Source organism: Brevibacillus halotolerans (assembly GCF_026891775.1).
GTDB classification, from domain to species: domain Bacteria; phylum Bacillota; class Bacilli; order Brevibacillales; family Brevibacillaceae; genus Brevibacillus_B; species Brevibacillus_B halotolerans.
Genome location: NZ_JAPTNK010000015.1, coordinates 57,672 through 115,342 on the forward strand (window position 1 = coordinate 57,672; position 57,671 = coordinate 115,342).

Genomic DNA, 57,671 nt, shown 5'->3' on the forward strand with positions numbered 1-57,671 from the left:
TTTTTGCTTCCTCGATATCAAATCTTGCCGCTACAATACTCATCCCAATAAACATCCCTATTGACATAAACCAGAAAAATTCTGTACTCCAGACACCCCATCCCCAGCGATGCATATGAAAAAAATACCCAAATAAATAAAAAAACGCAATTCCATACAATGCCCCAAGCCACCAATTGTATAGGTTTCCAAAAACAAAGCTATATACCAAGCATCCGACAAAAATAATTAGAAATAACATAACTACTCCCAAAGCTAGACCTGCGTAGGAATTCTCTCTAGCTTTGCCAAGAAATGGACGTGCAAAGACATAGAGCCCGTAAGGAGTAAATTGAAAGAAGTGCATCAGGATACGAAGAATACTCCAGATCAACGTTCCACATATCGAAAATTCTAAAATGGTCTTCGCCTGGATCGGTTTTGCCTTTAATTTTTTATCAGACGAGGATCGATTTTTGGGTTGCTGCTCTTCAGATTCCTCTGTTTTTAGCCGTTGTTGTTTCGAGATAGTTGCACTCACGTTAATCACCTCGGTACTAGTATGGCTATATCTAGGAAAAACATGAAATATTTCATTGCGAAAAGTACCTTGGAACATTAGGTGGCAGAAGGATATAACTTTCGGTTACAATAGAAATAAGGATGGTGATTAAATTTGAAGCAACAAAATGTGCCAGCATATGGCGGGCAAGCCGTAATAGAAGGCGTTATGTTTGGCGGTAGAAAAGTGACCGTAACCGCCATCCGCCGAAAGAATCAGGAGATTGAATTCTTTGAAGAGCCTAAAAAGACGATCGCATGGGTGAATAACCTGAAAAAAATTCCTTTTCTTCGCGGTATCGTTGGATTGATTGAGGCAAGTGCCAGCGGAGCTAAGCATCTGAACTTCGCTTCTGAACAATACAGCATGGAATCAGATGATGAGGCAGATAAAAGCTCTGGTCCATCTAAGATGACACTAATATTAGGCGTCGCCGTGGTAGGTGTACTTTCTTTTCTAGTTGGTAAAATTTTATTTACGGTTGTACCAGCTATACTTGCAGGCTTTCTATTTGGTAAATGGGTTCCGGCTGGTGTGTGGCAAAATTTAATTGAAGGCGGAATTAAATTCTTCCTGCTCATCGGCTATATTAGCTTGATTGCCCAAACACCATTGATCAAACGCTTATTTCAATATCACGGCGCTGAACATAAAGTGATTAATGCGTATGAGGCTGGGGTAGAATTAACAGTAAAGAATGTGCAAAGTTTTTCCACCCTACACTACCGTTGTGGCAGTAGCTTTCTCATTTTTTCCATTATTGTCGGGGTGTTTGTATACTCCTTAGTTGATTACCATACAATGTGGGATCGTGTTGTTCAACGGATTATCTTGTTACCAGTGGTAATTGGCGTTTCGTATGAGGTTTTACAAGGAACCAATCTATTGCGAGATATTCCAGTTCTTCGTTTCTTGGGTTATCCTGGGCTCTGGTTGCAGCGCATCACGACAAGAGAACCTGATGATACGCAAGTGGAAGTAGCTATTGCCTCTTTTGAAAAAATGAGGGAACGGGATCAAGAATTTATGAAGAATCAAAACCTTGCTACCACCGGTTAAGTAACCTATCTTAAAGAGGTGAAGCTAGTGAAAAGAGGCTTTCTTTATCCGGTTTTTGGGGTAATCATGCTGTTGGCGGTTGTAGGATTTACAACCCAATTTCTACAGAACCCCGGTACAATGATCGCGTTAATTGCCTTTTCTGCTCTTCTGTTGTATCTTGCGCGTAATTTTTTGAAAACAGGCAAGTTCATGCCGCGGTTCACCAAAAAAACGCCTAAGGTCAGACCAATGAAACCAGGATTAAAGCGATCTGTAACAGCTAATCGTCGCCCCAATCCCTTTCAGGTTATTGAAGGCAGTAAAGGCAGTAAAAAAGACAAACGTGATAAAACGAAACAAAATAAGCCGAAGATGTATCAGTAACAGCTTTCAAACCAGAAAGCTGTTATTTTTTTCACTCCGATAAGCAGTAACGTACTTATTAAAATCCCACTTGTTTAAGAAGTCCTCCGCTGCCTTTTTCCCTGAATCAAATAACTCTTGTCGTTGAGCGGCGCTTAAATGGAAATCAATGGCGCTATAGCCCTTGGTAGGAATGAAAACCGTGCGAATAGCTTCTGCTTTTTTTACATGAAACCGATCATGGGCGTCCATCATGGTCATCAGCAACGCCTTGGATAAACCGTATAAGCTTTTCACTGTTTGAGGACGAACAGGAACCGACCTATCATTTAAACGAAAGCCAAAGGTCGGCCATAAGGGCCTTTCCTTAGAATCAAACAGCCAAACGGGAAAATTACTCAATAGACCACCATCTACAATGATATGAGGGGTCTTGTTTTTATACAAAAAATAGGGTTGGAAGAAATAGGGGATTGCACAGCTCATTCGAACTGCTTTTGCGATCGGGAAGGTTTCTGGGTTAATTTCAAAATCAGGTAGGTCATCTGGTAGGGTTAGCATGGTGCCAGCACTGATGTCAGAAGCGATGATGCGTAATTTTTCTTTCGGCAAATCACCAAAGGTACGAATTCCTTTTTTGAGCAATAATTGACTGACAAAACGTTCGATTTCATCACTGGGATACAAGCCCTTTTGGACGATCAGGTTATAGCATGAGCCAAGATAAGGAACTTTCGATAAGCCTTTCCTTTTTAAAAATTGCAAAAAATTTAACGTTTCGAATATCTCCCGAAGCTCTTGATGACGATATCCGGCAGCCAACAGAGCGGCAACGATGGAACCTGCTGACGTGCCAGCAACGCTCTCCCACTGGTATCCATGCTGTTCCATCGCTGTAATCGCTCCAATCAAAGCTATCCCCTTCATGCCTCCCCCTTCAAAAACCGCATCTACTCGCATGTGCTCCCTCCATTCATACAAGGATGAATCCACAAATAGTTTATGCGGCAGGATAGTTATCCTACTCCTGAAAATTAGGGATAAAAAACACAAAAAAGCAAGCTTATCTGGCTTGCCTTCTGTGCTACATGGAATCTGGTTTAGTATCCGTGTCCTCTTTTTGTTCGTCTTCCTCTCGAATACGCATGAGTTCAGCAACACGTGAAGGATCCTCTTTTAAAAATTGAACCAAATACTCTATGCTAGCAATGGATTCCCAGCTCAAGTGGTGTTCAATTCCCTCAACGTCCTTATAAATTAAATCCTGATCGACACCGATTAGCGTCAAGAAATCTTCCAGTAATGCATGTCGTCGTACCAAACGCTTACCTACTTTTTTTCCTTTAGCCGTTAAGACTAGCCCGCGATATTTTTCATAGACTAAGTAATTGTCTTTATCTAGTTTCTGTACCATTTTTGTAACAGAGGACGGATGCACCTCTAATGCTTCTGCAATATCGGACACACGAGCATATCCCTTGGTATCAATTAAACTATAAATTCTTTCCAGATAATCTTCCATACTTGGAGTTGGCACTCTCATCCCTCGTTTCAGCCAGTATCACCAAAGACATATGACTCTATCATACCGCTTTCTTTGCTTTTGTTTCAAGGGAAAGTTGAAAGATTTTCCGGCATTTGCTAAAATAATTGTCCTATTTTAATTTTTTGGTCATCCAAACCAGTTCCTTCCCCAAGTTCACAAAGCGTTCCTGAAGACGTTCGTCCTGCAAGGTGTTGTCCTCTGTAAACGCTTTATAGGAATTAGAAACGCTCGGAGAACCTGGTAACGGATAAGCATGCAAATTACGGAATATAAGCTGTAGTGTATTAACCGTATTCGTTGCTCCCATACTTCCGCCTGCTACGCCAATAATTGCGACTGGTTTTCCCTGTAAAAATCGTCCTTCCAAAAAATCAAACGAGTTTTTCAAAGCACCTGTAATGGTTCCGTGATATTCTGGAGAACCAGCCACAAGTGCATCGGCTTCCGCTACTTTCTTCACAAATTGATGAACAATCTCTGGATACGTACTAGCATCGTTTCTAGCATCATATAGAGGCAGTGGCCACTCAGCTAAATGAATTAATTCAACTTCTGCCCCTTCCATCTTTGCTGAATCTAAAACAATTTGCATTACCTTTTTTGTGCTGGATTCAACATTCATCGAGCCTGCTATTCCAACAATCTTCATTAAGAAAACATCCTTCCCTCTAAAAAAGCATTCCATTTATTGCTTTTCGTTTATTTCTATGATAACGAATCTCATTATTTGAGTAAACAAATTTATTTAATAAGTATAAAAATCAAGCTGTTGTTCTGAATGAACAGGCTCCCCTCATAGACTGATATCAGGATATAACTCCTTGTCTTCTTCAACATTTTTCCAACAAGAAGGAAGATGGTCAATGATAAAAAAAACCTTTCGTGTCACGTCCTTACTTACATCCTCGATGCTTGGGGCGGGATTTCTCAGCGGTTATGAATGGTTGCGGTTTTTTACCTACTACGGCACCTGGGGTTCCATTGGTTTAATCTTGGCTATTATAGCGATGACTTGGATTCTGTATGAATCTCTTCACCTAGCCTATCGAAATCAGCTATTCTCCCTGTCTCAGTTTTTAGCCCACCTTATCGGGCCACAGCTCACTCATGTATTTGGTTTCTTTACAGCTCTCATCATCATCTTATACAGTGGGATCATGTTAGCGGATCAAGCAATTTTTTTGGAGCAGACAACCTCCCTATCACCACTGCTTGGTTTACTTGTTTTCCTTGTGCTCGTCTTTTTGGGCGCTAGGCTCCCCAACGCTTCCTTAGCTAAAATAGCCGCAGGGTGCATAGTGGGAGCCGTCATCATTGTATTGTTTTTATATAGCAATCAAACTCATATTCCATTACCCAGTTTATCTTATCAACTAAACCTAAAATGGCTTTGGAATGGATTATTATTTACTGGCCTGCATCTATTTTTTAGCATGGCTGTGCTTCTCCCTTTGGTGCGCGAAACAGAGTCACTTTCTTCATTGCGACTTGGCATCGTATTAAGCAGCTTATTGTTTGGTGTTATTGGATTGTTCATTCATTTGCAAATTTTATCGCATTGGCATGATGTTCATACCCACCTCAAGCCCATTGTGGAAATTTTGATGGCTCAATTGCCGTATAGTGTGTATGCTTATCTGCCTATAAGTCTCGGACATGTCATTATACTGGCAAGCATCCTCCTACGCAGTCTAACTGACCCGTTACTTCAGGAGACGCAGGTGAGTGAGCTACCGCTTGTTCTTACCTTAGTAAGCTTTGTAGGGGTAATCTCCTTCTTTGGCATCTTCTTCTCCTTTCTTTACCCCTTGCTTTACAGCACGATCACTTATGTTGGCCTCGCTTTATTAAGCATTCTCATCGTGCAGTTTAGCGGCAAGCGTAAGCCTCCACAGGATACCAACGATACTTGATACTTTGTTCCGACTACACAACAGCACAATAAGGCAGCGATTGTTTTTGCATGACAAAAAGCGCTTCTCCTTGCAGAAATAACTTCTGAAAGAGAAGCGCTTTTTTCATTAATCCCTATATGCTTGCCCCTAGTATTGCGAGTTAGATACCTCGCCCTTTACAATGGACACACCCGCACTTGCACCGATCCGGCACGCGCCAGCTTGAAGCATTTTTTCAACATCTGCATAGCTACGAATACCGCCAGAGGCTTTTACCCCTAACTCAGGACCTACTGTTTTTCGCATTAAAACTATATCTTCCACAGTGGCTCCGCCTGTTGAAAAGCCTGTTGATGTCTTTACAAAGTCCGCTCCAGCTTTCACGGATAATTTACACGCACGTACTTTTTCTTCTTCAGTGAGCAAGCACGTTTCAATAATAACCTTGACCAGTGCTTTGCCTTTTGCTGCTTCTACTACTGCACGGATATCCTGTTCAACTAGCTGGTCATTTTTGTCTTTTAATGCACCAACGTTTATTACCATATCTACTTCAGTAGCACCGTTTTCAATCGCGTTCGTTGTTTCATAGGCTTTCAGCTCAGGAGTGTTCACGCCTAAAGGAAACCCGATAACCGTGCACACCTTGACCTCTGGAGCTTCCTTCAAAAGCTCCGCACACAGGCTTACCCAAGTAGGATTCACACAAACGGAAGCAAATCGATATTCTTTTGCTTCTTCACAAAGCCCTACAATCATGTCTCTAGTTGTATCCGGCTTTAGTGCTGTGTGATCAATATATTTTGCTACGCTTTCTTTGGACATGTACATCCCTCTTTCGCAACCGTTATCAGTTATCTATTCTTTAATCTCACAATAAACCAACGGCAATGCTTCCACTGGGCCTTTGGAGAATCCATATGATTGATAGATACGTTCAATCACCTGATCGACGTCCTGTGTATTACTGTGGATCGTTACAAGCGACTCCCCTTGCTTCACCTGATCCCCTACTTTTTTATGCAGGATCAGACCAACCGCTAGGTCGATTTCAGATTCTTTCGTAGCACGTCCTGCTCCTAAAATCATTGCCGCTGTACCAATATCATCGGCTATAATCTCGGCTACATAACCATCTTCCTTGGCTGGAACCTCTATTGTAAATTGAGCTGTTGGCAAACGCTCCGGTTGATCGACAACGCTAGCATCTCCGCCTTGTGCAGCCAGGAAGGTTTTAAAGGTTTCGAGTGCTTTGCCGTTTGCAATCACTTCTTCGAGCTTGGTCCGCGCTTCTTCTAGACTTGCCGCTTCACCTGCTAAATAAACCATTTGAGAGCCTAATACTAAGCAAAGTTCACGCAGATCTTCTGGCCCTTCACCTTTTAACGTGTCAATTGCTTCCTTCACTTCTAAAGCATTTCCGATTGCAAAACCAAGGGGCTGACTCATGTCAGAAATAACGGCCATCGTTTTACGCCCTACTTGGTTACCGATTTTAACCATGGTACTAGCTAGTTCTTTCGCATCATCTAACGTTTTCATGAAGGCTCCGGCGCCTGTTTTTACATCCAAAACAATGGCATCCGCACCAGAAGCAATCTTTTTACTCATAATCGAGCTTGCAATTAATGGAATGGAGCTTACTGATCCTGTGACATCACGTAAGCCATATAGCTTTTTATCAGCGGGGGTAAGATTACCGCTTTGTCCAACTACGGCTACTTTATTTGTGTTCACTAAACGGTTAAATTCATCATTATCAATCTCGACATGGAAGCCTGTTACTGCTTCTAGCTTGTCTATTGTACCGCCTGTGTGTCCTAGACCACGACCAGACATTTTTGCTACAGGAACACCTACTGCCGCAACTAGCGGAGCAAGTACTAGCGTTGTAGTGTCACCAACACCACCTGTACTGTGTTTGTCTACCTTTACACCTTCTATAGCGGACAAATCAATCTGATCACCTGATTCAACCATGGCCATTGTCAGATAGGCTGTTTCTTCTGGAGTCATCCCCTGAAAGTAAATCGCCATAGCTAAAGCAGACATTTGATAATCCGGAATAGATCCATCCGTAAAACCCTCAACGATAAAGATAATCTCTTCTTTGGTCAGTTCTTTCCCATCGCGTTTCTTTTCAATTAAATCGACCATTCTCATATTGATCACCTGCTGTTTCATTATGTATGTTGACAGCTACTACCGTGAGATTACCTACTTCAGTATCTCCATCTTCACCTTACCAGCCTCATGAAAAAATGTCAAATCTCGTTTGAACATTTGTCCAATTCGTATCATATATAAATGGAGCCCTATTCAGAAGGTAGTAACGGTCTGCTGTCTTTAAAAAGGGTAAGCACCTATTTTAAGACATTTTGTGAAGATTACAAGCATGAATTTTCGAAAAGCAAAAAGAGGCCTGCTCCATAAAGGGAAGCTTGCCTCTTTTTCTTGCAATCTAAAGGTCATTTCAGTTGTTTTATTCCCTTTTTATTTTTTTAATAATTCCTTGGCAGTATATTGATCAGTAACCAAAACATTATTATAGCCACCACGGATTGCTCCCCTAATTGCCTCTAGCTTGGTTGAGCCTCCAGCGACTAAAATAGACCGTTCCTTACTCTTGAGCTCCTCTATCGGGATACCAACTGTCCGGTTCGTTAGCTCTTCATTTACAATGTTACCCTCCTGATCGTAGAACCGGGAGCAGATATCGCCAACTGCCCGCTCGGCTAACAAGGCTAAATCATGTTCACTAAAATAGCCTAATCGAAACAATAAGGCATCAGACATCACTCCACCTACTGTAAAGATAGCAATGTTAGCCTTTCGTGCTAGTTCTAGCTGTCGTTGTATGTAACGATCTGTCTCTACCGTTTCTTTTACCAACGCTGAGTCGACGATTGCGGGTAAAGGCAAATAATGCGGCGTAGTCTGGTAGGCTTGTCCAAACAAATGCAATACCTCTGAGGCATAGGTATTTGTTTGCGAATGGCTCACACCCCCCTTTAATTGTACCACCTGTGCCCCCTGAATGGCTTTTGGCTGCAATTCCATAGCTACTCGATACATTGTCGTACCCCACGTAACTGCGATGATATCATGATCTGTGACAACCTCATGAAGATACTGTGCGGTTCGTTTCCCAATCATTTCTTTAATGAGTGTCTCGTCATTAGTCGCTACTGGTACAACCATAACAGCTTTTAAACGATATTTTTGCGCGAGTTCCAGCTCAATGCGCTGAAGACTTTCCTCTGGGTCCATAATTTCAATGCGCACAATGCCTTCTGCCTTGGCTTGCTGTAGCAGTCTCGATACAGTTGGTCTTGATACACCTAGTTGCTTAGCAATCTCTTGTTGACTTAAATCCAATTGATAATACATTTTAGCTGCTTCGACCATCTTACTAATTTTATTTTCTTCCATATGTCACCCGTACCTTTACGTCATCTATCAAGACTATACAAGCAAACCCATGTTCTAGCAACCTTAATAGCCACCTTGATGTTTGAAACCAGATTGGCTTGCGCAGATTAGTAATTAAACATGTAAAACGGAGGTATCATATGCCTTACTTTATTGCAAATGGCGCAACCATTCACTATGAGATAAAAGGGGAAGGGCTTCCGATTTTGTGTATCCACCCTCCTCTGCTTACAGGCAGCATTTTTTATTATCAGCAAAAAGAGCTGCAAGACCGCTATAAGGTGATTACAGTGGATTTGAGAGGACACGGCAGGAGCAGTATTTCAGCCCATCCCTTTACCTATGAAGGAATCGCATCTGACTTACATCTATTATTAGAGCATCTCTGTATTGAACAAGCCGTCCTGTTAGGCTATTCTACCGGAGGCTCTATCGCATTAGAAATGATGTTAAAAAAACCTCAGCACGTCAGAGGTGCAATATTATTAAGCGGAATGGCCCACTGTAGAAGTCCCTATCTGCATCGATTAATTACGATTGCTGAAAAGTTAGCTCGACGAGGGGCTCTACACACATTATCAACGGTGATTGGCTATAGTAATTCTAATAATTTCCTTACGTTTATACGAAATTATAAAGATGCCATAAAAGGAAACCCAATAGGGATTGCTGACTATTATCACTATGCTGCTTGCTACGATGTGTTGGATCGCCTCCACGAGATCAAGTTCCCCATTCTTTTATTAACGGGTGAAAAGGATCCGCATTTTACCTGCTTTGCTAAAGAAATGGCTTCTCTCTTACCGATGGCAAAAATTCGTTCCATTCCTCGTTATAAGCATCAGCTCCCTACCAAAGCTTATCATGAGGTTAATTTATTGGTTCATCAGTTTATTAACAGCTTTTGCCTTCAGTCTCAATAGCAGTTACCAGCATCAATGCTGAAGGGATGCTTCAGCAGCGTACAGGATCGATGCAAACAAAGAAATACACGTCATGAATTCAACCCGTTAGCATAGAGGATTATTCAAAAAAACCGACCGCAGGCTGTACAGATCCCACGGTCGGTTAGCTTTTTTCCTCTTTATTTTCCATTTCCAATAGCTACTCAAACAGGTAATCCTGATGTTCAAAAGCCCCTTGTACGTACTCCTGCAACTCTTTTTGGAAAGCAAGCAAAGGTTTTTGATGAATCAAGTTTTACAAAAATAGCTACTGTATTTACAAACATGCTCATGATTGTCTCAGTATCAGGGTGTTCTTGGCTTCTAGATAAGAACTGTCATTACTTGATCATATGGCAGGGGAAAACCAACGAAACTGTCGTTCCCTCTCCTACTGCTGAGGTAATGCTCACCTGATGATCTAATTTCTCGCTAATCTGTTGTACTAAATATAGTCCCATTCCAGTTGATTCTCGATATTTACGCCCATTCTCTCCAGTAAAGAAAGGACGGAATACCCGTTTAATATCTGCTTCGGGAATGCCTACTCCTCTATCGGTAATTTCTAATCTAACCTCTGTCTCCTCTTGGGTTGCAGAAATTGTAACCTTTTGCTTAGTGCCTGCGGAATATTTAATGGCATTCGTAATAATTTGATTTAACATAAAAGGAAGCCATTTCGAATCCGATTTCACATACAGCCCATCCGGAATTTGTACATCTGGATAAACCTGATTGCGAATAAAATAGGTTTTATTCTCCTGTATGACCCGTTGTACAATAGGCTTTAATTCAACAGAATCAACACGAAAGTCTCGCTCAAATACTTCTAGGCGGGATGTATGCAGGACCATTTCTAACCCTCGTCCAATCCGCTCTGCCTCTTCTCTGATACTTGGGAAAGGTGGATCATCCTCATCCTGTACTAATAACTGAATGACAGATAGAGGTGTCTTCATCTGATGAACCCACTGATTCATGAAAGTAACATGCTCGTCCTTCTTCCGCTCATGCTCAAGGATCATTTGCTGATACATCCGATATTGACTTTGCATTGCTTCAGCATACGCTTCACTAACTGGTGTTTCGTGAAAATCAACTAAAGAATCCTCCAGCGTTTCCATTGGCTTTTCTAAATGCAAATAAAATTCTCTTGAGCGGATGTAAGTAATAAAAAGATAGATAGCTAACAAGCCTATACTTAAAACAAACATATAGATTAACACGGAGTTTTTGGCATACCCGTCTAATAATAAGATGAACAAAACAAACAGCAATTGAAAAACCTGAAAGAATATCAGCCGCAGATGTTCACGAAAGAACAACTTCACGCTTCATTCCCCCACGTTAGCACTAAACGGTACCCAGCTCCACGTACTGTTTCAATCGCATCTTCAATCCCTAATTCCTGAAACTTTTTACGGACACGTGTGATATTCACATTTAATGTATTATCGTCCACGTATACCTGATCATCCCATAAGTTTTCTAGCAAACGCTCCCGACTCACAATGCGAGGGTAGCGTTTCATTAGCTCCTCAATTAATACAGCCTCTTTTTTGGTCAAACTCACCATTTCATTATGTAAGGTGAGCTCCATTCGTTCTGGGTACAATGTTAATCCAGCCTGTTGTACAATTCTCTCCTGCATTTTAGGCGCATAATCTCCATAGTTGCGGCGTAAATGGCTGCGGATTTTGGCCATCACAACATCATAGTGAAACGGTTTAGCTATATAGTCATCTGCTCCGTTCTCCAAGCCTAGAATCTGATCCATTTCGCCTGCTCGGGCTGAAATGAACAGGATTGGACATGTAGAAATTTTTCTGATTTGACGGCACCAATAATAACCGTCGAATTTTGGCAAATTCACATCTAAAAGAACCAACTGTGGATTCAGCTCTTGAAATTCCTCTATCACACGTTCAAAATTCTTCACAATAACAGCTTGATATCCATATTTTTCAATATAACTTTGTAAGAGTTCAGCTAGTTTGGGATCATCTTCCACGATGTATACAGTATTTACGTTCATCTCATTTTCCCCTTTTCCAACCGTTTGCTTCCCTTTAGTTTATCACATTTTTATCCTAATACATTATCGCCTACCAATAAAGTCAATGATACAAAATCGGCGACTGTCTGCCAAGTTAGTGAACGACCATTTCCCGACAAGCTGCTGCGCATTGATAGCAAGCATGAGCGCAGGCCTGACAATGATCTTGTTCAAACTGACTGCATATTTTTGCACATGCTTCGCAGATTTCCGCTGTTAATTTGCAGATTTGACTACAAAACATGCTGTCCAAGGATAATGCACTAATTGCTAGCATACATATCTCTGCACTTTGCCGTACGATGAAAAGACAATCTCGGTATTTATTCAGATCACTATTCTGTAGACAGGCTGCATAGCATTCATTGCAGGCCTGTAAACAAGCTTTACACACTTGTAGACAATTCGCTACCTGTTGAGGTGTTACTTGCATCTTTTCTACCTCCATCTCTTTCGTTCCTATTATTTACCCGTCGTGAGAAAAGGAGAATCAGTAGATCATCATTCAAACACTCAAATAAACATTTGAATGTTTGGCGTTTTGGTTATATAATATAAATCAAACAAGGCAACAATACATAAACATCTATCCACGTTTAAAGGAGTATAGCTTACTGATTTCTTGTTGAAAGGAGAATTTATATGGGACACCATCATGATCATTCTCACGGAGGACATCATCATCACGGGAAAGGAGCGAACAAGCGCGCTCTATTGATTTCCCTATTCATAATCACTGCTTTTTTAATTGTAGAGGTAATTGGCGGCTTTCTCACAAACAGCCTTGCCCTTTTGTCGGATGCAGGGCATATGCTAAGCGACTCTTCTGCTCTATTTCTTAGTCTGATCGCCATGTTTTTTGCCACTAGAAAACCTTCAGCCAAAAAAACATACGGCTTTTATCGCTTCGAAATCCTAGCCGCGCTCATTAATGGTGTAATGCTCGTGGTTATCTCCCTTGTCATCATTTGGGAGGCTTATCAACGATTCTTCGCACCACCTGAAGTAGCAAGTCTGTCGATGATGGGGATTGCGTTCGTTGGTCTATTGGCTAACATTGCAGCCGCCTTCGTTCTGATGCGTGGTGATTACAAAAACAACCTGAATATTCGTAGTGCTTTTTTGCATGTCCTTGGTGATCTATTGGGATCAGTAGGGGCTATTCTAGCAGGTCTTCTCATGTGGAAATTCAATTGGTATATCGCAGACCCCATCATCAGTGTAGTAGTAGCGGTTCTAATTATGTTAAGCGCCTGGCGTGTTACTAGAGATTCTGTTGATGTTCTCATGGAAAGCACACCAGCTTCTATAGACGCTGATCAGGTTTCGGATGCTCTATCCAAGATTAAAGGAGTTACTAGTGTGCATGATTTACATATCTGGACGGTTACCTCTGGATTTGATTCACTCAGTTGCCACTTACATGTTAAAGATGGCTTAGCCAGTTACCCTATTCTGCAAGAAGCGTTACACTTGTTAGAACATCAATTCGGCATTACACACTCCACCATTCAAATTGAAGATTCAAGTATTTTACATCAGGAGCTTTTATGTGAAACAGGACCTCAAACAAGTGACAAGCATGAACATAATCACAGTCATTAACCCCCAAGTCTTTCCTTTATTAGGAAAGACTTTTTTCGATTAAACTTGTTTGATTTCGATCACACTAAGAAAAATCCATTTTTAGTAAATGGAGGATATCTTGTGAAATATAGAAATACACCTATTACGTTCCTTCAAGCCTGCTGCATTCTCTTTCTATCAACAGGACTTCTTAACCATGTTATTTTAATTCCCTTATTACTTCGTACAGTTGAAAGAGACGGTTGGATTAGTATTCTCATCGCTATGATACTTACAATTTGCTGGCTTCCTCTGTTGCTGTTCATTATTCGTCGGCAAAGGGGCACGAGTTTATTCTCTTGGATTACGCAACAGAGCAGTGCTTGGTTTGCTTGGATCATCATCGGGTTGTTCATTCTCTACTTACTCTCAGATATATATGTTACAACTCTGGATATGACCATGTGGACCAAGATTTCCTATTTACCGCAAACTCCTGTATTTTTGGTAGCTGCCAGCATAATCCTCTTATCCATCCTTTGTGCTTTATCTGGTATCCAACCCTTGGCGATTTGTGCTGGAATCATATTACCAATCGTTCTTTTATTAGGGTATTTCGTGATGGGCGCCAACTTTCAGTACAAGAATTATTCGCTTTTACTGCCGATTCTCGAAAATGGTTATCTTCCCGTTCTAAGAGGTGCAATGATCGTTGGAAATGGTATGGTAGAAATCATCTTTCTGTTGATGCTACAACACCACATTTCTACCTCAATCACCTTTAAAAAGGCAGTGTGGCTCTGTATCCTACTCGCTGGCCTGACACTTGGCCCCTATATGGGAGCAGTAGCTAGTTTCGGGCCAAAAGAAGCTGCGAATCAAATGTATCCATCTTTTGAGCAATGGCGTCTCGTAACCATTGGCAAGTATATTGAGCATGTTGATTTTCTCTCAATTTTCCAATGGTTATCTGGAGCATTTATACGTGTTTCACTAGCTTTATTCCTTATTTATGACATCCTCCCCATAAAAAAACGTGGCCATCAAATCCTAGTAACGGTTTTGTCTGGCAGCCTTATTGTAGTTATTATCTTATTGCATACAAAGGACCCTTTATTAATTGATTCCTTTAAAAGAATCTATTTTCCCCTAGCTTTATTTGTTTTATTAGCTATTTCTCTCTTACTTGCTTTCATTGGAAGCTGGTCAAAACAGAACGCGAGAGGTACGGATGAACATGCAAAAGGAAGCAAATCAACATAACCAAGCTACCAGCACAAACAGTATCGGCTTACGTCAGCTTCTCTGTGACTATTTTGCAAAATGTGCTGATGTAAAAGTAGAAACATTTCAGTTTGCTACCACAGATTCATCTGTACCTATTTCGTTTTTTTATTGTGATGGATTAATCGATGCTAGAATGTATCGGCAATTTGTGTTTTCCGATCTCCAAAAAAAGTTTAGCAGATATTCCTCATTAGAAGAGTTAGATCGAAGCTTACCCGTGCAGCCTATTGATTCTCCTATTGATCTAAAAGAGATTGAGCGAGAGCTGTTTATTGGGAAGCTCATCATTACTGTCGATTCATATGATCGAGCCTTTGTATTGGATATTTCTGATCCCCCAAATCGTTCGCCTGAAGAATCTAATACGGAGATTTCAGTCAAAGGCCCAAAGGATGGGTTTACAGAAAGCGTTTCAACAAACATAGCCCTGATTAGAAAAAGACTTCGCTCTGAATCAATGTGGCATGAACGCTTTACGATCGGTCAACGCAGTCAATCTCAGGTAGCTCTTTTGTATATAAAAGATATTATTGATCCCAAACTCGTAGAAGAAGTACGGCATCGGCTTACCAGCATCAGTGTAGATGCATTAGTCAGTAGCTCTCAGCTTGGGGAAGCGTTAGGGGACTCTTCTTATTCTTTATTTCCTTTATTGGATTATATTGGACGTCCTGATTATGTTGTACAGAGCTTATCGCGCGGGCGCTTTATCATTTTTATAGAAGGTTCTCCTATGGCATTGATTGGGCCTACCAATCTTCTTTTGACCCTAAAATCACCTGAGGATATCCACTTTCCCTTCTATTTCGTTACCTTTGAGCGTATCCTTAGGCTCCTTGGCTTGATCGTTTCCATTTTTACGCCTGGATTCTGGACTGCGTTGATTTCCTTTAATGTAGAACAATTACCGTTTCCTCTATTAGCTACAGTAACCACTGCACGGGTTGGACTGCCTCTTTCATCCTCCATGGAAATGTTCTTGATGCTGGGTTTGTTTGAAATTTTTCGTGAGGCTGGTATTCGTTTGCCAAAAGCGGTGGGCCAAACAGTAGCAGTAGTTGGGGGATTAATTGTTGGGGATGCCTCTATCCGTGCCGGGCTTGGTTCCCCCACTACCTTGGTCGTTGCTGCAGTGACGGCAGTAGCAACCTTTACCTTAGTCAATCAATCGTTGAGCGGAACAGTGAGTGTCCTGCGAATATTTGTACTCATTGTATCGTCCTTTTTAGGGATGTACGGTTTTTTTCTCTCTGTTTTATCAATTGTACTTTATCTGAGCACTCAGGAATCATTCGGCCTTCCTTATTTAGCACCAATCTCTCCGCCAACCTTTAAAGATATGCTCCAATCGTTAATCGCTCTTCCTTTAAAAGCGATGAAAAAACGGCCGAAAATCCTGCATACAACCGATCCCACTAGACAAGGCAGTGATGAAGCGTGAGGAAGATGTCTCGGACATGTATCTCCTATCTATCGACAATCCTTCTGTTGATTTTGTTAACCGGCTGTTGGGATAATAAAAATATTCAAGACCTCAACTACGTGACAGCACTCGGGATTGATTTTAAGGATGGAGAATTTATTATTTACACACAGTCGCTTGATTTCACCAATATTGCTAAGCAGGAAGGAGCTAGTAACAAAGTAGACAAGCCTATTTGGACTGCTCAAGCCAAAGGAAAAACGATTGATCGAGCCATAAATCATTTTTTCAAATCTAACCAATTACGTGTTGTTTGGGATTATGTTACTGGAATTGTTCTCAGTGAGAGGATGTTAGCGAAAGATCTTTTAGCAAATATTGATAGCTTGCTTCGTTATCCTGAGGTACGATACACTCCTTGGATTTTTGGCTCAGACAAGCCTATAGACAGCTTATTTACTACTCCATCATTATTTGGACTGTCACCACTCCTGACCATCTTACATAATCCGGAAGAATCCTTTAAACAAGATTCGATCATTGAACCAATAATGTTTCAACGGTTTGTTTACGAAATAAGGGAGCCTGGGCTTACGTTATTACTACCATCCCTACGTTCTAGCCAAAAGGAATGGACCAGAAATCAAAAAAAATCACCTCAATTCCAAATAGATGGCGTCTATGCCATTAAAGAGGGGACCAATGGCGGGTGGTTTCCATCTGCGAAGATTGCTGGTTTACGTTGGATGACACCCGATACTGTTCAAACCTTCGTTCATCTAGATCGTGAAGATAAACCATTGGCTAACCTGTCCTTTTCCAAGCCCAAGCATCAGGTAAAGTTTACATTTGATCAAAGTGGTCAACCCCGATTTTCCATTTCTGTAAAGGTGCGTGGGTCAATAGATGAATTATCCGAGAAGGCGGATATGGAGGAGCTTCGTAAAAGAGCAGAGCAAAAAATAAAACAAGAAATTAGAGATACCTATCAACACGGAATCAAAAAGGGAATTGATCTATATTCACTAAAAAATTATCTGTACAAACAAGATATACAAGCCTGGAAGCGTCTGTCCGCCAATAATGGAATTAACTTAACAAAGGCGTCACTAAAAACCATTCAAGTCCACGTTAAATTGAATCACTCTGGCATGTATCGCATAAAAAAATAGAGGAAGTCAGCAAAAGTGTCCGTACCATTTGCTACTTCCTCATTTTTAATGCAAGCATTCTCATTTTACTTCAAATTCCTCAGGTCGATCCAAACGATAGAGGTTCATATAGCGAGGCTCTTTATTCATTAATTCTGTATGTGTTCCTCGCATGACAATCCTTCCATCCTCCATAAAAATGATTTCATCCATATGCTCTGCCCCCACCAAATGATGGGTGATCCAAATGAGCGTTTTTTCGTTCAAGGTGTTAAAAATAGTCCGCAAAAGCTCCCGTTCCGTACGAGGATCTAGCCCAACAGTAGGTTCATCGAGCAAGACGATCGGTGTATTTTGTAGAAGAATGCGTGCAAGTGCAATTCGTTGACGTTCGCCGCCCGAAAAGCGTTGCCCTGTCTCATTCATTTGCGTTTGATACCCTTCTGGCAAGGATTCGATTAAACGATCCAATTGAACCTGTCTGCAAACCTGCCTCAATTCCTCATCAGACGCTTCGACCTTTCCAAGTCGAATATTATTTTCTACAGTAGTATCAAACAGATGGGGGCTTTGATTTAATACTGACATGATCGTCGGAATATGCTCTCCATAATGATCTGCCGGTATCCCCTGAATGCTGACACGCCCCTGAGTAGGAAGAAGCGCTCCCTGTATGAGCTTTAATAACGTTGATTTACCAGCACCGCTTCGTCCGATAATTGCTATTTTTTTACCCTGCGGCACAGTAAGCGATACCTGTTGAACGGCAACAGGTGCTTCTGGAGCATATTGATAAGTGACTTCCTCGATACGGATGTGTGCATCCTTCTGAGCTACTTGTATTTGTTGTTCATCAATCTTTGACTGGAACTCACTTGTACGGTTTTTTCCATCTGCCTTATCAATACTGTTCAGGCGGTCTAATGAGTTTTGATATTGGGGGATCTTCTCAATCGCTTCTGAGATTGGTAAAAAGATATCCATCACCGGAAACATTACCAGTACGAAAGCTGCGATCAATGTGACAGCAATTTCACCCATAGCATATTGATCACCTGTCCAAAATAACATGGCTACAATAATACAACCCACAATCGTTTGTCCTAGGAAATTACGCCACTTACTCCATTCGCTTAATGTAGCGTCAATGCGGGCTACTTTCGCCTCATCCTGCTCGTAGGAATGAACAAACTGCTCCTCCCTACCACTAATTACCCAGTCGCCCATCCCCATTATGGCATCAGTTAGTTTTTGATATAACCCATTGCGTTCTGATTTGCTTTCTGTTTGCAGTTGTTTGGTCAGCACGAGTGAAATAGGCGGAAACACAAATAGCAATAACAGGATTAAAAAAGCCATGAACAAGGCAAATCCCGTATCAAACCAGCCAATGACCGCAAGCACCACCACATACATAACCAATGCTACGATGCTAGGAAAAATAGTGCGCAAGTAAACATTTTGAAGATACTCGACATCATCAGCCAAAACACCCAGTAGATCACCTGTGCGAAAGCGTGAACGAACAAATAAAGCCTGCGGTTCCAGAATCTGATACAACCGTAAACGCATTTTTGATAAAATCCGCAAGATTGTATCATGTCCTACCAACCGTTCCACATAATGAACAACAGCACGACTGATCCCAAACGTACGAACCAATACTACAGGCACATAGACCAATAAAATATTTTCAGGTCGTAATGCTGATTTAGAAATGAGAAAGCCAGATGTAAACATCAAGGAACTAGCTGTTACAGCCGTACATACGCCTAAAAGGACAATAAGAGCAAACCTTCTCGCATAAGCTTTCATGTAGGGGAAAAGCCATTCTTCTCGCTTCATTAGATTTCCTCCCCTTGCATTGCAATCATTTGATAGTAGGTTCCTCGTTTGGCAAGCAGCTCTGCATGTGTACCTACTTCTTTTATCATCCCCTGCTCCAATACAATGATAAGGTCCATATCAAGCATCCAATGAAGCCTATGTGTCGCTAGCAGCACTAATTTATCTTCAAACAAAGAGAGCATCGTCTCTTTTAGTTCATATTCCGTTTCAATATCAAGATGAGCGGTCGGTTCGTCTAATAAAATTATAGGTCGATTGCTTAAAAATGCACGAGCAAGAGCGATGCGTTGCTCCTGTCCACCACTTAATGTACGTCCGCCATTCCCGATTCGTTCTTCACCTTTTCTAGGCAAACTATTGAATAAATCACCTAGACCAGCAGCTTGAATCGCCTTATCTATCTGATCATCACTAGCTGTAGGAGAGTAAAACCTGACATTATCATATAGCGAGCATGAAAAAATATATGGATGCTGAGGAATATAGGTTGTTTGGCTTTGCCATTTTGCTTGACATAGCGAAGATACCCGTTGTCCATTCAACTCCATTTGTCCAGATGTGGGAGCCAAAAATCCAGCAAGTACATCAATTAATGTGGACTTGCCTGCACCACTTTCTCCAATAATTCCGATCTTTTGTTTACCTGTTATGCTAAAAGAGATATCTTTTAGGGAAGGCTTAGCTTCCAAAAGGGCTTGTTCTTTCTGAATTGAGTTTGTTTGACTCTCATGCTTCATACCAATAGAAGTAAGTACCAGAGAGCTTTCATTTGTCCATTCGCTTATCGTTACGCTAGAATCTTCTTCCTTGCCTTGAGCTACCTGCTGTTTCAGAATCGCTTGAATCGCCTCTCCTGCTTCTTTCCCATTTAATGTCGCATGATAATCAGCGCCCACCATACGAATTGGCAAGAAATATTCGGGGGCCAAAATCAAAACGGTTAACCCTGTTAACAGAAAAATTTCCCCAGAAATAAGTCGTAGCCCTAGACTAACCGCAACACAAGCCACGGAAAGCATTGTGAAAAAATCCAGCGCAAATGATGATAGAAAAGCTACGCGTAAGGTGCCCATCGTCGCAGAACGATAGCGATCACTCACCCGCTCGATTGTTTTGCTATGCGAACGGCTTAATCCTAAATATTTAAGGGTTTCCAATCCACGCAATGCATCTACAAAATGGTTGGATAAAATGCGATATGATTTCCATTGGCGATCCATTTTTCCCTTAGCTGCAAGACCAATTAGAATCATAAACACAATTAAAATCGGCATCGTAACAAGCAAAATAATTCCAGAAATCATATCCTGCCAGGCTACATAAGCAAGAATGATCCAAGGTGTGATCGCCGTACTAACCATACGGGGAATAATCAATTCGAGATAGGTCCGAAATTGCGCAACTCCCTCGATCACGAGCGTTACCACATTCCCTGTACCCTGTGTTTTAGCAAAACGCGGTCCTAACCAAAATAGTTTTTCCATTAACCTTTTACGTACATCACTGCCTGTCTTCATCGCAAAGCGATAGGCGATTTTCTGTTGCAGCAGGTTGGTCAAATGACGAACGAGAAACGCCAACAAAAACAAACCCAAGCCCATATATAGTTCCTGTAGTTTTTGACCAGCAAAAAGGGCGGAAATAACTTCCGCCAACCATTTTGCCTGGTATAGAATGGACAAGCTTTGGATTAGAACAAGCACAGCTACTGCTAGTAGAACCGGCACAATTCCTTTATAACCGAGTAAGTTTTTACCCATTAATATTCCAAGTGCTCCTTCTCATGTACACGTTTATGAAATACAAAGTAACTCCAAATTTGATAGCCCAATACAAATGGTAGCAAGGATAAAGCTACAATCGTCATGATTTTAAGAGAGTATGGACTAGATGATGCATTTTGAATAGTTAGGTTGAACATACTGTCAATAGAGCTAATCATTACACGCGGGAACAATCCAATAAATACGGAACTAATGGAAAGAGCAATTACTGTACCAGTCATACCGAATGCCCAGCCATCGCGTTCTTTCGAAATAAAGTAACCAGCTAGCACATAAGCAATGGCACCTAATACGGCTATCACGCTTAGTATTCCACCCCGAACGGCAAAAATATCCGTCATGAAGTAGGTCATACTTCCAAAGATAACCAACAGAAGTGCTAGTGGAACCAACAGCATTTTTGCCTGCTTGCGAGCACGTAAGCGCAGATCACCTGTTGTCCGTAGTGTTGCAAACAAAAGACCGTGTACCTGGCAAAGAACAACAACGGTTACTCCGCCCATCACGCTATACAGATTAACCATGTCAAACAATCCAGCGTTCATTTCCATGTTTGCATCAATTGGTAAGCCCTTTAATAGACAAGCAAATACTACACCCAGTAGGAATGGCGGTAAAAAGCTACCGATAAAAATCGCAACATCCCAAACTTTTCTCCATACAGGATTATCTACTTTGCCACGGTATTCAAAAGCAACACCGCGACCGATTAACGCTAATAGAAGAAATACTAACGGTAAATAAAAGCCACTAAACAGAGTTGCATACCAGTTAGGGAATGCAGCAAACATCGCTCCCCCTGCGGTCAAGAGCCATACTTCATTCGCATCCCAGAACGGGCCAATTGAATTGATTAAAACACGGCGCTCTATGTCTGATTTGGCTAGGAAAGTAGTAGACATTCCAATTCCAAAATCAAAGCCCTCTAAAAAGAAGAAGCCAATAAATAAAACGGCGATTAAAACAAACCAGAGTTCATTAAGAGAAAGCATGAGTTTCCTCCTTATTAAACGGGTCATTTGTGCTTGCTTCTGCCTTCACTAGAGCATAAGGACCCTTCTTGATAACACGAGTAAACAAATAAAGGAGCACGATGAACAGCACCAAATAAATCGTACTAAAAGCAATCAGGGAGAATAACACTTCGCCAGCAGATACGCTAGGTGAAATACTATCTTCAGTTTTCATCAACCCAAAAACAGTCCATGGCTGACGACCAAATTCAGTCATAACCCACCCTGCTGTATTTGCGATAAATGGTAAAGAAATACTATATACCATTGCATGCATAAACCATTTATTTGGCTGCTCTAGCTTTTTGCGCCATGATAGATAGAATCCAATCATTGCAAGGAGAATCATTAAACTACCACCTGCTACCATGATGCGGAAGCTCCAGAATGTCGTGCGAACAGGTGGAATATAATCGCCAGGACCATATTTTTGTTCGTATTCAGCTTGTAACTCATTCATTCCAGGAAGGTCACCTGAGAATTTACTATAGGATAGATAGCTTAACAGGTATGGAATTGAAACCTCTATTCCATTTTTCTTGTTTTCTGGATCAATCGTAGCAAATACTGTCCAAGGAGCTGGGTCCGGACTTCTTTCCCACAAGGCTTCACTTGCAGCCATTTTCATAGGCTGTGTTCCCACCAGATATTGAGCTTGCTGGTGACCAAATACAGCTACAAGGAGAGAAGATAGAAGTGCAACCACAATCGATAACTGAAAAGATGATTTAAAGAATGATACCTCTTGTTTACGCAATAATTTATAAGCACTAACACCAGCTACTAGGAAAGCTCCTGTCGCAAACGCGGAAAAAATCGTATGCGGGAACTCTACCATTAACTGACCATTCGTAACGAGCGCAAAAAAGTCATTCATCTCCGCTCGACCATTGTTGATCTCAAAGCCTACAGGTCGTTGCATAAAAGAGTTGGCTAACAGTATCCAGAAAGCAGACATTGTCGTACCGAAAGCCACCAGCCAAATACAGAGACAGTGAACCTTTTTCGACAAACGCTCCCAACCAAAAATCCATAAACCGATAAATGTAGATTCCAAAAAGAAAGCTAATAATGCCTCAATTGCAAGGGGCGCACCGAAAACGTCACCGACAAATCTTGAATAATTAGACCAGTTCATACCAAATTGGAACTCCTGTAGAATCCCTGTTACGACACCCACACCAAAGTTAATCAGGAACAGCTTGCCCCAGAACTTTGCCATGTGCTTATATTTTTCTTCCCCTTTGACCACATACATCGTTTCCATTATTGCGATTAGAAAAGATAATCCAATCGTCAATGGGACGAAGATGAAGTGGAAAATCGTTGTGGAAGCAAACTGAGTACGTGAAAGCATTACCAGATCCAAATCCATTGATTTCCTCATCCCTCTCTCTTGATAGTTTTTTAACTAAAAGGTATTTTATCTATCCTTGCGTTATTTTCTCAGATTGTTCCATACCCCATGTGTGATATTTATCACATTTAGTTCACTAGTTTCAATCTAATTTGAAAAGATTCATCTATCCGACAAAAAGTAACATTTTAACAAAAGAGTATTCAGAAAATTACCTATATAACAGCGATATTAAATCTACCAACTTATACGGGTAAGTTTTTTGAAAAAATGTTATTTTTTTGATCAACAAAAAAGATGACCACTGTTTTATGTAGTCATCTTTTTTTATTTTCGTTTTACAATTAATTATTCTCTTTTTAAAGCTTTACCCGTTGCAATCGCAGAGCATTTAACACAACCGATACGGAGCTTAATGCCATCGCTGCACCTGCCAACCATGGAGCTAATAACCCAGCAGCCGCAATGGGAATCCCTAAACAATTGTAGGCCAGCGCCCAAAATAAGTTTTGTTTGATGTTCCTCATCGTTTTCTTGCTCATCGTAAAGGCATCCGCAATGCTATTTAGATCGCCCCGCATCAACGTAATATCTGCTGCTTCCATCGCTATATCTGTACCCGTTCCCATGGCGATACCTATATCTGCTGTGGCTAATGCTGGAGCATCGTTAATTCCATCTCCAACCATCGCTACTTTTTTACCTGCTTGTTGTAACTTAGTTACTTCGGCTGCTTTTCCCTCTGGCAACACTTCTGCGATCACATGCTCGACGCCAACCTGTGCCGCGATCGCTTTTGCTGTTCGTTCATTATCGCCTGTGACCATATAGACGCTTAAGCCCATTTCTTTTAAGCGAGCAATTGCTTCTCGGGAGGTTTGTTTGACGGTATCCGCTACTGCGATCACTCCGGCATATCGCTGATCAATAGCAGCCAGCATCGCTGTTTTACCTTCCTGCTCCCATTTTTCCATAATAGGCAATGCTAGATCGATCTGTACCGCAAATTTCCCCATGAGCTTGCGTGTTCCAACTAATACTTCTTTCCCCCCAATAATGGCTCGCACACCGTACCCTGGAATGGCTTCGAATTCGCTAGGGCTTTGCAAACCAATCCCCTGCTCAATGACGCCCGCCACAATGGCCTCTGCTAAAGGATGCTCGGAATTTTTCTCAGCACTAGCGATATACTGAAGAAATTGTTGTTTTTCCCAGTGATCTGCCGTCAGCACATCTGTCAATTCAGGCTTACCCTTTGTAATCGTCCCTGTTTTATCAAGTAGGACTGTATCAATTCGATGTGTCGCTTCCAAATGTTCTCCACCCTTAAATAGAACACCCGCTTCTGCTGCCCGACCAGAGCCTGCCATGATTGAGGTTGGGGTTGCTAAACCAAGTGCACACGGGCAAGCAATGACTAGAACAGCTATTAGAATTTCTAGTGCGCTAGTAAAATCGCCTGGTGTAATGAAGAAGTACCAAATCAGAAAAGCCAAAACGGCAAGCGATACTACAATCGGAACAAAAATACCTGAAATCTTGTCGGCTACACGTTGAATCGGCGCTTTAGATCCCTGTGCTTCTTCCACTACTTTAATGATTTGGGCCAATGCTGTTTCCTTGCCGACCTTTGTAGCCTTTACTTGTAAAACACCGTTTTTATTAATCGTAGCTCCTATCACTTGATCGCCTGATTCTTTTTCCACAGGGATGCTTTCTCCCGTTAGCATTGATTCATCCACCGAGGATTTTCCCTCAACAATCTCTCCATCTACCGGTATTTTTTCTCCTGGCTTCACGAGAAACAGATCATTAACCTGCACTTCCTCCACAGCAATGACCAGTTCTTCGCCATTGCGTATAACCGTAGCCGTCTTTGCCTGAAGTCCCATTAAGGTTTTGATGGCTTCTGATGTGCGTCCCTTTGCTAATGCTTCAAAAAGTTTTCCTAATAAAATTAAGGTAATGAGTACAGCACTAGTTTCATAATAAAGATGGATATCATGATGCATGGCCTGCATACTTCTAATCGTTTCATAAAGACTGTAAAAATAAGCTGCTGATGTTCCTAACGCTACTAATACATCCATGTTTGCTGAGCCATTGCGAAGTGCCTTATACGCTCCTTGGTAAAATTGCCACCCAATCATGAACTGTACGGGAGTGGCCAATAGTAATTGAATCCATGGGTTCATCAAAATCTCAGGCGCCCAAATAAATGAGGTAAACGAAAAATGCTTCACCATCGTCCATAGTAAAGGAAGAGATAGGATTGCAGAGAAGATCAGTTTACGCTTTTGCTTAGCGATCTCTCTTTTTCGATGATCAGTCTCGTCTGCTTGCTCCTCCTGCTTCAGACTTGCCCCATATCCTAGATTCTCTACCTTTTTTATGAAATCAACCGTAGTTGTCTCGGAAGGCTGATACACCACCGTTGCTCGTTCCATCGCTAGATTCACACTTGCATCCAAGACCCCTGGAAGCTTTTTAAGGCCCTTTTCGATTCGAGTCGCACATGCAGCACATGTCATTCCAGTAACAAGGAGCTCTGCTTTCTCCTTAACCGTACCATATCCAAGGGACTCTATTCGTTGCTCCAGATCAACCACACTTACCTTTTTAGGGTCAAACGTAACCGTGGCTCGTTCTAAGCTAAGATTAACTGTGGCATCCTGAACCCCTGCTGTCTTCTGCAATCCCTTTTCGATCCGTCGGGCACACGCGGCGCAAGTCATTCCAGTAATTTGCATTGTGGTTTTTTGTTGCTTATTTGCTGCGACGTTCTCCGCCATGCTACTACCTCCCTTACCTATACAATACCCTATATAGGTATATTATATCGTTTTAAAAAAGCCCCCTTCTGTGAAGTCAAGGACCCTTCTACTAAATAGATTTGCTTTTCGTGAATCTTATTATCATACAACAAAAAGTCATTGTACTGCGACAGCTCTTTTTCAGTTGCCTTCGTTGCCTTCGTTGCCTTCGCTGTCTTCGACTACCTTATATCCCAATTTCTCCACATGTTCTTGTAAAAGGATGGCTTCTAGGCTATTAGTGTCATGCTCAATTTCCACCTGCTTTTGAACAAGATCTACCTGAACTTTTTTAGCGCCTAATGCCTTGCATGCTAGCTCAATCTTTGCTGCACAGCTCTTGCAAGACATTCCTTCTACATGCAAAACTGTTTTGGTCATCATGATATCTCTCCTTATCAGCATTGTTAAATTTATAATACTATACCCCCCTACCCTATGTAAATAGTAAAAAAGAAAGACCTACATAATTGTAGGCCCTTCTTTGTTCTTTATTTCATCGTATTCGGTGGAATCATCAGCTTGTAGCTGACAACTATCATGACCAAAGCCAGTAAAAGAAAATACATTGGCATAGGCAACAGCATCCCATTATGAAGATAGCTCATCCCTGTCGTAATAAAACTAACGAGAAAGTAGTAGCTTAGTCCAAATATAGCACCTGCTGTACCTTGTGTATCATGATAATGTACCAATGCTAAGCTTAAACAATTCGGTATAGCCATCCCAATCCCCATCAAAAGTATAAAAACACAACTAACTAGTAATACCAATGACAGGATGGATGAATCTAAACCAATAAGCACCAGAGCGGTTAGGCTCCCGGCACCCAATGCCGTTACAAGCGATCCTACATAAATAATCAGCTCGGCTGAAAGCTTCTGTAGCAATTTCTTTGAAAGCAACGCACCAATTATGGACGCTAAAGCTACAAAAACACCAAAAAATCCAAACACACCTGGTGTCATATGAAAAAACTCCATGTAAATAAAAGGAGCCTCTGCATAGTAACTGAACAAAATTCCATTCGTTATTCCAATCAGCAATCCAAACAACCAGACTCTTTGATCACGAGCCATGCGTTTGGCTACCAAACTTACACTACTTTTGGAAGTTACAGATAATCTTGTCTCAGGTAATGCCCTCCATGTGTAAGCAAAAACAAGTACCCCCATCACAACAAGGGTAAAGAAAACAGCCCGAAATCCCAAAGCCTGATCAATGAATCCTCCCAGTAAGGGTCCAATTGCGGGAGTAAAAGCAAGCGCAGCAGATATCTGGGCAAACACAGCATGACGTCTACCTCCGTCTATGCTCTCACGGAGAATGGCTTGCGTCACCACAGAGCCAGTACTTGCTCCAAAGGCCTGAACAAATCTACTGACTAATAGCCACTCAACTGCATTAGACAAATAGCAGCCAAGACTGCCAGCTCCATAAATAAATATACCCCATAGCATTGCTGGCCGCCTTCCAATTACATCAGATAGCCTTCCCCAAAAGAAGACTCCTAGGGCAAAGCCAAAGAAATAAAGGCTTAATGTCAATTGAATGATATTGCTACTAACTCCAAGCGCCTGTGAAATATCAGGTAAAGAAGGTGTATATATCGTTTCACTAATTTGTGGAAAGCCGACAAGAATAATAAATAGTAACAGTGACGGTGTTGAGATTTTTTTGGTCATACCGATTCCCCCTATCATGTGCAAATCTCAAAACTCTGCACATAACGATTACGGAATAGGGGGTTTACACTTACTTAATCTAGCAAATGAAAGCATTTCTATCACCATACTTTTAATAGGGGGAGTCAAACCTTTACCAAAGATAATAGCATAGGCGATATCGATTCTCAACTTTGGTCACGCTATTTTATCTGTTTTTGCAATGCTACTTTATCTACGCCAGTGATAGAATTTTTTTGACTTCTCATCTGATCTTCCGGGAAGTAGATACGGCTTGCCGCTTCCTGGGAGGCCCATTGCTGATGATGTTTTCAGCTTTGTCTTACCAATATGTACTTTCGTTCCTAATGGGACTAAGCTATACAATTCTTCCACATCGCGATTAAACAGCCGAATGCAGCCTTTAGACACTGCTTTACCGATAGAAGAAGGATCATTCGTCCCGTGGATAGCATAATCGGGGTTACTCAATGCTAAAGCACGCGTTCCATATACTTTAGTTGCTGATCTAGGCTTATTTACCTTGAGTGCAATGCTAAAATCTCCAACAGGTGTCTGATTGTGAGCTCCTAGCGCCACTGGGTAGGAACGCAATAGATAGGAGCCACTCACCACATGCATCCGAAATTCAGGAATCGAGATGTTAACTTCAATCGGCTGAAGCCCTTTCGCTAATAAATGTAGCCCCTTTGCCCCTACTACCTGCTCCATACTTTCCCAAGGCCTTTGCGGTTGAAAGGCGGATGGGTTGTAAATCCAGCCTTCCTGAGCGCCCACTGGAGGTGCAGGAATTTGGGACAAATAATTATTCGGAGATGCTTGCACCAATTGATTAAGCTGCTTTGGAAGCGTATGTGTTCGAAGATAGTACTGATAAAGTGCTGTCCGTAAAGATAATAATCCTAGTAAAGAATGCTGCTGTTCATCGATCCTTTTTTTGATGGATGCCACAAGCTGTTGACTATTACATGCACACTGTTCATCTGTTATCGGAAACCACTCCCCGGCGGCATTCGTAATCCCAAGAACCTGTTCTGGGCTATAAAAAGGTAATGCCTGGTACACTGGGAGTTGCTTGTTAGGCGGTACGACGATGACTAAAGGAGATTCCTGCCCTGTCTGCTGTACGTCTTGAAACAACGGAGCTAACGAGCTTGAAAGTTGTGTTTTTATCAAATCCTCATTCGCCCCTTTAGGCAGGTTTGGTCCTGCAACAACAACTAACGGACGTTTTTGCAAAAGTGATGCAATGGAACCTGTATGCAGTGTCTTTTGTTCACTAGTAGACAAGAGTTTATCGGAGTTAAGTGAATTCGTTGTAAATAGATCCGAATTCACCAGTTTTCCTTTCATCATCTCCGAACCTCCTAAGAAAAGGGTCGTAACATACATGAACAGAATAACTAGAAAGATTACAATCCTTCGTTCGTTTACCATGTGTGCCTCCTTCCGCTTTCCGGAGCCAGCAATCTAAAATTCTCTTCTTTTATGTAACGACAAATATTGGCTTTTCTATGAGTAAAAAGCCCAACGCTCCTTTCCACAAGGAAATACGTTAGGCTTTTTTCTGTACAAATCACTGCTTTTCCATAAATTTAACTTCAAGTAAATCCAGTAGGAATATGAAGATCGGAATCCCCAGTATCAGTCCCCATACCCCGATAAAGTGTTCTGAGATAATCAATACAGCAAATGTAACAAAGATCGGTAACTTGGTTTTGGACGACATTAGCTTTGGATTTAGCAGATAGGCTTCGATAGCATGCAATACAGCAATCATGATAAGTACATAGATAATCTTGATAAAGCCCCCGATACTAAAAGCGATAGCACACAGAGGAATCAATGAAATAATGACACCTGCCACCGGAATCAAGCCAAGTACGAAAATCATGATTCCTAATGCAAATAGATGCGGAAAATCCATAATCCATAAAGCAATTATTGACATAATGCAGTTAACCAAGGAGATCATAAATTGTACTTCAATTACTTTTCCAAAGGACTGCGTAAACTTATTCCCAAAGGAACGAAAATCCTCATAGAAATAAGATAGCTTGCTTGTTCTTACTTTCGAGGTTAAAAAGAAGATCTTTTCTTTTTCCAGCAGGAAGAAAAGACTTAAAATCATGGCAATCACAAAATTGATACCTAGCTTACTTGCATTGGTAACAACACCAACTAAAAATTCCATCCCATTATTCACATAGCTTGCTAGGTTAATCTTTTGCAACGACTCTACCATGAATTCTAGTATAAAATTATCCACTGGAATAATCGGTTTCTCATAAAAAGCAATCACTTGCTGTACAAGCGGCGATAATTCAGTAATCACACTCGGTAAAAATCGTAGTAACCCAATGACAATCAGTGAAATAAACACTGCATACTGGAGAATCAATGTGACTTTCTTCAGTACCTTTCGCTCGATGCTCAGCCGACGAACAAGAAATTGATGCAATTCATTCATCAAAAAGGTAATGATAAAAAAGAGCAAGATCATGTTCATCATACTTCGAAACATGTAGACAAGTGCAACTAAGATAAGTAATACAATAATTTTTTTCATGATTGTACTTTTAAATACTTCTTTTAGAGAGGTCATATAAGGGTTTCGTGCTCCTTTATGTTGGTATATCTTAATACGTTTAATAACGTAATCTGGTTTCAAATGAAGGTACGTATATTAGTAAAGTAACATGTTAGTGAATCCAAGTCCATTTTTTTCCTCTCTATCCCATTACATGCTGATAAGAATATAATTATTCATCCTCATCACGAAATAACTCTGCAAGCATTGCCTCTTTATTTTCTAAAAACCGTTTCATAATCTGATAGTGCAATGTTTGCTCATAGCTAGTCGTCGCAATAGGAGATTGGTCAAAGTTATAAATTTGTGCTCCTGGAAATGCTAATAGTATCGGTGAATGCGTAGCAATAATAAACTGTGCTGATCTCTCTAGATCTTTCATTAAACGTAATAAGGAAAGCTGTCGTGCAGGCGACAAGGCCGCTTCCGGCTCGTCTAGTAAATAAATTGCTTTATGACCAAACCGATTGCGAAAAAGAGAGAGAAACGATTCACCGTGTGACTGAGCATGTAAGGAACGTCCTCCGTAGCTACCCATGCCGTTTATACTGTCTATATGACTAGCAAACTGATAGAAGGTCTCTGCCCGCAAAAAAAACCCATTCGTAATCTTAGGTAGCCACGATAGCTGAATATACTCCCCTAAAGAGGCATCGGAAGCATCCACTTCATAGTAATTATGTCTGCCCCCACCCGCTGTATGGAAATCGCATTGATAAGCAATGGCTTCTAGCAAAGTAGATTTTCCCGATCCATTCTCACCTACAAAAAAGGTGATATTTTTATCAAACGATAAACTCTCTAGGTTTTGCAGTGCAGGAATCGAAAAGGGATACTCCTTACGATTAGGGTATTTTTCTGTTAGCAGCCGCACTTGGCGAAGATACACGTTCTACACCTTCCTATTTGTTCATCTAAGTATCCTTGCTTATTAAAAGCCTGAATTCGTTTATGTAAAACCCGATTTGAATAAAAGCTTGTCTTTATTATACAACATCGTGTAAGACCTCTACGTTGCCTTTTTGTAAACTTATACTTTTTTGGCTTCCCTTCTTGCTTAGCATCGTACTTAAATTGTATGTAAAAAAAGAGAAACGCATAGAAGTCTTACACGATGAAGATTATCCTCTAAGCCTAATCGTGTAGTATTATTGTCTCCTTTTTCCTATCGTTGCATAAATGCGATATCTCCTGAGGTTGTTTGAATGTGAACGGTACGTTTGATCTCTTTGCCATTCGTGGCCTCTACGTTATGATTCGAGATGCTGTTGAAGCGGAATCCTTCTAGATTGGTCTGAATCTCTCCAGAGGATGTCTTTGCTACAAGCCGGGTATCTATAGGCTGTTTCGTCGTAACGATATTAATATTTCCACTAGATGCTTCCAAGGTTAGATTGTGCGCCACTTCAGCCGTCTTTAGATCAATGTTTCCCGAGGTACTATTTGCTTTTATCTCTCCAGTTGCTTCTTGTACGTCTATGTCACCTGAGGTAGATTCAAATGTTGAATACGTAGCTATAAGCCTGGAGATTTCCACATTTCCTGAAGTAACCTGAATATCACTCTGTTCACTTTCAAGCTGTTTCATCTCTATGTCCCCGGATGTACTGGATGCTACAAATTCTTTGGCAAACACATCGCCCGCCGTGATATTACCTGAAGTGCTGCTAAGCTTCATTTTTTCCCACGTTTTTTGGGGAAGCGAGATAGTTAAACCTTCGTCATCCATGCTAAAATCAAGGCTAAACCAAGTCGGAGGGCGTGTTGTTGCAATCAGAAGCTTATCATTCTCCTTTGTTACTTGAAGCTCTGTATTTCTGGTACCAAACCATCCAGATTTCTCGTTCAACCGAATCTTTATGTAATCATCATTACTTGGAACAATATGAATATCCTTACTAGCACTATCCACTATAAGTTGTTTGAATTGTGTATGCTCGATCGTCTTTTCGTTAATGATACTTGCTGCTTTTTGTCCATAAATTCCCCCCTGTAAAACCCAGCCTACACATCCCATGACACCTATTATAATAAACAGTACGCCAACGATAGCTGATTTTCTCACCTGAACCCTCTCCTATTTACCTTCTAGACAACTACATTAGCCAGATGTCGTTAAGAAGCTACATGTTTTGAACTTACAATCGTACTATCTAGTAACGTTATTCACTCCTCATCCCCCTCAATGATGTTATGGACACTAGTAGCAAACATTTTCCACTCTGAAACCAATGGCTGCATGTACAGCTCAACAACTTCTCTAAGTTCGTATCAGCTTGATTACTTTTGTAGCTATCCCCTTCTCTCTATGTCTTCCCTCATTATAAATGAAAAAAACCGAATAACGGACAGATTACTGTCTATTATTCGGAGAAATAAGCGTTATGACTTAAATTATTCCTTTTCCTTCTGCAAAATTGCCTTACTTACCTGTTCCATCAGAGCTTGTTTGCCAAGAGCGAAAAATGCCTCATTGTAATTTTGCCTACTGGTCATTCGATATACTCTTCCATTTTTCACTGCCTGTAGCCCTTTCCAGAGACTGCTTTCTTCTAACACATTTTTATCATTATCAGCTAACAAAATAATATGATCTGGCTTCATCTTAAATAAGCCTTCTACACTCGTAACCTTTTCACCCCATTTATCAGGTTCAGGCGTTCCTGGTGCCTTTTTCTTTAGCTTATTGCTTATTCTTACTTTCAATTAGATCAACAATGATATCCAACTGCTTCTCCAAATTCAATCCATCTGTCATCCAAAACTTCTTGGAATCAAGCATGTATACATGATTATGCTTTACTGCCTCTAGATTTTTCCAGATTGGACTGTTCATGATTTCCTTTGCACGCTCTGCTCCACCGTCTGGTTCATATACGCTGATAAACATGTGATCAGCAGCATAATCAGGCAAAAGCTCTAAGGAAATATCCTTCCCTTGACGAGTTGGGAAAATCTCTTGTTTCACTTTCTCTACCGGCTTTAACTCAAACATTTCCATCAGATTGTAGCCGGCATCACGTGTTTTTGGCCACACCCAGAAATTTTTGGCCCAGATTGAGTAGCTACCTACAGTTTCATTTGATCCAATCATGGCTTTTACTTTTTCTTTAGCCGCTTTAGCTTTTTCGTTATAACGAGTAATAAATGCTTCTGCTTCCGCTTCTTTTCCTAACAGCCTTCCAAAAGTCCGAACCTCCTCAATTGGGTCAGTACCTTCAAGTGTTCCCGAAGGTAAAGAAACCGTCGGGGCAATTTTTTTCAACTGCTCCGTCATTTCTGAAGGCAAATAGGTTGGTACAATGATTAAATCTGGCTTTAGCTGCATCACTTTCTCAATGGAAACATCCCCTACATTTTCCACGCCCTCCAGCTCTTTAGACAGCAATACTGAATTCTCTAGGGCAATTGATCCAGCTCCTACCGGTTTTACACCCAGCGCTGCCAAATCACCTAAAAAAGTAATGCTGACAATACGCTCTGGATGAGTAGGAATTTCGATTTCTCCCGTGGCATCTTTAAAGACCTTTGTCTTTTTTTCAGCAGAAGAATTACCCGCGTTATTTGGCTGCGACACTGTGTTTGGTGTCGTATTGCAAGCACTAACTATCAAAGCTAGAAGCAGCAGCATAATCGGCATGAAGCCTCGTTGTTTGAAATGTAGCATGTTCATCCTCCAATATGTAAGTTAGATCGTTACACAGAAACTCATGATTTTGATAACGATTATCAACCATTTCTTCAGTCCACATTTTAACTTTCTATCAAAAAGAAGTCTATATTAAATTTTGCCATATGGTAGAAATCGGGAACCCAGCTCCTTTTTAATGAGAGAACACATTTGAGCAAAAAAATGGCGAATTTTTCTCATTTTCTGTGTAACTTATTCCCTTCCCCAACGTCTCTATTTACGATTACCAAAAATATGCTTTGGGGTTATCAACGACTTCCCTTTGTTTTGCCCTGTTTTATGGCTTAAAGAGGGAGTAGGTTGCTGTCTACAGGCAAAATTTTATGGATATTCAGGAGGAAAACAATGAGGAAACAAATGAAAAAAAGCGCATTCTTACTGCTAGCCACAACTCTGGCAATCACACCCCTACTCTCTGTGCCACAAGGTGCTTATGCTGTATCTGATTTAAGTATCAACGCCAAGAGCACCAAAGCAGGTGAGAAAACTACCTATACGATAAAGTTTGAAGCAAACAAGAAAACAAACGAGATTGAGGTAGATTTTGATTCTGATTTTGACCTGGACAAAGTTAAAACTAGTTCTGTGGAAGTAAATGGTAAGGAACCAAAGGATGTTACTGTTAAAAAGGGTAAAATTACGATTGAACTAAGCAAAAATATCGGTAAAGGCGATGATGTCAAAATCGTCATTGAAGATGTTATCAACCCTGATAAAGCCGACGATTACAAAATCTCCGTCGATGATGGCGATAGTGATGATGATGAAAAAATCGAGATCACAAAATCAAAAGGCTCTTCTAGCAAAAGCGGCAGTGAAAAAAATGCTTTCTCTGTGTCTTTAGGCAGTAGCTACTCAGATGAAAAAACCTCTATTGAGCTATCTAAATTTACGTTAGAAGACAAATTGGACGATTCAAAATATATTGAGGTTACTTTCCCTGAATCTAGCATGGTTCCAAGCAGACTCAGCACAGACGATGTAGAAATTAACGGTCACACTCCGAAAGAAGTCAGCGTCTCTGGTAGAACGGTAAAAATTAAACCGAGCTCCAAGGATAATGATGAGAAAAAACTTGAAATTTCATTCAAAAAAGGGGCTGGCTTTAAAACTCCATCCTCCAGCTCTTCCTATAAAATTGAAGTTGAGTATAAAAACACGACTTATACATCAAAAGAATTTGATGTGAAGAAGGGCTCTTCTTCTGTTAACAGCGACTATAGTGTTTCCCTATCAGATAGCTCTGTGGGTGCACGTACAACTGTATCCATGGAAGTAAGATTAAAAGAAGACCTACGATACGGCAACGATATTTATATCGAATTCCCGTCCCAAGATATGCTACCTGGTTACATGTCTGCTACATCAGCAACAATTAATGGTGCACAGGTTAGCTCGGCAAATATATCTGGACGCACGATTTCTCTGAGAACACCGAGTAATTTCTCTAGCACTGATAAAATTCGTATCGACTTTAAAATGGAAGCCTTTATTAAGAACCCATCAACGTCAGGTAGCTATGATTTGGCTGTAAAGCATAATGATGTTACCTACCGTTCAAAATCTTTTACTGTTTCAGGTACTTCCGTAACACCTACGAATCCGACATATCCAACTAACCCTACTAATCCAACGAATCCTACTCCAACCCCCGTGCCAGTGAATAACAGCACTGCTACGGTAAAATTGAGTAAGCCGAATCCAAATGCAATTTCAGGTATGACAGTTGGGATTAAAGCGCTAGGAGTTGGGCTGAATACGAATGATTTCATTGAAGTAGCGATGCCAACTTCTTTCCGTGTCCCTACTACGATCGCAACCAATGCTGTGACAGTAAATGGTGCGTATCCTAGCTATGTAGGCACTCGTGGTCAGAATCTGGTTATCTATCCATCACTTGCTATTCCTGCAGGTCAAGCAGTAAGTGTAACCATCAATGAAAATGCTAAACTTCAAACACCGGCAGCATCCAATGTTTATAATATTGGGGTTTATACATCTGAGGAAAGAAACCCACTGTTCACTCGTCAAGTAATGGTAGGTGCCCAAAACGGGATTAGCTTCAAAGTTGGTACAGCTTCCTATAAATCCCAAGGGAAAACCTTCCCATTAGCTGCAGCACCACAAACTGTGAATGGTAACACAATGGTACCGGCTACTTTTATTCGTGATGGACTAAAAGTAAGCACATCCTACACAAAAACAGGCGCTACTGTTAAAAGTGGCAACACAACCATGGTATTTAAAGTTGGATCAAAGGTCGTTTCTATTAATGGCAAGAATTACAACATGACAGATGCTGTTCAATTGAAAAATAATATCCCAATGCTGCCAATACGTACGATTACAGACAATTTACGTTTTAACATGTCTTGGGATGAAGCATCCTCTAGCGTAGTTATTTTTAAATAAGAATAAGGCACTTGCGAAGCTCCCCTTTGCAAGTGTCTTTTTTGATAAAATTCATAGTGGTACCTGTGGTATGCCTTTATCCTCGTGGGATGACAAGGCGTTGATAGAAGAATTGTTTTTTAGAAGCTTGTTACCTCACGCCTACATCATTCGTAATATAATATGAGCCTAAATGATCGTTGTTGATTTTTTCAAGGCTCATACTTATTTGAAACCAGAGGACTTTTACATGAACATAATTTACAAACATCTGAAAAAACTAGACTGGCTCATCATGCTAATCCTTGTTATTTTTCTCACTACTAGCCTTCTCTTTATTTATAGTAGTCAGCAAACGGGTCAATACGGACAGACAAACTTCGTCGGAAAACAAACCATATACTATGTAATTGGATTTGCTCTGATGCTCTATATTTCTATTTTAGATATGGAACAGATTAAGAAATTATCTTGGGTTTTTTATGTTTTTTGTCTGCTTTGTATTATCGTTCTTAAATTTTCTCCAGAAAAAATTGCACCTATACTTAATGGGGCAAAGCGATGGTTTTCCTTGCCAGGAATAGGCTCCATTCAACCATCCGAGTTCTTAAAGGTTGCCATTATCCTTTTAGCTAGTTATCTGGTAATGGAGCATCAAAAAAAGCATATTATGAAAACCATTGGAAGCGATCTATTATTAATTGCCAAATTACTAGGTATAACCCTGCTTCCGTCTATTTTAGTGTATACCCAGCCAGATACTGGAATGGTTATTCTCTATTTGATTTCCATAATAGCAATTATGTTCCTTTCCCAGCTACAAACCAAATTAATCTTAACACTCTCATTAATTCCCGCCTTTCTGGTATCCTTTTTGCTGTATTTATATTTTGAACTCCCTGATGTATTCAGAACCTATGTCCTTTCGCTCTTTAGTGGCCACAGACAACAGAGGATTTTAGGATGGCTTGACCCCTCTACCTTTAAAGATGAAGGCTATCAATCCATGCAGAGCCTGTTAGCAATTGGTTCTGGAGGACTGGAAGGAAAAGGAATTGGACAAGGAAACGTTTATATTCCTGAAAAGCATTCTGATTTTATTTTTGCAACGATTGGAGAAGAAGGTGGATATATCATTGCGGTACTGATTGTTTCACTCTTCTTTATTCTTATGTATCGTGTGATAAAAATTGGGAATGAATCAAATGATATATTTTGTGCCTGCGTATGCTCTGGAATTGTAGCTGTCCTCACCTTTCAAACCTTTCAAAACATTGGAATGACCATTGGATTAATGCCAGTAAAGGGAATAGCCTTGCCATTCTTATCTTATGGTGGCAGTTCGCTCCTTTCTAACATGATATTGATTGGAATTGTGTTATCTATGCGCAAGCAGTATAGGAGATAGAGTAAATATAAATTACTTTTCCAACAGAAAAGAGGCTATCCGATCGCAATCAGGAATAGCCTCTTTTTCTTCATTATCTCCTAATGTACATTTCTTACCATTTGAACTGCTCTTTCGGCATTCGCCAATCCACTTCCTGTAGCTAAATCATTACCAGGACGTGCAGGTTGCTTCTGTGCATTATGCCCCTCTGTAATATCGATCGCTGTATTCATCAAGGTTTCTTTCATCCTTTGTGGTGTAAGAGACGGATTTGCCTGTTTTAATAAGGCGCAAATCCCCGCTAACTGTGGTGCTGCAGCAGATGTTCCACTGAATCTCGCCCAGCCGTCTTGAGGCTGTGTACCATCAACTAATGTGCTACCAGATCTCGGATCAATACGTGCTTCTTCAACATCTAGTTCGTCTCCAGGCTCCACTGGAAGCATAATGTACTGGGCGCGAGGCTGCATTCCTACTAGACCACATACATCAGGAACCTTTCTTCCTGGAAAAAGAGGACTTTCAAATCCACTTGCATAGTCTGATGCTCTCATGCTCCCATCACTATCCACAAAGACTCCCCCTGCGGAAATTACATCTGGATGCTGTCCCGGGAATCCAAAATGTCCATTTCCAGCAGAAAAGACTACCGTCACCCCTTGAGAAACAGCATTGGCAATTGCGGCTGAGAGAGTTCTCTCTGCTGCTGACAAAGGCCTGCGTTCTCGTTCATCGAAGCCCCAGCTACATGAAATGATGTCTGGTCTCAACTCCAGAGCCTTATTGAAATCGCCTGTAGCATTAACAATTGCAGAGGTAAAGGAAAATCCCCCCTGTTTGACCATGGTAAAATTCACATCTGGCGCAACTGCAAAAATATTGGCTGATTCACCTGTTCCATGACCGCTCTCATCATGAGCTGGATTTTGAGCACCAGGGGCTAGCACAACTTGATTTGCTTGATATCCTCTTTGCACAAAATAAGGGTGTCGAAACCACCCGCTATCTACCATGACAACACGAACACCACGGCCTGTAATGCCGGTAGCGTGAACACGATCGGCTTTAAGTAATCGTGCAACATCATCTGGGACATTCAAATAAAACCCCTCCACACTTGGTGGCATTGCAGAAAGCGTACTTTCAAAAGGGGTAGCTCGCTCCAATGTAGCTAGTGAACTATCGCCTAATGAAAAATAATAGACCGGTTCATTTATAGCCACACCTTCCAATACATCAGCTAAATCACTATTTGAAGTATCAATCAGACCAGATAATTTTGTTGTTGGATCATCTAATATCGTTGCCGTACTCTTTCTTCCAAATTTTAGTACTTCACGTTCTTCCGGAACAATCTTTGTATGAAATACCTTCTCATATGTCTCAGGCGAAGCAGCTATATTTATAGTTGTCGCTCCGATATGTAAAACTTCAAATCCAGCATTTTTTAGCTTCTCAATTGCTTTATCAATTAATTCTGGCTTGTTTAAATAACGAGATACATTTTCATGAGTGATTGGTTCTGTTGAATCGAAAATCGACTCGCCTTCAATAGAATGTACAGAAGCCTCAGCAAAGATAATGGGCGGTAGGGCTGAAGTCATTTGATTGTTCGTAAGATTCTCTGACATAGCTTATTCCCTCCTAATCAAATTCATGGAAAATAAATCGGTTTTTTCTCTGGAAATACAATGCATTCCACGAACGGCTCCATGTGCTTTGGTATCATTGGAGATCCCTTTTCCCAGTCTGCACCGAGTAACCTAGCAAACTTGGCTCTTGTACCATGTACTGTTAAGGTAATCCCAGATGATACAACTACAAATCCTTCTGCTTCAAACAACTTTTTGGCCGTTGAAATTGTCTCGGGTGTAGGTCTAATTTGATCTACGTTTTCTGAGGTAATCGGAGTATTGATTGTCATGAGTGATTGGTGATTACGGGATTTCAATACTGCCTCAGCAGAAACAGTCTGATCAGATAATTGAATGCTCATACAGGCCTCCACCAGATAGGGATATAATTATTCTGACAATCTTTTGGCAGAAGCATACTTGTAAATTTATAACAAATGGATTTATTTATCCCCGATTTTCCTTGTGGAAGAACGATGTCCTAAAACCTTACTCATTTTTACAGATAGCTTCATTCTTTTCCCGATCTGATTGGAAAATGGAACAACACGTAAGCACCACCCTCCGGTGTATTAGAAGCTTCAACTGTCCCGCCATGTTTCATCGTCAGCAATTTAACAATGTACAAGCCAAGTCCAGCATGTCCCTTACGCTGTGCTTGCAAACGATCCTCCTGATAAAATTTATCGAATAAAAAAGGAGTACTACTCTTCGAAAAGCCCGAACCGGTATCACTAACCTTCATCGTCCATTGAAGGTCTGTAATGCACAGTTCCCAATGAATTTCCCCATTTTCAGCGGTAAATCGGCTACTGTTGGAAACTACATTATCTACTATTTGTGCAATCCGGTCAGGGTCCATTTTAATAGTGGTTCGTTTCTGTCGCAGATCTTCATAGCTGCAAAGAAAATGTAACCTATGTTGATGACAGAGCTGTTCATAGTCAGATACCTTGTCTCGAACGAATTGTTGCAAATCTACATCCTGCCATTGCAATCGAAACTCAGGCTTTTCCATTTCAGATACCTCATTGATTTCTCCAATCATTCTCGCTGCCCTTTGCGTGTTTTTCTGTATAGTCAATAAATAGCTATCCAGCCGTTCCTGGCGTTTTGGTCCGCCATTCATCAGTCCCTCTACATGTCCTTGAATGATGGCTAAAGGGGTTCTTAAATCATGAGCAAGCGCCGCTACCATATCCCGCCGTTCCTGCACCAAATGGATTTCCCTTTGTAGGGAATCAGACAAGGCCTTTCGCATATCTTCAAATGCTCGTGTAAGCTGAGTCAATTCCTGCGTGCCTTCATACGAAAATGTGAAATTCAAATCTCGTGACTGTACTCGCTTCGTTCCTTCTATTAATTGTTGTATGGGTTCATTTAGCTGTTTGTTAAATCGATGACCAAAAATCCATGCAAATACACACACTAGAATAAAGGGCAATAAAACCGTCATGAGTCTAAATATTTTTACAACAGGAGCTAACTCCGGAGTTGCCCCAGATACAGCCAGCTCATATTCGAGAACAATTGCACCCTGAAGCGAATCTGTTTCATCTACCAGCGGATGAACATGCCTTATTTTATTTGCCTTGACATTTTCGATGGTATTTAGCATCGTAAGCAGCTGCTTTTGGTTTGAAATCGGCGAATGCTGTATCGTTCCGTACAACTGCTTACCATTTAACAGATAAATCCCATAATGCATTCCTTCTAGAGGAATGACGTTCTCAAGCTCCTTCCTCTTTTCTTGCTGTAACAAACGACTTCCCTGCTCATTAATGTATGATCGGATAGCTTTCATCTGTTTTTCATAATAGTTGGCAGGTCTTATAAATGACGATCCTGCTTGGAAGAAGGCCCAGAAAATGAAACTCCATGCCACAATCGTCATAATAAAGCTAAGTCCAAGCGTAAGAGTAAAATACATCAAAAATTGACGTTTTACTGTCCGTTTGCTTTTCATCTGCCTGTTCCCCATTTATATCCTACTCCCCATATGGTTTCGATAAAGCGATAGGCTGGATCAGCCGTAAACATCTTAGCACGTATATTTTTGATGTGCTCCGTTACAGTTGAGTCGTCACCTGAAGCATCAATCCCCCAGACTTTTTGATAAATATGCTCTCGTGCAAACACCTGCCCGGGGTGAAGAGCTAACAGTTCCACGATAGAAAATTCCCTGAGCGTAAGTGGAATCAGTATCTCGTTACAACGCAGTTCATGTCCTTGTATATCCAGAGTAAACGGTCCAAATCGTATGATTCCGAGGTTTTTCCGATTGAACAAGCGCTGCTCACGGCGTAAATGAGCGGCAATCCGTGCCTTAAGCTCCCGCAAGCTAAACGGTTTTACTAAATAATCATCTCCCCCTACTGCTAATCCATATATGCGATCCGCCTCACTTTGTTTAGCGCTCACAAAAAGGATCGGTCCATCTACCCTATCTCTCATTTGTTTACAAAACGAAAATCCGTCTGTTCCAGGCATCATCACATCAAGCACAATTAGATCGGGCAGCTTCTCACTGATCATCAGAAACGCCTGTTCAGCATGTAATGCTGTCATGACTTCATAGCCTTCATCTTCTAACGCATCGCGCATGAACGTTATCATATCTACTTCATCATCTACAAGCAAAATCGTCTGTTTCATTATGTCTCCTCCGGTCTAGTACATATCTAATTTGCATGGCTCTCATTCACATTCATAGAGAAAAGGAGTAGAACTACTCAATCTGCCTTCTTTTCTAGGTTTACGATGAAAAGGCAAGGCCCTCTCCCCTTAGAAAAGGAGAGAGGGCCTTTATTGATCCCAGTATTTATATGAGTCATCTTCCAGATGCTAGAATAGCTTTTTATTCAATAGACCCCAATAGCTGGTAGGCCTCTTCCTTTGTTTTAATTGATAATAGCTGTTCTCTAAAGCCTTCGTCCATAAGCTTGCGAGATAGCATTTGAAGAATTTTTAAGTGTTCATTTCCTTCACTCTGTTTTGGAACAGCAATCATAAAAATTAACTTTGCATCGGACCCGTCAAGACTGTTCCAATTTACTCCGTCACGTTTAAGCCCAAACACCACGCTTGTTTTTTGGACGGTCTCCGATTTTCCATGAGGAATAGCAATGTTCATGCCAATTCCTGTGGAGCTTTCTTGTTCGCGGCTTAGTATCGCCTGCTTGAACTCGGAAGTAGAATCAATTGCTCCTGCACGCTTCAACTTATGGATCATTTCATCAATGACCTCATCGCGTGTTGCACCTGCTACATCTACATCTATTAATTCTAATCTGGTAATATCAGTTAGCTTTTTAATTTCCACAGGCTCTACTTTTCTTTCTTTCTTAGGAAGGCTTTGCTTGGTTGTTGAATCTGCTACTGCTTTTGTAGCTGGAGCATTTCCATTTTGTATATCTTTTTTTAAGATATTGACCAATACTGCTGTTACAATCGCACCTACAATAACTGCGAGGAAGAACATCAAAACATTATCAACAGCACCAAGTACAGCAACGATTGGGCCTCCATGTGCTACTTTATCTCCAACATGTCCCACCATAGCGATAACCGAACCTACGATGGAACCAATCATGATACTTGGAATAACGCGGAATGGGTCCTGAGCTGCGAACGGAATAGCTCCTTCTGTAATCCCAAATAACCCCATTGTAAATGTCGCTTTCCCCGCTTCTCGTTCAGTATCCTGATATTTTTTCTTATTGATAAAAGTAGCTAGACCCATACCAATTGGAGGGATACAGATCGCAACCGCAATGGCTCCCATGATATCATAGTTTCCCTCTGCAATCATGGCAGAACCGAACAAGAAGGCAACTTTATTAACAGGCCCACCCATATCAAAGGAAATCATAGCACCTAGGATAATAGCTAAGAGAATGGAGCTTGTACCTTGCATACTTGATAACCACGCTGTTAAAGCCTCAAATACCTGTGCAATAGGCGATCCAATAACATAGACAAACACCAGACCTACAATAAGGGAAGCAAATACCGGAATGATAATGATTGGCATAATAGGCTGGATGGCTTTTGGAACTTTCATACTTTTAATTCCTAATGCTACATAACCTGCTAAGAAACCTGCAATAATACCACCGATAAAGCCAGCTCCTGCTTCACTTCCATAGAAGCTCCCATTCGCGGCAATTAATCCACCAATCATACCAGGAGCAAGACCTGGTCGATCCGCAATACTAAAGGCAATAAAACCAGCAAGAATAGGAACCATGAAGGTAAAGGAGGCTGCGCCAAGCTTCTCAATGGTCTTCCAGAATGAAGCATCTGGAATAACCAAACCACCAGGTGTTTTTTCTCCTCCAAGTGTTAAGGCAATGGCGATTAATAGCCCGCCGATAACGATGAATGGGACCATGTAGGATACACCACTCATCAAATGACGATAAAATGAGTTTTGCTTATCAGCTTTCTCAGTAGTCTTGTTCTCTACCGCATTGGCTTGACCCTGATAGACAGGCACTTCTCCACTTGATACTAAATTGATTAGCTCTTCAGGCTTGCGTATCCCATCCTGAACCCCAACAAGTAATACCTTTTTCCCAATGAAGCGATCTTTGTCGACTGTTTTATCAGCAGCAATAATGATACCATCCGCTTCACGTATTTCCTGTTCTGTAAATTTATTTTCTACTCCAATCGAGCCCTGTGTTTCCACTTTCATCTGAACACCTAATTTATCAGCAGCTTTTTGGAGATTTTCTGCCGCCATATACGTATGGGCAATTCCATTAGGACATGAAGTAATCGCCAAGAGTTTCATCACTAATCCCCCTTTATCTATTTCGAAATCGCTTACATATACTATACTGCGAAATCGATCGGACAAAAGTTTAGTTTTTTTCCGTAGTTTCCGGAAAAACGGATTTTATTTCCCTTGGAGTAGGCAAAGCAAAATGTGAGATTTTATTTACTTTGGTGAAAATGAGATAGAAATTGCATGTTATCTGTTTCCTTTATAAGCGTTTGAATAAAAGCTGGCTGTTCACTGATAAACGATAATTCCCGGAATAGTTGTCGCGTATCCTCTTGATCGTCATTCTTTACTGCCAGCATGAAGACGAGTGATACCTTTTCCGATCCCCACTCAATTGGTTCCTTCAATGTAGCAATCGCAATAGCTGAATGTCTAATCAATTTGGGATTACCGTGTGGGATAGCGACACCTGAACCAATATTAGTCGATGACATTCTTTCCCGGGTAATAGCATGATGCGTATATTCCTTCTCCACAAATCCTTTTTCATGTAAAACAGTTGCAAGCATTTCAATCAACTCATAGCGATGTTTGGCATCCTGATGTAAAAAAACTAAAAAAGGAGTGGTAAACTTCAAAAGCACAGATTCTTTCGGTGCCTGCTGTACAGGTTCATTCAGTTGTGTAATAAAATTCTCTAGTCTTTTTTCTTCCGTAGCCTCTAATAACGGAGAAATAACAATATAAGGGATATTTATTTCAGGCAGCGAAACAGTAGATATAACAAAGTCTACGTCATGATTAGCAAGATACTCTTTTACATCAGCCTTAGCTAGACACGCTACAATATGAATAGAAATAAATTTCCGTTCGAGCTTTGTTCGTAACAGTTGAGACATTCCAATCCCCATATGACAAACAATGACAACATTCTTTGTTTTTTCCCGATTGCTATGAAAGCGCTCAATGGAAGCTTGAAAGTGTAACACAAGATAAGCTGCTTCCTCCTCAGGTATTGAAAGAGAGAGCAATTGATAGACCTCTTCTAATACACAAAGCACCATATCAAACATATACGGATACATTCTCTTTATATCACTTAGCATCGGATTCGATACAGGAAGACCGTAAGTAAGGCGATTTAAAGTTGTATATAAATGAACCTTCAAGCCGTCCAGTAAAGCTTGGTCATTCATAAATTCAATCATATTAAACTCAGACATACGCGTAATCAATAGTGACAAAAGCTGTGAAAGAACTGGATTATTTTCAGTAAAATCATCTATTTTCAATGGTTCATTCTTTTGCTGATAACGAATTTTACCGCCCAAAATGTGTAAGGCCAGATAAGTGATTTCAACCTCTGGAAACCTTACTGCAAAAATAGCTTCCAGTGATGTAAGAAATTCAGCAGTCCATTCATATTCTTTTTTATCTTGTAGAAGGGTTCTTTCTTTCTCCGAGAGAGTAATAGGCTGTTTAAGCTTCGTTCGCCTAATCATCAGCAGAACATGTACGATCAACCCTTCCAGCGTTTCATCCGTAAAAAAGAAGGAATGTCGCTTTTGGAGCTGTTTTAATTCATTTTTGACAATCTCAACCTCATGGGATGAAAATTGCTCCTTAATAAATGAGTCACTAAGCTTAGAATTATTGGTCAATTGTGATAATCGGGCTAATGCAGTTCTTTTGGCTTTTTCGTTCCCTTCAATCATTAGACCTACTTTTTGCTTAGAGACCAACGTAAGTCCCCAAACGTTTAGCCACTTTTCAATTTTGTCCAAACTTTTTTTGATAACCGCTTTGTTGACAAAGTATTTGGAAGCAAGCTCCTGAACAGTTATGGGCTTTACATTCATAACTAACTGATAAGCTATTTCAAGAATCATTTTTTCATCAGATTCATATTTGATTGGATGATTCACCATGTGTAATTTGTGAAATAAGCTTGCTTTTTCATGCTCTTCTATCTCTAGGAAAACCCCTAATCCCGGTTTTCGGATTAAGGTGGCATTTGAATGCTCTCTAAGGTAGTCCTGTATTCTTTTACAATCATTGCGAATCGTCTTTTCCGAGCAGCCTACCTTTTCTGCTATCTCTTGTACTAATACATGTTGGTCGGATTGTGTTAATAGAATACGCAAGATCTCTATTTGTCTCGCATTCATTTGATTCACCTGCTTATCTGCTAACAATGGTATATACGTTATCTATCGGATTTAACATCACTTTTTATACCATAGAATTGGTGAAAATACTATATACCGCACCAGCTAGCATGGTTACATGGGAGTGCATGTTGTTGTTCGCGACAAACTGCGCCAGATGAACCAGGCCACAAAACCCCACAATATGATCGTTACCATACCTGATTCTCCAGCTATGTAAGTCCATCCCTCTGCTTTGGTTGTAAACAACTGCTCCAACCAGCTTCGAGTAAGATTTATCATGGTATGACTAAGCACCGCAGGCCAAATACTACCGCTTGTAAAACGAATCCACCCTATAAAAACAGAAAGCGGAAAGATCATAATCGTAAACAGCAGTATTGTGATAATAAAATTCCCATCTTCATTATAGCCATTTAAGTAGAACGGATAATGAAATAGTGCCCATACTATAGAGGTTCCCAAAATTGCTCTCTTACTTCCATACGTTTCCGTTAGCTTGGGTTGTAGGTATCCTCTCCATCCAATTTCTTCACCGAATGCAAAAATCCCCATTGAGATCAGCATGGCTGGGCTCCAAAATGCTTTTGTCATGTAACCAACATACTCAACTACTGTAAAATGAGCAGCTCCGGTGTTTAAAAAAGCAGCCGTTGGGAGCGCAATATAACCGATTCCCCAAGCCACTAAAAAGCTGATAAGAATTGGTAAACCTGAGACCCCCGCTAGAATGTACCATTTCCAATTCCCAAGCTTTCCGATTCCAGTGGATCGAATTGTAGCTTTACGTTCTGAAAAAAATAGAAGCATTAGCCCTAATACCAGCATCGGCGATAATTGAACGAGCCCGATTAGCAAATAAATCTTTGTTACATTAGCAAGCAAAGTCAATCCAAGAACCAGGGTACTATAAACAATCGCGGCTTTTATTCCTTTTATTTTCATGATGAATCCTTCCTTTCCAGCTCTACGAACACGATTCATCATAAATAGAAATTCTCAAGAATTTATAAAGGAAGAACAAAACGTTCATAGCTTTACTAATTTTTTATATAATTGTTGCTGATTTTCAATATACTTGATAAAATGTAATTTTTAACAAAACCACAATGTTGTTTTACTATTTTTTAAAGTCACAACCTCCCTTCCATAGATAAGGGGGAAAATACTGCAAAGGAGTGGTTACACTGGAAATGAATATAGGAAGAGAAACCAGGATTGAAGGAAGCTAATGCCCCTACATTCGGCCAAGGCGTTAAGGATTGTATCCCTACCTTGTTGGGCTACATTAGTATTGGATTAGCAGCTGGAGTAATTGGTGTCTCTTCTCACTTGAGCATTTTAGAAATTACTTTATTATCGGCTTTGGTATATGCCGGGTCAGCTCAATTTATCATTTGTGCCCTATTAGCAGCGAATAGTCCCTACTCAGCCATTATTGTAACTACTTTTATTGTAAACCTACGCAACTTTTTATTAAGCGCAACTCTAGCTCCCTCCTTCACCAAATATTCTTTATTCAAAAACATCGGAATCGGGGCACTGGTTACAGATGAGTCCTTCGGTGTTGCTATCAATAAGATTACAAAGGGAGAGCAGATAAACGATCGCTGGATGAATGGTCTAAATCTTACCGCTTATATCATTTGGATCTTATCGTGCATGCTAGGAGCTATTCTTGGGAAATGGATTACGAATCCGATGGTATTTGGGTTGGATTTTGCTTTAACAGCAATGTTTGTAGCCTTACTTGTCCTGCAATTGCAATCTATGGAGCCTTCAAAGCTCAAGCATTCTCTCAGTCTTGTTGTATATATGATCATAGCTATGCTGGTTTTATCCTTTCTGGTCCCTTCACACGTTGCAGTCATTTTAGCGACGGTTATTGTAGCTACTATTGGGGTGGTGACTGATAAATGAGCCTTAATCTATCCATTCTTCTTCTCATATTCGGTTGTACATTTGTAACAGTAATTCCGCGTATTCTGCCATTTTTAGTGGTCCGTAACTTACAATTGCCTGCCCCTGTACTTAAATGGCTTTCTTTTATACCTATTTGTATTCTCACAGCCCTCGTCGTGGAGAGTGTCATTGATAAAAGCAGTGATTCAATCGGAGTGAATTGGCTAACACTCATTGCGATAGTTCCTACTCTATTATTAGCTTTGCGGACGAAAAGCCTTGCCATTACTGTCATTTTCGGCGTTATTTTGATGGGATTACTAAGATTATGTAGTACATAAACAAAATCCCCTTTGCTCAACAACAACGAATCCATGCGTGCATGAACTTCATAATTGTTTAACTTCAAGGGGATTTGATTTCTTTTTAGCTTGCTTTCATCATGCTTTTTCTTCAAACAACCGAGCTATCTCGATAATAACCTGAACAGCTTTTTCCATATTATCTACAGAAACATATTCGAATTTACCGTGATAATTTTCCCCACCAGTAAAAATATTTGGCGTTGGCAGACCCATATATGATAATTGAGAGCCATCCGTACCACCTCGGATCGGGCTGATTACCGGCTCGATATTGAGGTTTTTCATCGCTTCATAGGCAATGTCAACAACTTCCTTAACCGGTTCAATTTTATCGCGCATGTTGTAGTATTGATCATTGAGTTCAAAGCTGATATTTTCTTCGCCGTATTTCTCTTGCATCTTTTTCACGATGCTTGTTACTTTCTCTTTTTTGGCATGAAAATGATCTTTATCAAAATCTCTAATAATGTATTGAGATTTACTTTGTTCGACATCACCGTTTATTGAGCTAAGATGGTAAAAGCCCTCATAGCCCTCTGTGTACTCTGGCGCCTCTTCTTCAGGAAGTTGTGCATGGAATTCCATTGCTAGCTTACTAGCGTTTAGCATTTTATTTTTGGCTGTTCCAGGATGCGTGCTAACCCCCCTAAAAGTAAGCTTGAGTTCTGCGGCGTTAAAGCTTTCATACTCCAAGCCACCTAGTGGCCCTCCGTCCATTGTGTACGCAAATTTCGCACCAAAAGCTGCCACATCAAAATGAGCCGGCCCTCTACTGATTTCTTCGTCAGGAGTGAACGCCACCCTAATTTTCCCATGTTTAATTTCCGGATGCTTTAGCAAATAATCCATGGCGGTCATAATTTCAGTGATACCCGCTTTATCATCTGCTCCAAGCAAGGTTGTCCCATCGGTCGTAATCAATGTGTGACCCTTGTAGGACGGTAGCTCTGGAAATAATTCCGGTGATAAAACAATGCCCCGTTCCTTATTTAGCGTAATGGCTTTACCGTCAAAATTTTCGTGAACCTGCGGATTAACATTTTTGCCTGTAAAATCCGTGGCAGTATCTAGATGGGATAAAAAGCCGATTACGGGAACCTGCTTATCCGTATTTGCAGGGAGTGTCGCCATGACATATCCATTTACATCCATCGTAACCTCTGAAAGTCCCATCGCCTTTAGTTCTTCAACTAGCAATTTACCCAGCTCTAGCTGACCTGGTGTAGACGGAACTGTCTGACTCTGGGCATTGGATTGTGTATCAATCTGTACATATCTTGTAAAACGCTCTATGATATCCTGCTTCACTCAAATTCACTCCCTTTTTCATTACATCTTTTTTTATTATACCGTTTGATGGGCGATATTTCCATTTGCTACTCCTATTGCTAACCTATCAACTAGAATCGGGGATTACCGGCTTACCTACAAGTACAAGCATTCCTATATGCGGAGTAGTCTTTCTTAAGAATCTATTGATGATAAAAAATGGAGCTAGGCTGTAGTATCCTCGGCATAATTTAAGTTTCACTAAAAAATATTTGACATTTTTCTCAGAAAAGAGTAAAGTAGAAAAAGCTTAAGCATCCGAGAATAAAATATGAAACCTTCTTATCAAGAGAGGCGGAGGGACTGGCCCTTTGATGCCTCGGCAGCGGACTCGTATTTAGAGTGCTGTGCCAAATCCAGCAAGCATGTGCTTGAAAGATGAGAAGAGTGATTCTTATCCCATATAAGACCTCTTCTCACGAGAAGAGGTCTTCTTCATTTTTTCTCAGAAAAAGGTAGAAATAGAGAGGGTGTTATTGATGAATCAGACAAAAGGAAGTGCGTTGGCTTTATTGCCTCTTGGTATATTTTTAGCACTATTTATTGGCTCTGGAATTATTACTGGAGATTTTTATCAGCTACCTATCATTGTTGCTATTTTGATCGCAAGTACGGTGGCATTAGTCATGAACCGAAAAGAGAGTTTTACCACAAAGGTAGAACGATTTGCTAAAGGTGCAGGTAATCCAAATATCGTTATTATGTTATTAATCTTTGTATTAGCTGGTGCGTTTTCTCAAACAGCTCAAGGTATGGGTAGTGTTGAGGCTACCGTAAACCTAGCCCTTTCCGTTTTGCCTCATGGTCTTCTAGTTGTTGGTTTATTTGTAATCGGATCATTTATTTCACTAGCAATGGGGACATCCATGGGGACTATTGCTGCATTAGCTCCAATTGCCGTAGGAATCAGCCAACAGACTGATATCTCTGTTGCATTCACAATGGCTACTGTTGTCGGAGGAGCTATGTTCGGAGATAATTTATCATTTATTTCTGATACGACAATTGCCGCGGTACGCACGCAAGGAACAGAAATGAAAGATAAATTCAAAACCAACTTTTTAATTGTATTACCGGCGGCCATTTTAACTTGCATCCTATTAATCGTGCTTACATTAGGAAGTCATACAAATATTACAGTTGGAACCTTCAATTGGGTCAAAGTGTTACCTTATGCAGGAGTGCTGCTTGCGGCCTTGCTTGGCTGGAATGTACTTGTGGTTCTAATGGGAGGAACTGTTTTATCAGGTGTCATCGGAATGATAGATGGAAGCTACACACTTGCCACATTCTTCAAAAATGTGACACTAGGGATTAGTGGAATGATGGAGCTTGTATTGCTAACCATGCTCATTGGTGGAATGATTGAGATTATTCAACATAATGGCGGGATTCAATATCTATTACATGTATTGACGCGTAATATTCGCTCAAAAAAAGGCGCAGAATTTGGTATTGCTGGTCTTGTGAGCCTGACAAATATGTGTACAGCTAACAATACAATCGCTATTATTTTTGCAGGTCCACTTGCTAAAAATATTTCAGATCAATATGAAATCGATCCAAGAAAATCTGCAAGCTTACTAGATTTATTTTCGTGCAGCGTACAAGGAATCATTCCTTACGGGGCTCAAATGTTAACGGCAGCAGGATTCGCTGCACTCTCACCAATCGAACTATTGCCATTTGCTTTTTATCCATTGCTAGTTGCTGTTTGCGGTATCGTGTCAATCGTGATTAACTTTCCACGTTTCTCATCGAATGCCAAAAAAGCTAGTATCATAAAACCACTGAATGAGAAAGAAGAAGCTATATTCAAGACATCCTAGTGGTGATTCACCTTGCATCACTAGCAACTTACACGAGTTATGCTACTAATTTCAGAATATCGTTATAATAAATGTCAGGAAAACGAAATACGTAGAATGAAAAAAGCGGTAGGTATAACCTACTGCTTTTTCTATTGGTCATTTTTATCCTTAGCTATCAATCTAAGCGTTTATGTATCTTCGCCGAAACAAAACTAATAGGACCTATCATCTTTTGATTCACTATCTATCTTCCTTCATTCTTGTTGTTCTCACAACAGTTCTTTCATGGTGAAACGTAAAAAGCTACCTTCCATAAAGTAAAGGTAGCTTTACGTTCTAGCACATATTTTTATCGTGCTTCATTGAATGAAATAAACTCTTTAGTTCTTTTTTTTTAAAACAAGATCACGAACCATTTCAATCGCTTTCTCTTTTCCAAGCGGGAAGGTTCCAAGAGACCATGTAGGGTTATCTAGCATATAAACATGTCCATTTTTAACCGCTTTTAGCTTACCCCAAAGCTCTGATTTCTGCATATCATCCAGCTTTTTCTGTGCCACAGCGAGATTGCTCCCGTATAATCCTAAGAAAATATAGTCTGGATCAAACTTATACAGATTTTCAAGCGATACGATTTCTACAAGCTTTTCTTTCGGAGCTCCTTCTGCCATAGGCAAGCCTAAATCAGTAAATAAAACATCTCCTAAAAGCGCCTTACCATAGATACGATATTGGGAAGCGTTTGTTACATATAGAGCAAAGGTTGCATCCTTCGATTGCTTTTTAATTTCATCCCCAATTTGTTTCGCTTTTGCATCATATTGAGCAAGCCATTCGTTCATTTCTTTTTCTTTGCCTAAAATACTTGCCATTTCCGGGAATCTTTCACGCCAAGTGTAAAAGTCTCCTTCCAGTTGAACGGTTGGTGCAATTTGCGTAAGCTGATCGTAAAGCTTTTCAGTGCGGTTGCTTGTAAGAATCAAATCCGGTTGTAAGGCCATTACGTCTTCTACTTTAACTGAACTAGTTTCAACTAACGCTACTCCGTCAAGCTTTCCTTTTAAATAATCCGGCAAATCAGGGCCTGAAGTAGACATCACAGGCTTGATCCCCATAATTAATAATTCTTCGGTCGCATAAGCAAGGTCAACAACACGTTTTGGATGTACAGGAATTTTCACTTCTCCGCGGGAGGTTTTTACCGTTTTAAACTCAGTGTCCCCTGCTTGTTGGGATGCTCCTTCCTGCTTACTTGCTACTGAAGCCGATTCCTTCTGGCTGCAACCTGCAAAAACAAACAATAGTACAAAAATAATCATTACATTCATAAAACGTTTCATAGATTGATCTCCTTTTTTATCTATAAGCACAAGATGTGCCTTACGAGTTACTACAAAAAACCCCAAAGAATATTATATTAGTAGCTTGTTAGGTTTTCGTTTTCATTAAAAGATAGATGAAATAGGGCGCCCCAAGAACAGAGATTACGATACCAACTGGAACTTCCGTACGGGTTAGTATATTACGTGCTACTAAATCGGCCAACAATAGCAGTAATGCCCCCACAAGCGTAGCAGTAGGGATGAGAAATTGATGCCTCGGTCCAACCAGTTTGCGGGCGATATGTGGTGCAACCAGTCCGATAAACCCAATACCTCCACCAGCCGCAACGCATGCTCCAGCAAGTCCGGCACTCACAAAAATTAATTTTCCACGCTCTCGTTCTACTCTCATTCCAACACCAGTTGCTAATTCATCGCCTAGATTAAGTACATTCAGATATCGAGCTTTCCATATCGCATACGGAACAAGAATGAGAATCCATGGAAGTATGGCAATAACAAAGGTCCAACTGGTTCCCCACAGGCTACCTGCAAGCCAGACTGTAGCATACATGAAATTTGCAAAAGCAAGCTTTAATGACACAACAGTATTTATCGCACCGATTCCAGCCGACACTGCTATCCCTACAAGAATTAAGCGAATTGGAGTAATCCCTCGCTTCCACGCAAGCATAAAGATAAGCAATGAGGTAACACCGGCTCCTATTAAAGCAACTATCGGAATCATCATAACAGGCAGAACATTCTTAATATCCTTTGTTTCAAATGCAAAATACATGAACAGCACTACAGCCAATCCAGCTCCTGCGTTAATCCCCAAAATACCCGGGTCTGCCAATGCATTTCGAGATAAGCCCTGTAAAATTACACCAGAAACCGCGAGTCCACTGCCAATGAGCAAAGCAATGACCAAACGTGGCATACGAAACTGAAAGAGTACCGTTTCTTGCTGACGCGTTCCACCATTTAAAAACGTCTCCCATACTTCCAATGGGGAAATAGGAATTGAACCTGAATTCAAGCTAATTAAGATTACTGTAACAATCATCGCAACAAGCAATCCCATGATGAGAGGCGCGCGTTTGTATAAAATTGATTGCATCATAAACTCCTTCCTTCCCTACGAGCCATATACAGGAAGAACGGTACACCAATAACAGCTGTAACAGTACCAATTGGTGTTTCATATGGCGAGTTGAACCATCTTGCTGCAATATCTGCAAAGGTAACAAGTACACCACCAAATACTGCCGAACAAGGTATGATCAACCGATAATCAACACCAACAATCGAACGCATGATATGGGGAATAATCAATCCTACAAACCCAACTCCCCCTGCAACAGATACTGCTGCCCCTGTCATGAACAATACGATTATCGTGCAGCATGTCTTAATCAACATGGTTCGTTGCCCAAGTCCAATAGCTACGTCCTCACCAAAACTAAGAACCGTTACATAGCGTGACAGCATAATCGACAATAGAAGGCAAACGACACTTACTGGCAAAATCATGCCAATCGCATCCCATCGCACCATTGTTAAGCCGCCCGCTGCAAAAAAGCTCATATCCTGAGCGATTTTAAAATAAATGGCTAGCCCAGTTGATAAAGCACCAAATAGAGTGCTTACCGCTGTACCAGCCAAAACAAGCTTAACTGGTGACATCCCTCCTGGTGACAGCGCACTGATTGCGTAAACAACCATGACCCCAACCGCAGCTCCACTAAAAGAAAAAATAACCATTTCAAAATAATTAATTGCTGGGAAGAGAATCATAGCGATCGCAATCGCCAGACCTGATCCTTGTGACAGGCCCATAATGGAAGGGGTTGCTAATGGATTACGAGTGATTCCCTGCATAATTGATCCAGATACCGCAAGGCAAGCGCCGACAAAAATTCCACTTAATGCTCTTGGCATTCGCAATTCGTATATGAGTAGATGTGCAGGTGAATCAGAGTTGAAAAAAAAGATCATATCCTCTACTTCTCGGAACCCGACGTCTGCGGCACCATATGAAATAGACAGTAAAAATCCGAGCACTAGCAGGAAAACACCAATCGTGAGCATCATACTTGCAACCATATAACGCGGTGCTTTATCTACTGCTCTGGATAAAGAATGAGCCGCTCCTTCTTCTGACATCAGTATAACCACCTTTATGTACAATAAAAAATTGCAAAAAGCATCAAAAAACGATATTGATAATCATTATCACCTGTTGGCCAGTACTTATTTTAGCAAATATAACCTATATGTCAAGTGTGTTTATTGTTAATCAATCTATCAATTGAGATTTAGTCATGAGAAGCTATGCAAATGATTGTACCTCTGATCTAGATTGATGATTGTTCATAGAATCATTGAGAAAATAGAAAGAGAGGAATGTTTAAAAAAACAATCCTCTTGAAAAGCAAATGATCTATTCCATTTGACTTACCCAAAATGAAAACGCCTTCAATAATCGACCTCATTATGCGGTAATTTTGTTACCAGCTTAGCAATGTCCCTATAAAACATCGTAATATCCGAGAAGCCAAGTGAATCAGATATACTTAATCCAATTAGATCGAGATGATCCCAGCCTGCTTTTTTACCTAAATAGTTCCATTTCCCGATTTGTGCTTTCTGTCTGTATGGAACAATTTCATCTGTTTCTGGACCGATCATTGAATTTGTATTAATAACCCCATCATTTTCCCACCATGATTCATCAATAATCGGACGATTTTGATCGTTTCGCAAATATGATCCCATAAATAGCGCATTTCCCAATAATGCTTTATTCATTGATAGAATGGGGATATGCACTCCTGTCAATATTCCTGGCTTTGTTGCGCTGGCGCTATAAGAAAAATAATAGACATCTGGTTGCGTTTTTACCCAGCTATTCAATTCCCGGGCCCCATCTGTACTAAGGTCCCATTGGCAGGTATCTTTGGTATCACTCCAAATGGGGCTATTCCATACACGCTTTGAATAGCTAACAACCGATTCGCCCTTCTTTTTCTTAATCCCCCATTGATCCAGTTTAAAGTCATACACCGTGTAGTCTGCACTATGTAGAAAAAAAGCAGTAGCAACAAGAAGATCCTTAGCAAATGGAATAAACGTCCCTACACCATCAGCAAGGGTTGTCCCATTGTGAGGACTAGCAAGTGTTGTAACACTCCGAACAAATGATTTGCCGCCTTCAAACAAAGGAGACAATTCTACTTCAGGATGTTGATTTTTATATTCCTGCTCCTCACGACTACCTTCGTTTAATAATTGGACAAGAGTACGGCTTGTCTGTCCGCCCATACTGTGACCGACTAGATGCACTTTATTGTTCTCATCCCAATTCACATTAAATCCTTCATACGTACGTCCAAAACGGGCATGTCCATGTTCCTCGGCATGAGCCGCTCCATAATCCACTGTTCCCCCATTTATTTGAGCATACAACTCACAAGCACGATCCCAGTTACTTGAAACAGGCCCTACAGCCGAGGTAAATACTTGGTAGCCATCTGTTTTTAGTTTTTCCTGTATATCATGAAATCCACCCCAATACTTAAAACCAAGTACCTCTTCTCTTCCCCAGCCTAGAAATCCATTTACTAGGATGATCGGTTCTTTGTTGTTATTTTCCGAATATTCTTCCGCCCCAACAGCAGGTAAAAATCCGAAACAGGCATACGTCATCAATGAAATAACCAAGAGCAACATCGCTTTTTTCATATTCCTTCTCCTCCTATCAATTTGGATTTGAATGATGATATACCCGGGCAAAACATAATGGGTAAACAACACACCTAGAACAAGACAGCTACCACCTAGAACCTCCTTTCATCTGCAAACTTTTTTCTACAAAATACCATCTATTACTAACATATATTATATTATTAATTTTTACAATATTTTACAATAAAAATAATTTGGATTATTTTTATCAATAGGTGCAATTTGATGAACTAGTAAACGATGTAAATCATTAATTTCATAGAGGAAATAACACATAGAAAAAAAGACAACGAAGGAATCCCGTTGTCTTTTTACTGTAAAAGAATTTTTCTACTACTATTCTTTATCAATCGGAGATTTTATGTAATCTGCGTAAAAATCAAAAACAATTGTCCCGTTTGAGGTTTTTACAGCATAGAAAATCTCATCTAGATCCTTTCCAATCCGTTTGATTTCTTTATGCAACCAGTCCTTTGATAATTTATTTTGGCGTAAATTGTCTTCTAATATTTGCCCTTCCATAACTAGCTCTATCGGAAATTTTTCTTTCCCTCCTGTGAAAATTTGCAAATCCTTCTTAGTTACACTCTGAAATTCTGTTTTCTTTTGTACAGATAATTTTCCATTATTCTCTACAACAGCATTCTCAACCTCTTGGAGATTAAAAATATCTTTTTGCCGAAGAGATTGGTTAAGGGAATCCATCGTATATTTATTTTTCCTCATATTCTCCTCTAAAATTTTCCCATTTTCAATAAGTACGGTCGGCGCTCCTGATATCCATTTTCTTGATTTTTGTATTTTAATAGCTATATTTGACATAAGATAAGAAGTTCCTGAAAATACCGCTA

The 57,671-nt window shown here is 40.6% G+C and carries 49 protein-coding genes and 1 riboswitch (2 of these 50 cut by a window edge); of the genes, 13 read left to right on the forward strand and 36 right to left on the reverse strand.

The annotated features are described in order from the left end of the window. Nucleotides 1-520, reverse strand: the 5' portion of a protein-coding gene (locus O0550_RS17685; protein WP_258426955.1) for a YqhR family membrane protein. 5 nt of this gene lie to the left of the window's left edge; the window shows 520 of its 525 coding nt (coding positions 1-520); its start codon is at nt 518-520; its stop codon lies off the left edge, out of view. A 135-nt stretch (nt 521-655) separates the two neighbouring features. On the opposite strand from O0550_RS17685, the gene O0550_RS17690 reads away from it, so the two are divergent. Next, nucleotides 656-1,600 (forward strand): DUF1385 domain-containing protein, encoded by a 945-nt coding sequence (locus tag O0550_RS17690; protein ID WP_003343947.1) that lies wholly within the window; start codon nt 656-658, stop codon nt 1,598-1,600. 27 nt (nt 1,601-1,627) lie between these two features. Beyond that, the gene (locus O0550_RS17695) at nt 1,628-1,966 is read left to right on the forward strand and encodes a TMEM14 family protein (RefSeq protein WP_003343949.1); all 339 of its coding nucleotides are present in this window, start codon (nt 1,628-1,630) and stop codon (nt 1,964-1,966) included. A gap of 6 nt (nt 1,967-1,972) precedes the next feature. Here O0550_RS17695 and O0550_RS17700 read toward each other — a convergent pair whose 3' ends face one another. From O0550_RS17700 to O0550_RS17710, 3 genes are all read right to left on the reverse strand, one after another. Next, entirely contained in the window at nt 1,973-2,905 is a 933-nt protein-coding gene (locus O0550_RS17700) for a patatin-like phospholipase family protein (RefSeq protein ID WP_003337918.1), read from the reverse strand. A 124-nt stretch (nt 2,906-3,029) separates the two neighbouring features. Beyond that, the gene (gene mntR / locus O0550_RS17705; RefSeq protein ID WP_003337919.1) at nt 3,030-3,482 is read right to left on the reverse strand and encodes a transcriptional regulator MntR; all 453 of its coding nucleotides are present in this window, start codon (nt 3,480-3,482) and stop codon (nt 3,030-3,032) included. Nucleotides 3,483-3,600: 118 nt separating this feature from the next. After that, entirely contained in the window at nt 3,601-4,140 is a 540-nt protein-coding gene (locus tag O0550_RS17710) for an NADPH-dependent FMN reductase (protein ID WP_258426956.1), read from the reverse strand. Nucleotides 4,141-4,354: 214 nt separating this feature from the next. Between O0550_RS17710 and O0550_RS17715 the strand changes: the two genes are divergently transcribed. Then, nucleotides 4,355-5,404: a hypothetical protein gene (locus O0550_RS17715; RefSeq protein ID WP_181749458.1), complete on the forward strand. Its 1,050-nt coding sequence runs from the start codon at nt 4,355-4,357 to the stop codon at nt 5,402-5,404. Nucleotides 5,405-5,533: 129 nt separating this feature from the next. Here the strand turns inward: O0550_RS17715 and deoC are convergent, their stop codons facing one another. The 3 genes from deoC to deoR form a co-directional block, all read right to left on the reverse strand. Next, the gene (gene deoC, locus O0550_RS17720; protein WP_258426957.1) at nt 5,534-6,211 is read right to left on the reverse strand and encodes a deoxyribose-phosphate aldolase; all 678 of its coding nucleotides are present in this window, start codon (nt 6,209-6,211) and stop codon (nt 5,534-5,536) included. A gap of 33 nt (nt 6,212-6,244) precedes the next feature. Further along, nucleotides 6,245-7,549 carry a pyrimidine-nucleoside phosphorylase gene (locus O0550_RS17725; RefSeq protein WP_003337923.1) on the reverse strand — a complete coding sequence of 435 codons (1,305 nt, stop codon included), beginning with the start codon at nt 7,547-7,549 and terminating at the stop codon, nt 6,245-6,247. Nucleotides 7,550-7,879: 330 nt separating this feature from the next. Beyond that, complete coding sequence (gene deoR, locus O0550_RS17730; protein WP_258426958.1) at nt 7,880-8,818, reverse strand: DNA-binding transcriptional repressor DeoR; 939 nt, start codon at nt 8,816-8,818, stop codon at nt 7,880-7,882. A gap of 140 nt (nt 8,819-8,958) precedes the next feature. Here deoR and O0550_RS17735 point away from each other — a divergent pair, with 140 nt between their 5' ends. Next, nucleotides 8,959-9,741: an alpha/beta fold hydrolase gene (locus O0550_RS17735; protein WP_003343960.1), complete on the forward strand. Its 783-nt coding sequence runs from the start codon at nt 8,959-8,961 to the stop codon at nt 9,739-9,741. A gap of 362 nt (nt 9,742-10,103) precedes the next feature. Here the strand turns inward: O0550_RS17735 and O0550_RS17740 are convergent, their stop codons facing one another. The 3 genes from O0550_RS17740 to O0550_RS17750 form a co-directional block, all read right to left on the reverse strand. Continuing rightward, nucleotides 10,104-11,093: a sensor histidine kinase gene (locus O0550_RS17740; RefSeq protein WP_258426959.1), complete on the reverse strand. Its 990-nt coding sequence runs from the start codon at nt 11,091-11,093 to the stop codon at nt 10,104-10,106. After that, entirely contained in the window at nt 11,090-11,797 is a 708-nt protein-coding gene (locus O0550_RS17745; protein ID WP_003337929.1) for a response regulator transcription factor, read from the reverse strand. Before O0550_RS17745 ends, O0550_RS17740 begins: the two co-directional genes overlap by 4 nt. A 115-nt stretch (nt 11,798-11,912) precedes the next feature. Beyond that, a complete protein-coding gene (locus O0550_RS17750) occupies nt 11,913-12,251 on the reverse strand; it encodes a four-helix bundle copper-binding protein (RefSeq protein ID WP_035318894.1) in 339 nt (112 codons plus the stop codon). Nucleotides 12,252-12,460: 209 nt separating this feature from the next. Here O0550_RS17750 and O0550_RS17755 point away from each other — a divergent pair, with 209 nt between their 5' ends. From O0550_RS17755 to O0550_RS17770, 4 genes are all read left to right on the forward strand, one after another. Further along, nucleotides 12,461-13,423 (forward strand): cation diffusion facilitator family transporter, encoded by a 963-nt coding sequence (locus tag O0550_RS17755; protein ID WP_258426960.1) that lies wholly within the window; start codon nt 12,461-12,463, stop codon nt 13,421-13,423. Between the two features lie 102 nt (nt 13,424-13,525). Continuing rightward, a complete protein-coding gene (locus O0550_RS17760; protein WP_101667925.1) occupies nt 13,526-14,647 on the forward strand; it encodes a GerAB/ArcD/ProY family transporter in 1,122 nt (373 codons plus the stop codon). Beyond that, the gene (locus O0550_RS17765; protein WP_258426987.1) at nt 14,622-16,112 is read left to right on the forward strand and encodes a spore germination protein; all 1,491 of its coding nucleotides are present in this window, start codon (nt 14,622-14,624) and stop codon (nt 16,110-16,112) included. Before O0550_RS17760 ends, O0550_RS17765 begins: the two co-directional genes overlap by 26 nt. 5 nt (nt 16,113-16,117) lie before the next feature. After that, nucleotides 16,118-17,266 (forward strand): Ger(x)C family spore germination protein, encoded by a 1,149-nt coding sequence (locus O0550_RS17770; RefSeq protein WP_258426961.1) that lies wholly within the window; start codon nt 16,118-16,120, stop codon nt 17,264-17,266. 60 nt (nt 17,267-17,326) lie between these two features. On the opposite strand, the gene cydC is transcribed toward O0550_RS17770, so the two are convergent. From cydC to O0550_RS17835, 13 genes are all read right to left on the reverse strand, one after another. Further along, nucleotides 17,327-19,090, reverse strand: coding sequence for a thiol reductant ABC exporter subunit CydC (cydC, locus tag O0550_RS17775; RefSeq protein WP_258426962.1), 1,764 nt, complete (start codon nt 19,088-19,090; stop codon nt 17,327-17,329). Further along, nucleotides 19,090-20,853 carry a thiol reductant ABC exporter subunit CydD gene (gene cydD / locus O0550_RS17780; protein ID WP_181749452.1) on the reverse strand — a complete coding sequence of 588 codons (1,764 nt, stop codon included), beginning with the start codon at nt 20,851-20,853 and terminating at the stop codon, nt 19,090-19,092. Before cydD ends, cydC begins: the two co-directional genes overlap by 1 nt. Further along, on the reverse strand, nt 20,853-21,869 hold the full coding sequence (gene cydB / locus O0550_RS17785) for a cytochrome d ubiquinol oxidase subunit II (protein WP_258426963.1): 1,017 nt from the start codon (nt 21,867-21,869) through the stop codon (nt 20,853-20,855). Before cydB ends, cydD begins: the two co-directional genes overlap by 1 nt. After that, nucleotides 21,856-23,265, reverse strand: coding sequence for a cytochrome ubiquinol oxidase subunit I (locus O0550_RS17790; protein ID WP_276209067.1), 1,410 nt, complete (start codon nt 23,263-23,265; stop codon nt 21,856-21,858). The genes cydB and O0550_RS17790 overlap by 14 nt, the downstream gene beginning before the upstream one ends. Nucleotides 23,266-23,606: 341 nt before the next feature. Next, the gene (locus tag O0550_RS17795; protein WP_258426964.1) at nt 23,607-26,039 is read right to left on the reverse strand and encodes a heavy metal translocating P-type ATPase; all 2,433 of its coding nucleotides are present in this window, start codon (nt 26,037-26,039) and stop codon (nt 23,607-23,609) included. A 162-nt stretch (nt 26,040-26,201) separates the two neighbouring features. After that, nucleotides 26,202-26,444, reverse strand: a complete 243-nt coding sequence (locus O0550_RS17800; protein WP_258426965.1) for a heavy-metal-associated domain-containing protein — start codon at nt 26,442-26,444, stop codon at nt 26,202-26,204. Between the two features lie 107 nt (nt 26,445-26,551). Then, the gene (locus tag O0550_RS17805) at nt 26,552-27,745 is read right to left on the reverse strand and encodes a multidrug effflux MFS transporter (protein WP_258426966.1); all 1,194 of its coding nucleotides are present in this window, start codon (nt 27,743-27,745) and stop codon (nt 26,552-26,554) included. Nucleotides 27,746-27,955: 210 nt separating this feature from the next. After that, entirely contained in the window at nt 27,956-29,101 is a 1,146-nt protein-coding gene (locus O0550_RS17810) for a L,D-transpeptidase (protein WP_258426967.1), read from the reverse strand. Between the two features lie 220 nt (nt 29,102-29,321). Next, a complete protein-coding gene (locus O0550_RS17815; RefSeq protein WP_003343987.1) occupies nt 29,322-30,350 on the reverse strand; it encodes an AI-2E family transporter in 1,029 nt (342 codons plus the stop codon). 157 nt (nt 30,351-30,507) lie between these two features. Then, nucleotides 30,508-31,224 (reverse strand): AAA family ATPase, encoded by a 717-nt coding sequence (locus O0550_RS17820; protein ID WP_258426968.1) that lies wholly within the window; start codon nt 31,222-31,224, stop codon nt 30,508-30,510. Nucleotides 31,225-31,500: 276 nt separating this feature from the next. After that, nucleotides 31,501-32,400, reverse strand: a complete 900-nt coding sequence (locus O0550_RS17825) for a DUF4097 family beta strand repeat-containing protein (protein ID WP_258426969.1) — start codon at nt 32,398-32,400, stop codon at nt 31,501-31,503. 329 nt (nt 32,401-32,729) lie between these two features. Beyond that, nucleotides 32,730-33,041, reverse strand: a complete 312-nt coding sequence (locus tag O0550_RS17830; RefSeq protein ID WP_003343993.1) for an ABC transporter substrate-binding protein — start codon at nt 33,039-33,041, stop codon at nt 32,730-32,732. Continuing rightward, a complete protein-coding gene (locus tag O0550_RS17835) occupies nt 33,019-34,002 on the reverse strand; it encodes an ABC transporter substrate-binding protein (RefSeq protein ID WP_003343995.1) in 984 nt (327 codons plus the stop codon). The genes O0550_RS17830 and O0550_RS17835 overlap by 23 nt, the downstream gene beginning before the upstream one ends. Nucleotides 34,003-34,371: 369 nt before the next feature. Here O0550_RS17835 and O0550_RS17840 point away from each other — a divergent pair, with 369 nt between their 5' ends. Both O0550_RS17840 and O0550_RS17845 read left to right on the forward strand, forming a co-directional pair. Next, nucleotides 34,372-36,438 (forward strand): stalk domain-containing protein, encoded by a 2,067-nt coding sequence (locus O0550_RS17840; RefSeq protein WP_022585055.1) that lies wholly within the window; start codon nt 34,372-34,374, stop codon nt 36,436-36,438. Between the two features lie 229 nt (nt 36,439-36,667). Beyond that, nucleotides 36,668-37,825 (forward strand): FtsW/RodA/SpoVE family cell cycle protein, encoded by a 1,158-nt coding sequence (locus tag O0550_RS17845; RefSeq protein ID WP_035318937.1) that lies wholly within the window; start codon nt 36,668-36,670, stop codon nt 37,823-37,825. 80 nt (nt 37,826-37,905) lie between these two features. On the opposite strand, the gene O0550_RS17850 is transcribed toward O0550_RS17845, so the two are convergent. The 7 genes from O0550_RS17850 to O0550_RS17880 form a co-directional block, all read right to left on the reverse strand. After that, complete coding sequence (locus O0550_RS17850; protein WP_258426970.1) at nt 37,906-39,438, reverse strand: S8 family serine peptidase; 1,533 nt, start codon at nt 39,436-39,438, stop codon at nt 37,906-37,908. A gap of 23 nt (nt 39,439-39,461) precedes the next feature. Next, nucleotides 39,462-39,803: a hypothetical protein gene (locus tag O0550_RS17855; protein WP_003344164.1), complete on the reverse strand. Its 342-nt coding sequence runs from the start codon at nt 39,801-39,803 to the stop codon at nt 39,462-39,464. 149 nt (nt 39,804-39,952) lie between these two features. Further along, a complete protein-coding gene (locus O0550_RS17860) occupies nt 39,953-41,407 on the reverse strand; it encodes a sensor histidine kinase (RefSeq protein ID WP_258426971.1) in 1,455 nt (484 codons plus the stop codon). After that, on the reverse strand, nt 41,404-42,096 hold the full coding sequence (locus O0550_RS17865; protein WP_003344168.1) for a response regulator transcription factor: 693 nt from the start codon (nt 42,094-42,096) through the stop codon (nt 41,404-41,406). Before O0550_RS17865 ends, O0550_RS17860 begins: the two co-directional genes overlap by 4 nt. Before the next feature lie 202 nt (nt 42,097-42,298). Beyond that, nucleotides 42,299-44,239, reverse strand: coding sequence for a PTS fructose transporter subunit IIABC (locus O0550_RS17870; protein WP_258426972.1), 1,941 nt, complete (start codon nt 44,237-44,239; stop codon nt 42,299-42,301). A gap of 143 nt (nt 44,240-44,382) precedes the next feature. Further along, the gene (locus O0550_RS17875) at nt 44,383-46,341 is read right to left on the reverse strand and encodes a BglG family transcription antiterminator (protein WP_276565049.1); all 1,959 of its coding nucleotides are present in this window, start codon (nt 46,339-46,341) and stop codon (nt 44,383-44,385) included. A 114-nt stretch (nt 46,342-46,455) separates the two neighbouring features. Continuing rightward, nucleotides 46,456-47,286, reverse strand: coding sequence for a CPBP family intramembrane glutamic endopeptidase (locus O0550_RS17880; protein WP_258426974.1), 831 nt, complete (start codon nt 47,284-47,286; stop codon nt 46,456-46,458). 273 nt (nt 47,287-47,559) lie between these two features. On the opposite strand from O0550_RS17880, the gene O0550_RS17885 reads away from it, so the two are divergent. Then, nucleotides 47,560-48,261 carry an AzlC family ABC transporter permease gene (locus O0550_RS17885; RefSeq protein ID WP_003344175.1) on the forward strand — a complete coding sequence of 234 codons (702 nt, stop codon included), beginning with the start codon at nt 47,560-47,562 and terminating at the stop codon, nt 48,259-48,261. Continuing rightward, nucleotides 48,258-48,584, forward strand: coding sequence for an AzlD domain-containing protein (locus O0550_RS17890; protein ID WP_258426975.1), 327 nt, complete (start codon nt 48,258-48,260; stop codon nt 48,582-48,584). Before O0550_RS17885 ends, O0550_RS17890 begins: the two co-directional genes overlap by 4 nt. Nucleotides 48,585-48,683: 99 nt before the next feature. Here the strand turns inward: O0550_RS17890 and pepT are convergent, their stop codons facing one another. Then, complete coding sequence (gene pepT / locus O0550_RS17895; RefSeq protein WP_258426976.1) at nt 48,684-49,916, reverse strand: peptidase T; 1,233 nt, start codon at nt 49,914-49,916, stop codon at nt 48,684-48,686. Between the two features lie 300 nt (nt 49,917-50,216). Then, a riboswitch (SAM riboswitch) is annotated at nt 50,217-50,322 on the forward strand. A 94-nt stretch (nt 50,323-50,416) separates the two neighbouring features. On the opposite strand from pepT, the gene O0550_RS17900 reads away from it, so the two are divergent. After that, complete coding sequence (locus O0550_RS17900; RefSeq protein WP_258426977.1) at nt 50,417-51,766, forward strand: Na+/H+ antiporter NhaC family protein; 1,350 nt, start codon at nt 50,417-50,419, stop codon at nt 51,764-51,766. 362 nt (nt 51,767-52,128) lie between these two features. Here O0550_RS17900 and O0550_RS17905 read toward each other — a convergent pair whose 3' ends face one another. From O0550_RS17905 to O0550_RS17925, 5 genes are all read right to left on the reverse strand, one after another. Next, a complete protein-coding gene (locus O0550_RS17905; RefSeq protein ID WP_003344183.1) occupies nt 52,129-53,088 on the reverse strand; it encodes an ABC transporter substrate-binding protein in 960 nt (319 codons plus the stop codon). Nucleotides 53,089-53,176: 88 nt separating this feature from the next. Further along, nucleotides 53,177-54,196, reverse strand: coding sequence for a FecCD family ABC transporter permease (locus O0550_RS17910; RefSeq protein ID WP_258426978.1), 1,020 nt, complete (start codon nt 54,194-54,196; stop codon nt 53,177-53,179). Continuing rightward, nucleotides 54,193-55,239, reverse strand: coding sequence for a FecCD family ABC transporter permease (locus O0550_RS17915; RefSeq protein ID WP_258426979.1), 1,047 nt, complete (start codon nt 55,237-55,239; stop codon nt 54,193-54,195). The genes O0550_RS17910 and O0550_RS17915 overlap by 4 nt, the downstream gene beginning before the upstream one ends. Nucleotides 55,240-55,551: 312 nt before the next feature. Next, nucleotides 55,552-56,781 (reverse strand): lipase family alpha/beta hydrolase, encoded by a 1,230-nt coding sequence (locus tag O0550_RS17920; RefSeq protein ID WP_233882818.1) that lies wholly within the window; start codon nt 56,779-56,781, stop codon nt 55,552-55,554. Nucleotides 56,782-57,156: 375 nt separating this feature from the next. Next, nucleotides 57,157-57,671, reverse strand: partial view of a DUF421 domain-containing protein gene (locus tag O0550_RS17925; protein ID WP_258426980.1) — the 3' portion only. It continues 196 nt past the right edge of the window; only the last 515 of its 711 coding nucleotides appear in the window; the start codon falls outside the window, past its right edge — the gene reads right to left on this strand; it ends in the stop codon at nt 57,157-57,159.

Excerpts from the sequence above, each read along its gene's own strand:
- cydC (WP_258426962.1), bottom strand. The coding sequence starts at position 19,090 with ATGAAGCGAGAAGAATGGCTTTTCCCCTACATGAAAGCTTATGCGAGA.
- O0550_RS17800 (WP_258426965.1), bottom strand. The coding sequence starts at position 26,444 with ATGATGACCAAAACAGTTTTGCATGTAGAAGGAATGTCTTGCAAGAGC.
- O0550_RS17835 (WP_003343995.1), bottom strand. The coding sequence starts at position 34,002 with ATGCTACATTTCAAACAACGAGGCTTCATGCCGATTATGCTGCTGCTT.
- O0550_RS17855 (WP_003344164.1), bottom strand. The coding sequence starts at position 39,803 with ATGAGCATTCAATTATCTGATCAGACTGTTTCTGCTGAGGCAGTATTG.
- O0550_RS17870 (WP_258426972.1), bottom strand. The coding sequence starts at position 44,239 with ATGAAACTCTTGGCGATTACTTCATGTCCTAATGGAATTGCCCATACG.
- O0550_RS17735 (WP_003343960.1), top strand. The coding sequence starts at position 8,959 with ATGCCTTACTTTATTGCAAATGGCGCAACCATTCACTATGAGATAAAA.
- O0550_RS17805 (WP_258426966.1), bottom strand. The coding sequence starts at position 27,745 with ATGACCAAAAAAATCTCAACACCGTCACTGTTACTATTTATTATTCTT.
- O0550_RS17910 (WP_258426978.1), bottom strand. The coding sequence starts at position 54,196 with ATGATGCAATCAATTTTATACAAACGCGCGCCTCTCATCATGGGATTG.
- O0550_RS17875 (WP_276565049.1), bottom strand. The coding sequence starts at position 46,341 with ATGAATGCGAGACAAATAGAGATCTTGCGTATTCTATTAACACAATCC.
- O0550_RS17900 (WP_258426977.1), top strand. The coding sequence starts at position 50,417 with ATGAATCAGACAAAAGGAAGTGCGTTGGCTTTATTGCCTCTTGGTATA.
- cydD (WP_181749452.1), bottom strand. The coding sequence starts at position 20,853 with ATGGGTAAAAACTTACTCGGTTATAAAGGAATTGTGCCGGTTCTACTA.
- O0550_RS17880 (WP_258426974.1), bottom strand. The coding sequence starts at position 47,286 with ATGAAAATAAAAGGAATAAAAGCCGCGATTGTTTATAGTACCCTGGTT.
- cydB (WP_258426963.1), bottom strand. The coding sequence starts at position 21,869 with ATGCTTTCTCTTAATGAACTCTGGTTTGTTTTAATCGCCGTTTTATTT.
- O0550_RS17815 (WP_003343987.1), bottom strand. The coding sequence starts at position 30,350 with ATGACCTCTCTAAAAGAAGTATTTAAAAGTACAATCATGAAAAAAATT.
- O0550_RS17915 (WP_258426979.1), bottom strand. The coding sequence starts at position 55,239 with ATGTCAGAAGAAGGAGCGGCTCATTCTTTATCCAGAGCAGTAGATAAA.
- O0550_RS17865 (WP_003344168.1), bottom strand. The coding sequence starts at position 42,096 with ATGAAACAGACGATTTTGCTTGTAGATGATGAAGTAGATATGATAACG.
- O0550_RS17710 (WP_258426956.1), bottom strand. The coding sequence starts at position 4,140 with ATGAAGATTGTTGGAATAGCAGGCTCGATGAATGTTGAATCCAGCACA.
- O0550_RS17750 (WP_035318894.1), bottom strand. The coding sequence starts at position 12,251 with ATGCAAGTAACACCTCAACAGGTAGCGAATTGTCTACAAGTGTGTAAA.
- O0550_RS17745 (WP_003337929.1), bottom strand. The coding sequence starts at position 11,797 with ATGAACGTAAATACTGTATACATCGTGGAAGATGATCCCAAACTAGCT.
- O0550_RS17845 (WP_035318937.1), top strand. The coding sequence starts at position 36,668 with ATGAACATAATTTACAAACATCTGAAAAAACTAGACTGGCTCATCATG.
- O0550_RS17700 (WP_003337918.1), bottom strand. The coding sequence starts at position 2,905 with ATGCGAGTAGATGCGGTTTTTGAAGGGGGAGGCATGAAGGGGATAGCT.
- O0550_RS17770 (WP_258426961.1), top strand. The coding sequence starts at position 16,118 with ATGTCTCGGACATGTATCTCCTATCTATCGACAATCCTTCTGTTGATT.
- O0550_RS17850 (WP_258426970.1), bottom strand. The coding sequence starts at position 39,438 with ATGTCAGAGAATCTTACGAACAATCAAATGACTTCAGCCCTACCGCCC.
- O0550_RS17790 (WP_276209067.1), bottom strand. The coding sequence starts at position 23,265 with ATGGATTTGGATCTGGTAATGCTTTCACGTACTCAGTTTGCTTCCACA.
- O0550_RS17795 (WP_258426964.1), bottom strand. The coding sequence starts at position 26,039 with ATGGCGGAGAACGTCGCAGCAAATAAGCAACAAAAAACCACAATGCAA.
- O0550_RS17905 (WP_003344183.1), bottom strand. The coding sequence starts at position 53,088 with ATGAAACGTTTTATGAATGTAATGATTATTTTTGTACTATTGTTTGTT.
- deoC (WP_258426957.1), bottom strand. The coding sequence starts at position 6,211 with ATGTCCAAAGAAAGCGTAGCAAAATATATTGATCACACAGCACTAAAG.
- O0550_RS17725 (WP_003337923.1), bottom strand. The coding sequence starts at position 7,549 with ATGAGAATGGTCGATTTAATTGAAAAGAAACGCGATGGGAAAGAACTG.
- O0550_RS17890 (WP_258426975.1), top strand. The coding sequence starts at position 48,258 with ATGAGCCTTAATCTATCCATTCTTCTTCTCATATTCGGTTGTACATTT.
- O0550_RS17715 (WP_181749458.1), top strand. The coding sequence starts at position 4,355 with ATGATAAAAAAAACCTTTCGTGTCACGTCCTTACTTACATCCTCGATG.
- O0550_RS17860 (WP_258426971.1), bottom strand. The coding sequence starts at position 41,407 with ATGAAAAGCAAACGGACAGTAAAACGTCAATTTTTGATGTATTTTACT.
- O0550_RS17920 (WP_233882818.1), bottom strand. The coding sequence starts at position 56,781 with ATGACGTATGCCTGTTTCGGATTTTTACCTGCTGTTGGGGCGGAAGAA.
- O0550_RS17810 (WP_258426967.1), bottom strand. The coding sequence starts at position 29,101 with ATGATGAAAGGAAAACTGGTGAATTCGGATCTATTTACAACGAATTCA.
- O0550_RS17755 (WP_258426960.1), top strand. The coding sequence starts at position 12,461 with ATGGGACACCATCATGATCATTCTCACGGAGGACATCATCATCACGGG.
- deoR (WP_258426958.1), bottom strand. The coding sequence starts at position 8,818 with ATGGAAGAAAATAAAATTAGTAAGATGGTCGAAGCAGCTAAAATGTAT.
- O0550_RS17840 (WP_022585055.1), top strand. The coding sequence starts at position 34,372 with ATGAGGAAACAAATGAAAAAAAGCGCATTCTTACTGCTAGCCACAACT.
- O0550_RS17765 (WP_258426987.1), top strand. The coding sequence starts at position 14,622 with ATGCAAAAGGAAGCAAATCAACATAACCAAGCTACCAGCACAAACAGT.